Here is a 57,671-nt window from a genome sequence, read left to right as displayed (position 1 = left end):
GGGTGCGTCTGCGTTCTTTGTGGTGATCTACTTACATATGTTCCGTGGTCTGATTTACGGTTCATATCAAAAGCCTAGAGAACTGCTGTGGCTATTCGGTATGTTGATTTTCCTCGTGCTGATGGCTGAAGCCTTTATGGGTTACTTACTGCCATGGGGACAAATGTCTTACTGGGGTGCGCAGGTAATTATTTCTCTGTTCGGTGCTATCCCTGTTATCGGTGATGACTTAACTCTATGGATCCGTGGTGACTACGTGATCTCTGGCGCCACACTGAACCGTTTCTTTGCTCTGCACGTTATCGCACTGCCATTAGTGTTAGTGGTTTTAGTGTTCTTACACTTAATCGCTCTGCACGAAGTGGGTTCAAACAACCCAGACGGTATCGAAATCAAGAAGAACAAAGACGAGAATGGCTGGCCAGTTGATGGTATTCCATTCCACCCATACTACACAGTTAAAGATATTATGGGCGTTGCGGGCTTCCTGATTGTGTTCTGTTACGTGCTGTTCTTCATCCCAGAAGGCGGCGGTTACTTCCTTGAAAAGCCAAACTTTGAAGCGGCTAACCCAATGAAGACACCTGAGCATATTGCGCCTGTATGGTACTTCACTCCGTTCTACGCCATCTTACGTGCTGTTCCCGATAAATTGGGTGGTGTGGTAATGATGGGTCTGTCGATTGCAGTACTGTTCGTATTGCCTTGGTTAGACCGTTGTAAAGTGAAGTCAATTCGCTACCGCAGCACGCTGCACAAGTTGAACATCGCTCAGTTCGCTGTATCGTTCATCGTCTTAGGTTATTTAGGCGCTGTACCTGCAACACCAGAGCTGACTATTGTTGCACGTATCTTCACTGTGACGTATTTCGGCTACTTCTTATTACTGTGGTTATACAGCAAAAATGAGAAAACTAAGCCTGTTCCAGCGAGGTTGACACACTAATGAAAAAATTACTGATTGCATTAGTTACATTGATCCCGACGCTGGCAATGGCCGCGAGTGGACACAATGTACATTTAGAAAAAGCCAATGTTGATCTGCATGATAAGGCTTCTTTAGAGCGTGGTTTGGATATGTTCCAACACTATTGTTCTGGTTGTCATAGCACTCAGTATCAACGCTATGAGCGTGTGGCGAACGATCTCGGTATTTCTGCCGATGATATGCGTAACAAGTATATGTTTACCGATGCCAAAATTGGTGAACTGATGCAAAACGCAATCCCACACAAAGATGCGGCTAAATGGTTTGGCGCAACACCACCAGATCTTACCTTAGTAGCACGGGTTCGTGGCGAAGATTGGGTGTATTCATACCTCAAAGGCTTCTACAAAGATCCAAGCCGCCCATTTGGCGTAAATAACACTGTATTCCCTTCTGTGGGTATGCCACATGTTCTTGAAGAACTGCAAGGCACGCCTGTTAAGCAAGAAGATGGTACAATTGTGGTTTCTGGTGGTAAGTTAAATGCTGAAGAGTATGACCAAGCGGTACGTGATATCACTGGTTTCTTAGTTTATTCAGCTGAACCTGTTAAGTTAGAGCGTCAAGCTTTAGGTTGGTGGGTGCTCGGATTCCTGTTTATATTCTTTATTGTGGCCTACCTCTTGAAGAAAGAGTATTGGAAAGATGTACACTAGGCACCAATAACGGGTAAAATATAATATCCGCATAGTGTAAACGGGGGGCTTTGCCCCTCGTTTACTTTTGTTTTATTTCGACTCTGGAGGGTATCAATGGCTGTTGCTGCCAACAAACGCTCTGTCATGACACTGTTTTCAGGTGCTGATGATCTTTATAGCCATCAAGTCCGTATCGTGTTAGCTGAGAAAGGGGTTACTGTTGATGTTTTACAGGTCGACCCTAATGAAATGCCTGAGGATTTACTCGAAGTAAATCCTTATAACTCAGTACCTACTTTATTAGATCGTGAGCTCGTACTCTATGAGTCACGCATCATTATGGAATACTTGGATGAGCGTTTCCCTCATCCACCTTTGATGCCTGTTTACCCTGTATCTCGTGGTCAAAGCCGCTTGATGATGCATCGTATCGATACTGATTGGTACTCACTCGTCGCACGTATTCGTAAAGGTGACCGCGCAGAGGCTGCTCGTAAAGAGCTGACTGAAAGTTTACTGTCAATCGCGCCAGTATTTGCTGAAATGCCTTACTTTATGAGTGAAGAATTTGGTTTAGCGGATTGTTACCTCGGCCCATTATTATGGCGTTTGCCTGTATTGGGTATTGAGTTAGACAGCCGCGTAGCAAAAGACATCAAAGCTTACATGACACGTATTTTTGAGCGTGAATCTTTTAAAGCTTCGTTGACTGAAGCTGAACGCGAAATGCGCATGGGTATGTAATGAAAGCGTTGACTCCAAATCGTCCTTATTTACTCAGGGCTTACTACGATTGGTTGATGGATAACCAATTAACACCTCACGTTGTGGTTGATGCCTTTGTCAAGGGCACTCAAGTTCCGCAGCAATATGTGAAGGATGGCCAGATTGTATTAAATATCGCGGCTGGTGCAGTGGGCAATTTGCAAATTGGTAATGAATTTGTGGAGTTCAATGCGCGTTTTGGTGGTGTACCTCAGCAGGTATTATTGCCAATGGCTTCGATTGTGGCCATTTACGCTCGTGAAAATGGCGCTGGGACTGTCTTCGATATTGAAGATGCGTACTTAGTCGAAGAGGAAGCCGAATCGGCCTTGTCTATCATTGAGACAAAAGACAAGCCTACCGAACCAACGGATGAACCGCCTAAGCGTCGTAGCCATTTAACCTTAGTCAAATAAGTTACTTGTGCTCTGATCTATACTATGGAAAGCCAGTCAATTGACTGGCTTTTTGTTTTTTAATGCTTAATCCCAAGCTAGTGCTGTGGTAGCATTTGCGCCGCATTTCAGCCGTGGAGTGCATCGACTTCCCATTTGAGCCAATGGATTTTGTATGTTGCTAATGATCGACAATTACGACTCTTTTACCTTTAACTTAGTGCAGTATTTTCAGCAGTTAGGGCAAGAGATCGTGGTTAAACGCAATGATGAAATCAGCTTAGCGGAAATCGAGGCGCTATCGCCGAATCATTTAGTCATCTCACCTGGCCCTTGCTCACCTAACGAAGCGGGGATTTCCTTGGCAGCAATTGAGCATTTTGCTACTCGTTTACCGATCCTTGGCGTGTGCTTAGGACATCAAGCCATGGCGCAGGTGTTTGGGGCCAAAGTTGTGCGAGCACAGCGGGTGATGCACGGTAAAATTAGCGAGATTACCCATACTGGTGAGCGCCTGTTTAAAGGGTTAAATCAGCCATTAACGGTAACTCGCTACCATTCATTACTGGTTGATACCATACCTGACGGTTTTGTGCTGGATGCTTGGTTTGATGACCCGAGCCATGGACGCGAAATCATGGCCATGAGTCATAAAGAGTTGCCGCTCTTTGGTGTGCAATTTCACCCCGAGTCGATTCTGACCGAACAAGGGCATGAATTGTTGGCAAATTTCTTATCTCAATCGGCTTAGGTTGAATCCAAAAAATCGATTTTGCTCTACTCTTTGTTACAAGATTTCTCCTTCATTTAAGCAAATATGTCGCTCAAGTGTGATATAACTGCCGCAAAACGATGCCTGCTCACGTAATCATGGAGTTAGCTCCAAAGTGCAACTAGGGCTGCGATAACAATAAAAGGAAGGACAAATGAACAGCGTAATGCGAAATTTGGGTTTAAGTGCGTTAGCCGTTGCGGTATTGACGAGTTGCGCCGCCACCTCAACCGAAACGGCAACTCCCGCGACCACACCACAGGCTTATCAAGTCCCTTTAGCTCAGCCTCCCCAAGTTTCACAACCGCTTACGCTGAATCAAATTATGGCGAACCCCGATTGGATGGGGATTTTCGCTAAGGAAGCCTACTGGAGCGATGACAGTCAGAGCGTTTTTTTTGCCCGTCAAGCCAGCGCATCACCGCTACGAAATTATTATCAGCAGGGCATTAATGACAGCCGCGCCGTTGAACTGGCTATCGATAAGCTACATGCGGCTGATCAGCAGTTTGGTGTGTTCGATAGCACTAAAGCTAACAAGGCGTATCTCTACCAAGGCAATATTTTTGTTAAGCATTTAAGCTCTGGCAAAATCACCCAGCTTACCCGCCAGCGCACTGCCATCAGTGGCCTGTGTTACCTTAACAATGGCGATATCGCCTATTGGCAAGGGGATAATGTTTTCCAAATCCATCAAGACAGTGGATTAGTGGAGCAGTTGGCTGAAATCAAAATGGCGAAAGCGCCCGAAGGTGTGAAAGAACCCAGCAGCTACTTAGCCAAGCAGCAGCACAGACTCATTCAATATGTGGCGTTGCAGCAGGAAAATGCCAAAGCCAAAGAACAGTTTAAGAACGAGCTGCAAAAGAGCGATCCGACCCTCGCCGCTAACACTTGGTATCTAGGTGATGCCGAGGTGGTGTCTGAGCTAAGTCTGTCGCCAGACGGTCGCTATCTGTTTGTAGCCCTAACCGATAAAAATTACACCGGCAGCAGTGAACACGACATCATGCCAAACTACCTCGGTAGCGAAGGCTATATCGACCCTGTGCCCGTGCGTGCCCGTGTCGCGGAAGATAATCCACCAGGACAGCGCTTTGTGGTGTTAGACCTCAATGAGCATAAACAGATCGATGTAACTATCGAAGGCTTAACCAGCTTCGATGAAGACGTTTTAGCTAAGGTTAAGAGTGAAAACGCTAAAGCAAAAGGTGAGTCATATCAAAGTACTAAGGCTCCACGTAAAATCCAGCTGATGCAGGATTGGGGCTGGACTCAAAGCGCGATTCAATGGCATGAGTCTGAGGACAAACTGGCTGTAATGGTCGAAGCGACCGATAACAAAGATCGTTGGATTGCCAGTGTCGATCTGGCAAAGGGCAAGTTTATCACCGAGCATCGTCTGCATGATGATGCTTGGGTGAACTACGACTATAACCAATTTGGCTGGTTACCCGGTACGGACAGTCTGTACTATCTCTCTGAAGAAACAGGTTATTCCCAGCTTTATATCAAGGCGAACGGTGAAAAGCCCCGCGCTTTGACCCAAGGTAAGTTTGTGGTGAGTGATATTACCCTATCGCCCGATGCAAACTACATCTACTACAAGGCTAACCAAAGCCACCCTGGTATTTACAACGTTCACCGTGTGAATATCGCCTCGGGTAAAAACGAACAATTAACCCAATGGGACGGAAACTTAGATTACAGCTTAAGCCCCGATGGCACTAAGTTGCTGCTGAATGCGTCTCGCCGTACAGAGCCGAATGAGCTTTATATTCAACCGATTGGCGGTGAGTTAAAACAGCTCACGTCATACACCAGCGATGCCTTTAAGCAATATCCATGGCAAGCACCCGAAGTGGTTGCCGTTCCTTCAAACCATGGCGCTGGTCAAGTGTATGCGCGGGTTTATTTGCCGCAGGGTTATGACAAATCTCGCGCCGAGAAATATCCTGCCGTTATCTTTAACCATGGCGCAGGTTACTTACAAAATGCCGATTATGGCTTTAGTGGTTACTTCCGTGAGTTTATGTTCCACAACCTACTGACCCAACAAGGCTATGTAGTGATGGACATGGATTACCGTGGTTCTAAAGGCTATGGTCGCGATTGGCGCACGGCAATTTATCGCAATATGGGGCATCCTGAAGTCGAAGATTTAAAAGATGGCGTGACTTGGATGGGCCAAAATGCCAACGTGGATATTAAGCGGGTTGGTACTTATGGCGGATCCTACGGCGGTTTCTTAACCTTTATGTCCTTATTTACTGAGCCGGAATTATTCCAAGCAGGCGCAGCACTGCGCCCTGTGGCGGATTGGGCACATTACAACGCGCCATACACCTCCAATATTTTAAACACGCCGGATGTTGACCCTATCGCCTATGAGCGTAGCTCGCCTATTGAACATGCCCAAGGCTTGACTAAGCCATTACTGATCATGAGTGGCGTGATGGATGATAACGTGTTTTTCCAAGATAGCGTGCGCATGGTGCAGCATCTTATCGAGCTGGAAAAACCGATGTTCGAAACGGCGATTTATCCGGTTGAGCCCCACGGCTTCCGTCAGCCATCGAGCTGGTTAGACGAATATCGCCGTATTTACAAACTCTTTGAACAAGAGCTTAAGTAAATCTCGCGAAAGTATTAAGGCCTCAATATGAGGCCTTTTTGTTGCGTGGATTTCGGCGCGAGTGAATCTAATCAGGGTTGTAAAATAGTCACTTGTTTGCTTATTGCCAAGAGGTAACCTATATGCTGAAATTGCAATGTTTTTAACGATTTTAGCGTATGCGCGCCACTTAGCACGGGCGAGATAGGAAAGGTAAACTGTGGCGATATCGGTAGCGGGCGGCGTCAGACCTGGCAAAATTTTAGAGATAGAACATAGGCTCTATCAGCAACTTATTCTCGGTAAACAAAAAGCCAGTCCTACTCTATTGGATGATTTAGACCAAGAGCTTGAGGCTGATGCTAATAAACTCGATGTAGAGCGAGAGGCGATACTGTCACGGCTACTTAAACAAATTCAAGCTCGAGAAGTATTTGAGGCCATTTCAAAGCAACTTATTGACACAGTGAATAATGCTATTGAGCATCAATTAGCTTCCCCTGAGTTAGTGCTAGCCAAGTCGGATATTAACGAATCGCAAGTCCTGCTACTTGAATTACTGCTGGCTAAAAATCTTGATGCCACAAGATTAAGACCTTTAATTAGCAATTTAAGCTGGTTATGCCGCGATTTAACCAATATGGTTAATAGTCCTGCATTTCGGGCGCGTCGCCCGCAGAGTTCCGATGTACGCGTCACCGATATCAAATTAGTGATGAATTACATTGGCATCGAAAACCTGCGCACTATTATTCCTTATTTTTGCCTGCGTAATTGGCTGCCCAGTGGCAACGCTAAGTTACTCTGGACCACCCGCAAGTTGTGGCGCTATAGCATTGTCAGCGGAATAGCAGCGAATGCGTTAGCGCAGCTTCATAATACTGACTCAGCACTCGTCTATAGTGGTGCATTAATGAATCAGTTGGGCACTTCAGTCGTGCTGAGTCTTAGTGCGCGTTTATTTGATAAAACGTGGGGCAATTGGATCCGTGAGGCAAGCTCGAGTCGAGATAAAGAAGTGTACGATGCTGTAATTGCCACCGAATTCCCTGCTAAAGTGGTTTTTGAGCAAGTGTTAGCCCATGGACATAAGCTTAATTGGCAACTATTAGAGTTACTTAAGTTTGAACAGAGTCCATTAACTCAATTGCTTAAAGAGTTGGACCAAACCTTAACTTACCGTGAACTCTCGATGCCGGCCGCATTAGTGGCACGGGCGAATTGTTATGCTAAGGTGCTGTTGCTTGAAGAGATGCGCCAAATCGAGCCGCAGGAAAAACGCTTAATGTTCGATTATTACGAGCTCAGCGAGCAGGAAGTGCTGCGCCTAAAAGCACAAAATTATCGGAAGTTGGATCTGCTGTAATCTGCACGCCGCTCCCATCGGTGTCCAATTGCGGCACTGATGTGGAGGACGGAAAATGCCAAGCTGGCAAGCTTCTGTATTAAATACTATTTTATCCTATGTGGCACGGCCATCGATCAGCCGAGGTAAAGCCAAACTTCCCCTAAGCCAAGTACGGCAACGTTTATTAGAGCTGGATAAGCGCTGGTTGCCATGGCCTGAAAAGCTCGTTACGGCCTCAATTCCCTTACAACATTCCACACTACTGCATTACGTGCTGCTCAATGACACGCCGCGTTTGGGCAATCTATTTTACATTCGTGGCGGCGGATTCTGTTTTAAAACTCCCCATGCCCACGCAAGACTGGTGGCCGATATCAGCGAACGTTGTCGCCTCGATACGTTTATCCCTGATTATCGTTTAGCGCCGGAGCATCCCTATCCCGCGCCCTGTGACGATGTACTCGAGGCATACCTGCACTTAATTGAGTTGAAAGGGAGCGATAACCTAGTGCTGATGGGCGATTCTGCCGGCGGTAATTTAGCCTTAAGTCTGTTGCTCGAACTTAAAAAGCGCCATCTGCCCATGCCTAAAGCCTGTGTGTTGTTGTCACCCGCACTGGATTTAGCGATTACCGGCGATACCGAGCTGATTTTAGGCGCGGATGACCCGTTCTTTACCATTGAGTCGCTATTGCGGCTGCGCGGGGCGTATCTTGCTGGGGCGAATCCTATGTCAGAACGGGTTTCACCTTTACAGGGGAACTTGGCAGACTTGCCACCACTCTTAGTGATTGCCGGTACGCGTGAGTTGCTTTTACAGGACTCAGAACGACTGGTTATGCAAGTTAAGGCCAGTGGTGGCGCGGTAGAATCGCGTTTTTATCACAACATGCCCCATGTTTTTCCCCTGTTCCATCTGTTGCCCGAAGCGCTTGAGGCGAGGGAACAAATTGCGGATTTTGTGCTTTCACAGCTGATTCGTTAAAATTGTGTAGTTATTCATATTCGGTGAATAGCTAGCAAAAATAGAGGTAAATAACTTTTTTTCTGACTAAATATGCTAAATGCCTCTGGCGTAAACGCTTGTATAGTTCTTAAACTGCAATCTTTATGCACTTTGGCCTTAAGCATGGTGAATGTTGTTTGTGAAAAACTGGTATTTTGATCACAATTTCGCTAATAATGGCTATTAATAGACACAAGCATACCCTGTATCACTAACTCAAGATAAAGATACGTTGGGGACTCAGACGGCTCCCGATGCCGTTACATTTAAACAAAGGATGAAGAAGAATGAGCGTTGATATGAAGTTGAATCGTGCCCAGTTTGATGCGGTTATGGTGCCTAACTATGCGCCTGCTGCCGTGATCCCAGTACGTGGCGAAGGCAGCCGTGTATGGGATCAAGAGGGTAACGAATTTATCGATTTTGCTGGCGGTATCGCGGTAAATTGCTTAGGTCACTGTCATCCTGCCTTAGTGAATGCCTTAAAAAACCAAGGCGAAAAATTATGGCATCTGTCTAACGTCATGACCAACGAGCCTGCACTCGAGCTGGCCACTAAGTTAGTCAATAGCACATTTGCTGAGCGTGTCTATTTTGCCAACTCTGGCGCCGAAGCCAACGAAGCGGCACTGAAATTAGCCCGTCGTTATGCTTTAGAAAAATACGGCGTAGAGAAAGATGAAATCATCGCCTTCGATAAAGCCTTCCACGGCCGTACTTTCTTCACCGTGAGCGTTGGTGGTCAAGCGGCATATTCCGATGGTTTTGGTCCAAAACCGCAAAGCATTACCCACTTACCTTATAACGATGTTGCGGCATTAGAAGCGGCCGTATCGGATAAAACCTGCGCCATCATGCTAGAGCCACTGCAAGGCGAGGGCGGTATTATTAATGCTGATCCTGCGTTCCTCAAAGTGGTGCGTGAACTGGCAAATAAACACAATGCACTGGTGATTTTCGACGAAGTACAAACCGGTGTTGGTCGTACAGGCGAACTTTATGCTTACATGGGCACCGACATAGTGCCGGATATTCTGACCACGGCTAAAGCACTTGGCGGTGGTTTCCCTATTGCAGCTATGCTGACTACCGCGGAAATTGCTGAGCACCTAAAAGTGGGGACTCACGGTTCAACCTATGGTGGTAATCCATTAGCTTGTGCTATCGGCAACGCGGTATTAGATGTGGTTAACACGCCAGAAGTGTTGAATGGTGTGAAACATCGCGAGCAATTATTACGCGACGGCTTGAACAAAATTAATGAAAAATATCACGTTTTCTCTGAAGTTCGCGGTAAAGGCTTACTGTTAGGGGCGGTTCTTAATGAACAATATCAAGGTCGTTCACGTGACTTTTTAGTGGCATCTGTTGCTGAAGGCTTAATGAGCCTGATGGCGGGGGCCAACGTGGTTCGTTTTGCACCTTCACTGGTGATCCCTGAGGCAGATATTGCAGAAGGTCTGGCACGTTTTGAACGTGCCGTGGCGAGCATCGCCGCTGCCTAAGGACCAAAGGAGTGCTGAATTTTATTCGCACTCCTTTTTTGTCAGGGAATTCTTGCAGACATCATTCCTGTCTTTTGAAGATAGGCGCATTGGTGCACTGCAAGCTTAAGTGAGGAGACACTAAGATGTTAATCATACGTCCTATTCGGGCTGGCGACTTTGAATCTCTATACCAAATTGCCGAAGAGTCTGGTCATGGCTTTACCTCATTGCCAGTCAATGCCGATTTGCTTCGGCATAAAATTGCCCGTGCTGAAGCCTCTTTTGCCAAAGTTGTCGATAAGCCCTTTGATGAAGGCTACTTAATGGTGCTCGAGGATACCGCGACCCGTGAAGTGGTCGGCACCTGCGCGATTGAAGCCGCAGTCGGTATGGAGGATGCCTTCTACCATTATCGCCTCGGAACTGAGGTGTACCATTCTGAGCAAATTGAAGTTCGCAACGAGGTGGAAACCTTAACCCTTTGTCACGATTACACCGGCGCCGCTGAGCTTTGTACCCTGTTTTTACGGGAGCCTTATCGTAAGGGGAATAATGGCCGCATGTTATCCCGCAGCCGTTTTCTGTTTTTGGCGCAGCATGCCAAACGCTTTGGCGAAACTGTGATTGCTGAAATGCGTGGCGTGAGTGATGCAGATGGTCATTCTCCCTTCTATGGTTGGTTGCAAAAAAACTTTTTAGGCATTGATTTTATTCAAGCTGACTACCTGTCTGGCTTAGGTAAAAAAGCCTTTATGGCGGAGATGATGCCCCGTAACCCTGTGTATGTTTGCCTGCTGCCAGAAGAAGCGCAAAAAGTGATCGGCGAAGTACACACTAATACGCGTCCGGCTCTAAGCTTGCTGCAGGCCGAAGGTTTTAGATGCCGCGGTTATGTGGATATTTTCGATGGTGGCCCAACGGTCGAGTGCCGTTTAACCGATATTCGTGCTGTGCGTGAAAGCCGTCTACTGACGGTCGAAATTGGTGATATGCCTGAATCCGATAAGCAATTTATTGTCTCTAACACTCAATTAGCCAATTACAGAGCGACCGCAGCTTATCTCTGCGTTGATGATAAAGCAGAGCAGGTGGTAATTAGCCCAGAACTCGCCGAAGGTTTGTTACTCGCAAAAGGCGATCAAATCCGTATTTTGGCAATGTAGGAATAGCAAATGACACATTTTATTAAAGGCCAGTGGCACGCTGGCAAGGGTCATGATGTGACCTCTAGCAACCCAGCAAATGGCGAAATTATTTGGCGCGGCCAAACGGCGACAGCCGATCAAGTCAACGCTGCCGTCGATGCCGCCCGTGAAGCTCAGTTCGATTGGTTTATGTTAGGTTTTGATGCGCGTCTAAAGATAGTTGAAGCTTATCGTAGCCAACTCGAAGCGAACAAAGCCGAATTAGCCGAAACGATCGCTCAGGAAACGGGTAAACCTCAATGGGAAACCGCGACAGAAGTTGCTGCCATGATTGGTAAGATTGGCCTGTCGGCAACGGCTTATAACAAGCGCACCGGCACTGAAGCCAATGACACGCCAGCAGGGCGCGCCGTGCTACGCCATAAGCCTCACGGTGTGGTTGCTGTGTTTGGGCCCTATAACTTCCCAGGGCATTTACCCAATGGTCATATAGTGCCAGCATTGCTTGCGGGCAATACCGTGGTGTTTAAGCCCTCTGAATTGACGCCTAAAGTGGCCGAGTTAATGGTCTCTCTGTGGGAAAAGGCGGGTCTGCCTGCGGGTGTAATCAACTTAGTCCAAGGTGAAGTGGATACGGGCAAGGCGCTGGCGTCGCACCAACAACTTGACGGGCTGTTCTTTACCGGCAGTTCTCGCACCGGTCACCTGTTGCACCAGCAATATGCGGGTCATCCAGGTAAGATCCTCGCCTTAGAAATGGGCGGTAATAACCCGCTGATTATTAAAGGCGTGGCCGATATTAAAGCCGCTGTGCACGATATTCTGCAATCGGCCTATATTTCATCAGGCCAGCGTTGTACCTGTGCCCGCAGGCTCTATGTTGAGCAAGGCGAGCAGGGCGATGCCTTAGTCGCCAAGCTAGTTGAAGCGGTGAAGCAGATTAAAGTCGGTCCTTGGAACGCGCAGCCACAACCATTTATGGGCTCAATGATTTCCGAAGGCGCAGCGAAAGGTATGGTGGCGGCGCAGGCTAACTTGCTCAGCTTAGGCGGCGTGTCACTGGTTGAACTCACCCACCTGCAAGCAGGAACAGGTTTAGTCTCACCAGGGCTTATCGATGTCACTGCGGTGAGCGAGTTACCCGATGAGGAATACTTTGGACCATTGCTGCAATTAGTGCGCTACAGTGATTTTGACCAAGCGATTAAGCTGGCTAACCAAACCCGTTATGGCTTATCCGCAGGTATCTTGGCCGATAGCCGTGAGGATTATGAGTATTTCCTTGCTCGCATTCGTGCGGGGATTGTGAACTGGAACAAGCAGATCACTGGTGCCTCGGGTGCTGCGCCCTTTGGTGGCGTAGGCGCTTCGGGTAACCACAGGGCGAGTGCATTTTATGCCGCAGACTACTGTGCTTATCCCGTTGCCTCCGTTGAGGCCGATGCGGTGAGCCTACCCGCAAGTTTAAGCCCAGGGTTAAGTTTAGAGTGACATCATTGAGGAAGAACCTAGGTTCTTCCTTTTTCATCACAAGCAGTAACGTTACTTGGGCTGCTACTGAGCGCTGTTGTGCAGCAAGTGGCTAGGGTCGTTACATTGAGTGCGAGCGGCAAAACAATACGCACTATAGTCGCAGCACAATAAAAGGAGTTTTTATGCACACAGATATCAATGCGTTATTTGCCGCTCTCTGGCAAGACTATATTCAAATGACCCCATCTGCGGCCAAGGTGCACGAGCTACTTGGACACGGCAAGCCAATTATCAACGACCATATCGCCCTGCGTACTTTTAATATCGCTAAGGTGAATTTAGCCGTATTAGCAGAGCACTTTACTTCTTTAGGTTATGTGGCCTGCGGTGACTATAAGTTTGAACAGAAAAAACTGGTGGCAAAGCATTTTGAGCACCCAGATGCGACTCAACCTAAGGTGTTTATTTCTGAGCTATTGGTGGAAGAGTTTAGCCCATCACTGCAAAGCACCATTCAAGGTTTGATTGCCCAAGTGGATGAGCAAGCGACGAAAGCGGATAACTTTATCTATTCGGGTCGTCATTGGACGCTGGATGCTAAAACCTACGAGACGCTGCTCGAAGAGAGTGAATATGCGGCTTGGGTTGCAGCTTTTGGTTACCGCGCCAATCATTTTACGGTTTCTATCAACCACCTAGAGGGTTTTGATACCTTAGAGTCGGTAAATGATGCACTCAAGCAAGCGGGTTTTGTGCTCAATAGCTCAGGTGGCGAAATCAAAGGTTCACCAGAGGTGTTACTGGAGCAATCATCGACTATGGCCGATAAAATCGCTGTGGTATTTAGCGATACAACGGTTGAGATCCCAAGCTGCTTCTATGAATTCGCCCTGCGTTATCCAAAGGCGAATGGTGAGCTGTATACCGGCTTTGTGGCCGCATCAGCCGATAAGATTTTTGAGAGCACCAACGCGAAAAAAGCCTAATAAATTAGGTTGTTGCTGACTTAATCTCAAACAAAAACGCCATCAATTGATGGCGTTTTTTATGGGTGGCACTTAGAGCAAGTAGCTAGAACAACAATAGTTAGCTCAACACATGTTCGCTAAGCACTCTTAGCTAAGCACTCGTTAGCCAAAGACTAGTTCAATACTGAGGCCAGATAAGTGACTGCTGTGTTTAAACTTAAGTTCAATGCCATATTGTTCGGCAATTTCCTTCACTATCGATAAACCTAGGCCATGGCCCATGACGGATTCATCAAGGCGCGTGCCCCTTTGGGTGAGTTTATCGAGTTCGTCGTCAGCAACACCTGGGCCATCATCATCGATGCTAAGGCAGAGTTTGTTTTGCGCCTTCCACAGTTTTACCGTGACTTGGCTACCCGCCCATTTAAAGGCGTTATCGAGCAGATTACCTAGAAGCTCCATACCATCTTCCCTATGAATAGGCAGGCGTTGGATACTAGGATCGAGCTCAAAGTCGCAGTTGATGTTTTTGCTTCTGTGCACTTTGTTGAGGGTATTGGCGAGGCTGTGGAGATCCCTCGGCACCACTAACTGGGCAGCAGGTAACATATCACCGGTGATCCGCGCCGCCGCAAGCTTACGCTCGACCATTTTATGGATAGCGTCGAGTTGCTGTTGCAGCGCCATGGCGGTATCGGGATCTTTTAGCCCCAAGGCTTCTACCTGTTGCTGCATCACTGCCAGTGGGGTTTTGAGCCCATGGCTTAAGTTGCCTAAGTTATTGCGGCTACGTTCTATTTGCTTGGCGGTGTATTCCAATAACTCGTTGTAGGTCTTCGCCAGCGGTTGCACTTCGGGCGGAATGTTATTCAGCTCTAAGGCGTTAATCTCGCCTTCTTGTAGCCGTGACAGTGCATGTTGGATCTGTTTAACGGGTTTAAAGGATTGGCGCAGGATCAGGAAGATACCCGCGATCATGGCCACTAACATGGCGAGGTTAACCCCAAGCTTAGTGCCGTAGACTTCACTAAATACCCGCCGACCAATACTCAAATCTTGTGCGACAGTGAGCGTAGCAGTCACATTGGCACTGCTGGAATTTAATCCAAGAGATAACAACTGCATATCATTATTTTTAGGCCCTTTTGCCTGCCAGACACGGGTCTGGTTTGGCGCTAAAGGTTCGATATCGAGCTGCATATCCCACAGGGAGCGGGAGCGGATCACTTCATTGGGCAGGTTTAGCTGGAAATAACGCCCCGAATAGGCGGGGCGGTAGAAGCTCGACAGTTGGCTCTGATCGATGTGGATTTCCCCATTATTGAAATGGGTTGCCAGCATAATGTGTTCTAAATCTTCTTCTAAGCGATTGATAATCGAGTCGTGAAACGCTTGGCGCAGCATGGACTCAAATAATACGAGTCCAACCACTGTGCCTAATACCAATAAGCCCGTTAACCATAAACTGAGCTTAGTGCGAATCGAGATCATGCAGTCACGCCGTGGAAGATATAACCTTGACCGCGGCGGGTTTCTATCGCAGTTTTACCGAGTTTTTTGCGCAGATGAGTCACGTAAACTTCAACCACATTACTCTCTTTCTCATCGTCAAACTGATAGAGCTTGTCCGTCAGTTGAGCCTTAGATAACAGCTTCTTAGGCGACATGAGGAAGATTTTTAACAGCCTGAATTCCATGGCTGTCAATTCATATAAATGCTCGCCAACGCTGACGGTTTGTTCGGCTTCATCTAAGGTGACGCCGCCATAGCTAAGTTGCTTGCTGGAATTATTTAAACGGCCATGGGCGCGATGAATAAGCGCTTGGATACGCGCTAATAACTCCTGTGCGTGGAAGGGTTTTCCTAAATAATCATCGGCACCGGCATTGAAACCTTCGACCTTTTCATGCCATTGGCTGCGGGCGGTTAACATAATAACAGGAGTGCTAATGCCTTGATTACGCCAGCCTTCGAGTAATTCCAGCCCATTGCCATCGGGGAGACCAATATCTAAGATCACGCAATCGTATTGGGTTTCTTTAACGAGGTAATCGGCTTCAACCGCTTTGTCAGTAATATCGGTAACGTAGCCAGCCTGTTTGAGTTGTTTCTCCAGTTCGGAGACCAACATCGGATTATCTTCAACGAGTAGCAGTTTCATGTTTTCGACATTCGCTCGGTAGTGCGGTGGAGTGTTCAAGTTGACCATTGGTGGCATCAATACTCAGATTCACAATTTGGCCGCGTTGAACTTTGATTTGCAAATCATAGCGCCATTTATGATCTTCTTGATAGAGATGTGCGTCAATTAGTTCACCTTGGCAGAATTGATTGACCACGGCAAGGGTGCCATTGAGTGATAGAATTTGCCCAGAGTTGACTAAAGCCTTGGCTTGATAATGTTCTAATTCAATCGGTTCGGCGTTAATTATTGTTGGATGCACCAGCGTAAACAGACTGAAAAAACAGATAAATAACAGCCGTTTCATTTATGCTCCCCAATAAAAAATGGCCTAGATTTTATGCTAGGCCACTTTAATGAAACAGGCTTAAATCAAGCTGAAGTCTAACTTAACGGGTGCCATATACCACAATGGTTTTACCGTGTGCTTGAATGAGATTTTGTTCTTCAAGCATCTTTAAGATACGACCCACAGTTTCGCGGGAACAACCAACGATCTGACCAATTTCTTGGCGAGTGATCTTAATTTGCATGCCGTCTGGGTGAGTCATGGCATCAGGTTGTTTTGCTAAATGCAACAATGTTTGGGCAATACGGCCTGCCACATCGAGGAATGCTAAATTACCGACTTTCTGGCTAGTGCTCTGTAGGCGGTATGCCATTTGAGCCGAAAGCTTCATCAGAATTTCGGGGTTAACTTGGATTAATTGCTTGAACTTCTTGTAAGAGATTTCAGCAATTTCACATGCTTGTTTTGCACGAACCCAGGCAGTACGTTCAGCTTGTTCTTCGAACAATCCTAACTCACCGATAAAGTCGCCTTGATTAAGATAAGATAGGATCATTTCCTTACCTTCTTCATCTTTAATCAATACCGCAACAGAACCTTTTACGATGTAATAAAGGGTATCTGAGTCTTCACCAGCATGGATCAAGGTGCTTTTAGCGGGATACTTATGAATGTGACAGTGTGATAAAAACCATTCCAAAGTTGGGTCCGGTTTTGGCTTACCAATCAGAGCCATGTCGATGTTCCTCGATTGATTAAAACGAAAGTAAGAATATTCTAAATAAGCATTTTACGTCAATTACACCCATAAAAACTTGATGGACATCTTAGTTTAGAATGAGTGAATAAATGCAATTAACCAACTAAAATTAGAGCTTATTTTGCTACTTTAGTGATATTAGTCAACTAAATCGGTGTCAAACTCACTGGATTCACTTAACTCTGTAGAGTTAATCACATCTTATAAAGGCTTTTAAGGGTTTTTTGTGAGTAAAATAATCGTAAACCTTAGTGGCCTGACATGGTGAGTCGAGCAATTTAAAAATCAGCGGTGATTTTTCCCTTTATTTAAGGTCAATTGAACCTATTTAGACTCGACTTATGGGGTTAATTCTGGCTAACTTGGGGACGCGGTTGTTTTTCGAAGAGGTTACCACGTGAAATACAGACAATGGGTTTTCGGTGCAGGATTGACTTTATCCGTTGGATTAAGTTCTGCTGCATACGCATTTTCTATCCCGCAGCCCGCAAATGAAATTGCGGCGAGTAAATTTGTGCATATTCAAGTTCAGGCGGAGCAAGGTGATGCCGATGCGCAATTTTTACTGGGACTGATGTTTCTCTCTGGACGTTATGTGCAGCAAGAAGTGCCATCAGGACTGCACTGGATAACTCTCGCCGCCGAGCAACAACACGAAAAGGCGCAGCAAACTTTGGCGGATCTCTCTTTTGAAGGCCAATTGATTAAACGAGACTTAGCTGTGGCCGAGCGTTGGTATAAGGATATGGGCGAGCGAGGTAACCGTTGGGCACAGTTCCGTTTAGGCTTTATTTACGCTTCGGGTGGTGATGGCGTTAAGCGCAATTGCGGTAAAGCGGTAGAGCAATTTTCCCGTGTTGGCGATGATATTGCCCTTGGCAATGTGGCTTGGATTCTCGCAACTTGCCCTGAGGCCGAATACCGTGATGGCAATAAAGCGCTTCAGTTATCTCTACAGCTCCTTAAGGTCAACGAAAACGATCCCACTAATCTCGACAACTTGGCCGCGGCCTATGCGGAAGTGGGCGATTTTGGCGCTGCCGTTTCGACGCAGCAAAAAGCGATTGCAGCTTTGAAGATGACGGCTGAAGCGACTAAAACCGATGAATTTAAGCAGCGTTTACATAGCTATGAGCAGAAACGCGCCTACCGTGAGACACTGCGTTTGCTCGATTAAACCCGTTAGTGTTTTATTATCTGTATCAGCCCGGGCTATGCTCGGGCTGATTGTTTCTGGCGTTTTATTTATTGGGCGGATTCAGGCTATTCGAGCGGCCAAGAATGTAAGATGTGATATTCCACCCCACGATTACCGCTTGAAGAAAGGTACAAATGAAGCTGTTCGGGAGCGAGCGTTAGTTCAGTTATTGGTGTATTCGCTAGATCCTTGAGGAGAAGTTCGTTATCAAAGGTGCTCAAAGACTTGGCTTTTCTAAACAAGCTGATATGCGGTCGAAATGGATGTTCGCTCTGATGCAATTGCAACTGCTGCGCTAAATCTTGCGCCTGTGATGCCAGTAACGCCAACGCCGGGCTAACCCTATCTCCCTTTAAACAACATACCTGTGCCTTGGGCCAAACGGCGAGCTTATCCAGTTGTACAGTAAATCGTGGCCGATGCAGTTTATCAACGGCTTCGAGCAGTTGCGTCTTTTGAGACTGATGGGCTAAGCCTAAAAAAGCGAGGGTGAGATGAAAATTCGCTTTGCTTACGGGTTTTGCATGGGGCGTTAACTGTTGTGCTAAGCATTGCTGCAATTGCAGCAGTTGCATGCGTTGAGTCTCATTAAGGGCGAATCCAAGAAATAGTCGTTGTAACACTCTTTATCTCCGCTACCTGCTCAAATGCCAAACATAAGCTATGCTTTTGTTTGGTAATACAGAAAGGCCCGTGGTCATTATTCATCATCGGCTTTCGATGACTTGAATTTGTTTCTGGGAAGTGTAGCAATAATACCTTAAATGGAATTGTAGGTAAGGAAATCCCTTTTCATGTCAGATGGTTTAGCAAATTCACTCCAACAGGCATTAGTGACGATTTTTAGCGAAACGCCGCTAGAAACCCTAGAGCAAAATGTTGATAGAGCATTAGAGGCGATTACACTTCAGTTGCACTGTGATGGGGTGTTTGTGCTAACGGGGAGTTTATCCCTCGACCATTTACGCACCCGTAATTTGTATTTAAAACCGCAATTTAGCCAGGGCCAGCAGACTCGCGTTTGGCCGCTCGCGCGTATGCCTTTTTTTCGCTCCCTTGTGAGAAACCCCAAGCTGCTGAATCTACCCGATGTGAATACATTACCACCAGAAGCTCAGGCGGAGCGGGCATTGTTACGGGATTGGGATGTCAAAAGTCTACTGGTGTTACCCCCCGTCGTATTTGGCGAAACCCGTATTGCCCTTGGGGCGGTAAATTGCTCCGAATGCTGTGAGTGGACCGAGGAGTTTATTCAGGAGTTTCAACATGCGGCTGTGATGATTGGTTCGGCGATGGAGCTGACCCGTATCGCCCATGATATGTTAGCGAGTGAAAACAAATATCGCGAAGTCTTTAATCAATTGCCCTTGGCTTGTGCTTTGCTGGATAAACAAAATCAACTGACGATGCTGAACAAAGTGGCGCTGCAAACCTTGCCAGTGCAGCATGGATACGATTTATTCAGCATGGTGCGCGATGAAGAGCACGCGATGCTCTCCGATACGTTGCATATGGTGCGTGAAGGCGTATTAGGACAAGCTTGGTGCGAATTGCCGCTTAAATCGCTGCATCAATTAGAGTGGTTAAGGCTCAGTTTTAGTCAGATCCACGGTGATAAGGACACCCTGGTTATGATTGCCGAAGATGTGAGTGAAAAGTATCGGCTGGCCGATGAGCTCTCTTTTCATGCTAACTACGATGCTCTTACCGGATTGCCCAATCGGCTGCACTTTGAGGCATTACTCGATAATTTGCTGCATAGCAAAGATGATATGCCAACCTGTGTTGCCTTTATCGATGTCGATCAATTTCAAGTGATCAACAATGTTAGCGGTCATCAAGCGGGGGATAAGTTACTGTGCCAGTTGACATTGCGGCTTAAACAACTGGTGCGTAAGGGCGATATTGTTGCTCGGCTTGGTGGTGATGAGTTCGGTATTTTAATGCATTACTGCAATGTGGATTCGGCGCAGCATATTGCTAAGCGGATTTGTACTCAGTTAGCAACTCACGAATTTATCTGGGAAAACCGCTGCCACAATGTCAGCGTCAGTATGGGGATAGCTAAGTTCGACAGGTCGGCCTCTGATATTTATACCGTGATGAGTCATGCTGATGCGGCCTGTCGACTCGCCAAAGATAAGGGGCGAAATGGCTGGCATTTATACAGTGCTAAAGATCCTAAAATGACCCGTCTTTACACTGAAATGATGGCCTCGGTAGATATTGTTAGTGCCCTCGCGTTAAATCAATTTGAGCTTTATTTTCAAAGTATTGCACCACTAAATTGCGAAGAGCCAGGATTACATTTAGAAGTGCTGCTCCGTATGGTGCAGCCCAATGGCAACATTGTTTCGCCAGCAATTTTCCTACCTGCCGCTGAGCGTTATAACTTGGCCGCCAAAGTCGACTTGTGGGTCATTGATAATCTACTGAAGTGGGGGAGTAGCCATTTAGCGATTTGGCAGCAATTGGGGCTGGTATCCGTCAACCTTTCGGCGACGTCTTTGGGTGATAGCGAGTTTATGAATTGGCTTGAAATGCGGCTAATGACTGAACCTGAGTTGGTGGATAAACTCTGCATTGAGATAACCGAAACCGCCGCCGTAAGCCAATTAGATCAAGCAACTAAATTGATTGAAGTGCTTAGGCCATTAAATTGCCAGCTCGCACTGGATGACTTTGGTGCGGGATTTTCAAGTTTCACTTATCTCAAACGTTTAAATGTGGATTACGTCAAAATCGATGGTCAGTTTGTTATCAACCTGTGTGACGATGATGCGGATCAAGCAATCATCAAAGCCATTTGTCAGCTCGGACAAGATATGGGATTTGATGTGGTAGCTGAGTTTGTTGAATCGACAGAAATTGGTTTAAAATTAAAGAGCTTAGGAGTGGATTATGCTCAAGGTTATGCGATTAATAAACCCGCGCCATTGCTAACATTAACCTCTGGATTGGCCGAGCCTTGGCTGCTGTAACGGCGGTTCTCCTTCAAGTGAGTTTTTATACTTCTGCAATTCTTAATTTGTAAGTGACTCATTTATCAATATTTACCTTAATGTGAGCCCATGCAACTTAGGCTGCGACAGATTGTCGCGCCAAGCCGAGTTTTGATTGCACTTATATCACCAGCCATAACAATACCCCCACAAAAATCATTAAAAACAATATGTAGGGGAAATTTGTGCCATATCAACCGATCAAATTAGCGCTAATTTTAGCGAGTATTTTAGGCTCCACTTTGCCTCAGTTGGGCTGGTCTACAGAGGCGACCGACTGTGGTGATGACCAAAAATGTAAAGATTATCTGCTGGTTACCGCTGATGTGATGCGTCAGCCAGTACACTTAGTGAGTGATCCCAAACAAAATCGATTGCCATTACCCGCCTATGATGGCTCAGGGTTTTTACGCACGATTCCGGGATTTAATATCACCCGTAAAGGCGGCTCTGGCGGCGATCCGATGTTTCGTGGCTTAGGTGGTTCGCGCTTAAACATCGTTGATGATGGCCAGCATGTGTATGGTGCCTGTGGTGGACGTATGGATCCGCCAACCAATTATATTTATCCCGAAACTTACGATCAGATAACGGTTATTAAAGGCCCGCAGACGGTGAAATATGGCCCTGTCGGCACCGCGGGCACAATTCTGTTTGAGAAAAACCGCCATCGTTTTAATCAAGCGGATCTTGAAGGGCGTGCCAGTGCGACGGGTGGCAGTTTCGATAGACGAGATGCCATGGTGGAGTTGAGTGCAGGGGATAAAAATTACTACCTTGATTTTGATATTAATCAATCGAGTAGTGATCATTATCAGGACGGCAATGGCAATAAGGTGCAATCCAGTTATGACCGCCAAAACGCCAATCTTGCCCTAGGTTGGACACCTACTGAGCGTACCGTTGTGGAGTTAGCTTACGGTGAGTCGAGCGGTGAGGCAGAGTATGCCGACAGATTAAATAAGGCTCGCCAAATTGATAACCGTGATGCGGCGGTGCTCATACAACATGAGTTTGAGTCGAGTTGGTTGGCCGCAGTCGAGTTACAAGCCTTTAGCAATAAGAACGACCATATTATGGACCGATTTGATGAAGGGGTGAATTCTGGCTCGAATGTGCGCCGAATGACCGACGGTGGTCATCTTTGGTTTGATTTAACTCCGCTCGATGCCCTCGAATTAACACTGGGGCTGGATTATATGTCTAGCGCCCATGATGGCCGCAGCATGGCAACGGGGGATGTTGGTTTAGACGACTTACTCAATAAGCCGTTTAAGGAAGATATGCGCTATAAAAACTATGCGTTGTTTGCCGAATCCCGCTATGGCTTTGATAACCAAGGCGTAGGCGATGGTAGCTTGCACGCTGGATTGAGGGTCGATCGCTGGGATAGCGAATTGTTAATCGCCCAACAGGGGGAACGGGAGGATACCCTCTACAGCGGTTATGTGCGTTATGAATATCAACTCGATGCTCATCAATACTATGCTGGATTTGGCTCAGCGCAGCGCGTGCCAGACTATTGGGAGATCATGAAGGCTAGCGCCGATAATCCCGCACAAAAAGCCTTTGATCTTAAGGCAGAAACGACCAATCAATTTGATATAGGCTGGATTTACCAAGGTCCGGTTGAAGCGTCAGTGTCACTCTTTTACGGTGAGATTAATGACTATATTTTGATTGATTCGACCAGCAACACCACGGTAGCCCGTAATATTGATGCCAGCTTATTCGGTGGCGAAGCAAGCCTAGACTATGCGTTTAATGATCAATGGTCGACTCAACTTACCTTAAGTTATACCCAAGGTGAAAACGATACCGACAAGGTCGCACTTGGGCAAATATCGCCGTTAGAGGCAAGATTAATTGTTAATTATCAATGGCAAGCTTGGACAATGGCGGCGCAGTGGCGGCTGGTTGCATCGCAGGATCGTTATACCTTAGGTCACGGCAATATTGTGGGCCAAGACTTAGGCCCAAGTAGTGGCTTTGGTACCTTGGCACTCAATGCTTCTTGGTCATACAGCAAGGATTTATCCTTTATCTTCGGTGTCGAAAACCTGTTTGATGCAACCTACGCAGAGCATGTGAGTAAGGCCGGTACGGGTAATGATCTGCCTGGCAGCGAAGCCATGTTTAGGGTTAATGAGCCGGGGCGTAATCTCTGGGCTAAGCTGACCTATCAGTTCTAACTCGGCTTATTTGTGCTATTAGCGCCCCGAGAGCCTTGCTGTTGGGGCGATGCTATTTTTAGCAAGCCAATGCCAAACTGCGACGTATCAAAGCCGAGGCTGCGGGAGGGACACTGCCAAAGGCCTATGTTAAACTGCCACATCATTTTTCCCTGTTGATACTGTTGCATTGAACAATCTACCTATTCATTCCTTACTGCCATCTCTGCGTGATGCCTTTGCAACGCATGCCCAAGTGATCCTCGAGGCACCCACAGGCGCGGGTAAATCCACCGCCTTGCCTTTAGCTATCTTGGATTGGGCTGAGGTTTCTGGGCGGATTTTAATGCTGGAACCTCGACGTGTGGCCGCCCGCAGTGTGGCGCAATTTATTGCCAGTTGTCGGCAACAGGCGGTAGGGCAAGAGGTCGGTTTTAGGGTGCGCGGTGAGTCAAAGGTCAGTGGTGAGACTCGGCTTGAGATCGTTACCGAAGGGATATTAACCCGAATGATCCAGCAAGATCCTGAATTGACCGGGATCGATATGATCATTTTCGATGAGATCCACGAGCGGCATTTGACCACAGATCTTGGTTTAGCCCTCGCTCTTGAAGTGCAAAGCTCACTGCGGGATGACTTAAAAATCCTCGCCATGTCGGCAACCTTATCTGGCATTGCGCTCAGTGAGTTAATGCCAAACGCAGCTCTGCTCAAGAGTGAAGGGCGCAGTTTTCCGGTTGAAATCATCTACCGTGCTGTCGCGGGACAGCAGCATTGGCTCGATCATCTGAGCCGCACCGTGCTCGATAGTGCTACCTCAATAACGGATAGTGCTACCTCAATAACGGATAGTGGCCCGCAGGATATACTGGTGTTTTTACCCGGTAAGGCGGAAATCCTCAGGGTGGCACAGTATTTGGCGGAGCGCCTCGATGGTAGCCGTGTGGCAATTTGTCCGCTTTATGGCGAGTTGTCTGCGCAGGAACAGGATAGGGCGATTAAGGCAGACGATATTGGCAGGCGTAAAATAGTGCTCTCCACCAACGTTGCCGAGTCGAGTCTCACCATTGAAGGCATTGGGCTGGTTATCGATAGTGGCTATAAACGCCAAGCGAGTTTTAACCCTAAAACGGGGGTTACGCGCTTAAGCCTTAAACGTATTAGCCAAGCTTCGGCAACCCAACGTGCTGGCCGCGCTGGCCGTTTAGCGGCGGGCGTGTGTATTCGATTATGGGGCCAAGAAGAGCATCAACGTCTGCTCAAAGCCGATGAGCCCGAAATCAGCCAAGCCGATTTAGTCTCAATGGCCCATGACTGTGCCTATTGGGGCGCTAAATCCTTCAGCGATTTGCTGTTATTGACAGCGCCGCCGAGCGTGAACGAAGCGCTGGCGTGGCAACTGCTGCAGCGCTTAGGCGTGGTCGATGGGCAAAACAAACTCACTCAGCACGGCAAAGCCGCCTATGAGCTGGGCTGTCATCCGCGCCTCGCGCACATGTTATTAGCTGCTAAATCCCATTCTACAGAACTTGCGGCCTTGGCCTGCTTGCTTGCGGGTATTTTAGAGGCGCGGGGATTGCCACGCAAAGGCGCAGATATCATGAATTACTTGCATTTTGCCACCCAAGGCAGTGCGGGGCAGCAGGCCAAACAATGGCTTAAAAAGCTGGCGCTAGATAAGCAATTCACTCAGGCCGATTTAGTGGCCATCGCCTCCCATGCGCATCATCAGGATGTCGGTTTACTGTTGGCGCAGGCTTATCCCGATCGCATCGCCAAATCCCGCGGTGTCGAGGGTTATCAATTGGCCAATGGAACGGGTGTGGTGCTCAACGCTGAAGATGCCTTAGCGCAAACGCCTTGGTTGGTGGTGGCTGATTTTCAAGAAACCGAAGGTAAAAATGCTGGGCGGATCTATTTAGCTTGTCCGTTGCAACCGAGCCTATTTGAGCATGAGTTGGCCGACTTGGTTGATACTCATGAGCAGTGCGGTTGGGATGAAACTAAAGGCCGCGCGGTGGCTGAACGTCAAATGAAAGTCGGGCAGATATTACTGAAATCCGAGACGATTGCTAATCCCAATCGGGCGCAAATTGTGGCGGCATTAGTGAGTTATATCCGTCAGCAAGGGTTACAAATTCTTAATTGGCACGATAACTTAGCGCAGTTTCAAGCGCGATTGCATTTAGCGCGAAGCTTAGATCCGAATGCTGATTGGCCGGATATGAGCGATGCCGCCCTGTTGGCCGATCTTGAAACTTGGCTGGCGCCTTACCTTGAAAATGTGAATAATCTGCCGCAATTACAAAAACTCGATTGCTTTAGCTTAGTGATGAATCAATTGAGTTGGTCGCAGCAGCAGGCGCTCGATGCACTGTTGCCGACTTCATGGCCTTTAGCCACGGGCACTTTCGCGCCCATAGTTTACGATACTTCGGGTCGCGCCTTACTGCGGGTTCGCTTGCAGGAAACCTTTGGTATGGCTGACAGTCCGCTACTAGCCCAAGGTAAGCTGAAGGTGACGATGGAGCTGCTGTCTCCGGCTCAGCGCCCTTTGGCACTGACGGCAGATCTCGCCAGTTTTTGGCAAGGGCCCTATGTTGAAGTGAAAAAAGAAATGCGTGGGCGTTACCCTAAACACCTGTGGCCGGACGACCCTGCCAATACGCTACCGACAAAATATACCAAGAAAAAAACCTTAGGTTTATCTCAGTCATAGCCTTTAGACTGCCTTGATTTACAACCTTGTGTTGTGCCTATGACTGATGCCGTTAACGCATAAATGATGAAGTAGATATGACAACTCATACGACAAAAAAAGCGCCAGCCCAACGTAAAGCGAAGCGAAGCCGTGGCCTATTTGGGCAAATTTGGTCGCTCACCTGGAAGCTCGCCTTAATCGGCCTCGCCGTTGTGACCTTCTACGGTATTTACCTCGACCAAATTATCGCCCGTAAGTTTGAAGGGCAAAAATGGCATTTACCTGCACAAGTTTTTAGTCGCTCCATGGCGTTATACCCAGGAGCTGCGGTGAGTCATCCGCAGTTGATGGCCGAGTTAAAGCTACTTGGCTATCGCAAAGTGGCTAACCCCCGCGAGGTTGGTGAGTTTTCGGCATCGAGCACCAAAATCGAATTATGGCGTCGACCCTTTTTACATCCCGAAGGCGATCAGCCAGAACAGCGAGTGATGATCACCTTCGATAGTGAAGGCGTCAGCGCGATTGCCCGAATGGAAGATAAGCGCCAGTTAGCGGTATTCCATTTAGAACCCGTTTTACTTGACCGCATGATCACCGGCGACGGTGAAGACAGGCTCTTTGTCTCTACCGAAGATATGCCCAAACATATTGTGCAGGCACTATTGCTGGTGGAAGACCGCAGTTTTTACGAGCACCACGGGGTGAACCCCTTCGCGATTCTGCGTGCGGCTTTTGTGAATATCAGTGCGGGTCGTACCGTTCAGGGCGGCTCGACACTGACCCAGCAGTTGGCGAAAAACTTCTTTCTGTCGAGCGAGCGCTCGTTGCTGCGTAAAGTTCGCGAAGCCTTAATGGCGGTGATTATCGATTTTCGCTACAGCAAGGAAGAGATTCTCGAGGCTTATCTCAACGAAGTGTATATGGGGCAAGATAAATCCCGTGCCGTGCATGGTATGGGGCTGGCTTCGCAATTCTATTTTGGTCGTCCCATCGGTGAGTTAACCACGGCGCAGCAAGCCTTTTTAGTGGCGGCGATTAAGGGGCCATCTTACTACAACCCATGGCGCTACCCTGAGCGCAGCTTAGAGCGCCGCGATTTAGTGCTGCGGTTATTGATGGAGTCTGGCGAGCTGACGACCGCGCAATATAAGGTGGCGGTGGAGTCGCCCTTGGGTTTGCGTAATGCCAATAAGCCTGTGCATCAAAAATTACCTGCGTTTTATGCCTTGGTTAAACAAGAGGTTAATGAGCGCTACGGCGATGCGTTATTAAAACAATCTGGAGTGAAGATTTATACCACTCTTGATCCTATGGCGCAGGAAGCCGCCGAAATCGCTGTGACTCAAACCTTTAAGAGCTTAGATAAAGGCAACAAGTCGTTGCAGATTGGTATGGTGGTCACCGACAAATACACTGGCGGTATCGCGGCTATGGTGGGTGATAAAACGCCGGGCTTTGACGGTTATAACCGCGCAGTGGAGATCCGAAGACCTATTGGCTCGCTTATCAAGCCATTTGTGTACGCCACCGCTTTGGCACCAAATAGTAAATTTACTTTGGCATCGCCACTTAAAGATCAGCCGATTACCCTAAAGAATGAGCAAGGCAAAACCTGGTCACCGCAGAACTTTGATAAGACCTTTAGCGGCCAAGTTTCGTTGTTAACGGCGCTGAAAAAATCGATGAACGTGCCGACGGTAAACCTTGGGATTGCCGTTGGAGTCGATGCGGTGGCAACCACGCTGGCCAAATCGGGTTGGGAAGAACCGCTTAACGAATACCCCTCGATGCTACTGGGCGCGGTGAATGGTTCGCCCTTAATGGTAGCACAGGTTTATCAAACCCTCGCCGATAGCGGCGCTTACCGTAAACTTACCACAGTCACCGCAGTGCTCGATAGTGATAATCAGCCTTTACCCGTAACGCGTTCAGCCAAAGAGCAAGCGATTACGCCGGATACCGACTTTTTGGTGCAATATGCCATGCAGCAAGTCGTGCGCTCCGGTACGGCAACGCGCTTAGGCAATGCCTTCCCCAGTGTGGCACTGGCGGGTAAAACTGGTACCAGTAACGATAGCCGTGATTCTTGGTTCGCCGGTTTTGATGAGCGTAACGTGGCTGCGATTTGGGTCGGTCGCGATGATAACGGTAAGACCAGCCTCTACGGTAGCAGTGGCGCCATGGCGGTATACCAAGCCTTCTTGAAGGAGCGTCCACCCATTGGGCTGCGTTCTATTCCGCCATCGGGTGTGATCCAAGGCTATTTTGACCGAGATACGGGTGAAGCCAAGGAAGCGGGATGCAGTAATACTGAGGCATTACCCGCCCTGAGAGGCACTTATAATCCAGCTAAAAACTGCGGCGAGCCGTTGCAGTGGTGGCAGAAGATTTTGGGTCAGTAATACTTATTTTTAATAGGTAAAGCGATAATAGCGGTGCAACTTAATTGCACCGCTGTTTTTGATAAAGAGAGTACAAGATGTTTAAAACCGCAGCCGCAGTGCATATCCTTGTTAAACACAAAGAGCAGGCGGAAGATATTATTAAGCAATTGAATAAAGGCGCGAATTTTGGCGCCTTAGCCAAGCGCTATTCCTCATGTCCGTCGGCGAAAAAGGGCGGCGATCTCGGTGAATTTAAGCGTGGGCAAATGGTGCCGCAGTTCGATAAAGTCGCCTTTTCTGGTGAGTTATTAGTGCCGCATTTAGTGAAAACCAAATTTGGCTGGCATGTAGTTAAAGTGCTGTATCGCACTTAGCTATTGATCACACTTAACTATTGGCTATCGAGCGGCGACCGAGCTTGGCAAGTTATTTTATGGCTCGGTGGGAACCTTGCAAGAGCTGACCGATTACTGCGAACATCTAGAAATACGACAACGGACATTGTGCCAAGCTGCCGCGCAATTAAGAGTGGTTGTCCATGTTTTATTCTTTAACAATGGTTTGCTCGATTTACTCTTTTCGGTCGATAAATTATCGCATTCGAGCATAGGCATGTTCGGTTGCTTGTTCAGCGACGCGCAGCAAGTCCATCCGTGGATGCTCGGCCGCCCCGTCCATGATGCGGACGGTCGCCTCGCCAATCACCCTAACTCGCCTTGTGAGCAATAGTGTTGACTGTTGAGTTAAAGCCCGCTGAGTATTTAACAAAATTATGAACAGCCTTAGCGATTGAGGCTGTTCATAACTCTGTGACACATGACTTTTGAATTATCATTAGGGTTAAGAGTTTCCCATTCTAACTCGTTAATCAAAGTTGTTTCATACTCTGTTTTATCACTTTTCAAATCAGCTTCCATTTCTTTAATTAATTCAGCTGTAATAGCCTCTAATGGATCATCCAAAACTACAGATTCAATACTTTGTAATTCATATACCATTTTGGATGATTGGTATGAGAAAGCACCTTTTTCAATTATTTGGACAGTACCTACAGGCAATTTATCTTGATATAGCATTTCTGCTTTAGAGTCATAGGAATATGTTAAATTAGAAACATTGTACGAATATCTTGTATTAACTTTGATGGTAACTTCTTCCTCCTGAGTCGTTTCAGGACACTCCCAACTACCATTGATAAGTTCCAAATGTAATTTGTCATTTGCAAACACACCGAACGAAAGAAAAAATAATGTAGCTATAAATTTTTGCATAACCTTCCTTGATACATAACGTCTTAGTATTTATGCGATGCGCTGTTTGCAGGTCATAACGCAGCCACATCCAAGTCAATTGGAATAAATGATGCTATAGGAATTTGCTTTTTTGCGGTAGCGGTTTTTATACAGTTTGATGGGTAATTACTTGATATCAGGCGCAAAACAGGACACCCAACCTTAATCGGAGAGGGCAAAACTGGACACCCAGCCTTAACAGCGCGGTAGTTAACCTCCTACTATGCTTTGGTTAAGCATTGAACAAGGAGGTTTGTATGCCGCGCCCTCGCCGAACCCAGATAAGCCTTGAACTCTCACCTTAACATCAGTCCCTATTACCATTGCTGTAGCCGCGTTGTTCGGCGGGCTTTTTGATGTGGCGATGATAGTTACTCGGGTAAAAACTATGACCATCGCCGCGCTTGGGTAGAATCGCTACTGTTTGAACTTGAAGCCGTTTTTGCTATTGATGTGGCGGCCTTTGCGGTTATGTCGAATTATCTGCATTTGGTGCTGCGGGTGGATATCGACAGTGCCAATCGTTGGACTGATCGCGAAGTGCTTGAGCAATGGCATAAGTTGTTTAAAGGCGATGAATTAACGCAAAAATTCTTTAAAGGTGAGTTAGTTGAAGCCTATGAGGTCAGCAGATTAAAGCATTCAATCGCCCTTTATCGCAGTCGTCTGTGTGATATTTCATGGTTTATGCGATGTCTCAACGAACCGATAGCAAGACAAGCCAATCAAGAAGATAACTGCACAGGCAGTTTCTGGGAAGGTCGGTTTACCCATTTATTTTATAGAGAATCAAGCCCTACTCGATGAAGCTGCGGTGTTAGCCTGCATGACTTATGTTGATTACTCTTTATTAAAAGAAAGTCCCATTAGATCACAACTCGCTGATACACCTGAACAATCCGACCATACCAGTATTCAACTACGTATTCGGGCCGTATTAAAAGGTGAGCAGCCGAGCAATCTCCTGCCTTTTATTGGCAACGAGTGCAACAACCAACCCAGTGGCATTGCGTTTTCATTAACTGATTACCTTCAATTGGTGGATGATACCGGCCGAATCATTCGCAATGATAAACGCGGAAACATCAGTGAAAGTAGCGCCAAGATACTGAACAGATTAAATATCCCCCATGATAATTGGCTCAAGCTGACCACCGAGTTTGGCAAACTATTTCATGGTCCCGTGGGAACCTTGCAAGAACTGAGCGATTACTGCGAACATCTCGAAAAGCGACGACGGCACTTTGCATCAAGCTGCCAGCACTTGCGCTGCAACTGACAACGACTTATATAACTTCGAAAATAATCACCGCCTAATATCTCTCAATCACTATGGGATGGCTTGCCATGCCTGAAATGCACCATTTTTGAAAGAATTAACTCAATTTATTGCCTCAGATACTGCCCCTGTGACTTTTGCTCTCTCTCATTTAGGCAATTTTCAGATCTTACAAGTTGTAGACAAACGTAAAGTACATTATGTTGTTGATTAAAAATGGGTGGCCAGATTTATGCTTAGATTTATGCTTTCCGCGCTAAATTTGGGCGTTATGACTACTGAGACCTGAAAAATGAATTGTCCATCGTGCTCAAAAAAAATCCATTGGAGTAGAATTACATTTTCTGCAATACCTGTGTGGATTACTTGTAAATCATGCAGCGCTAAGCTGGTTGGAAATAAACTTATAAAAATTCAGACTATCGCTGCAACAATCCTAGCATTATTTCTGGGCATAGGTGTTGCAAGCATGAGCATTGACCTAACTTACAAATACTTATTACTCACAATCGGCATTATTGTAATAGTAGTGCCAAATGTCATATTGACTGTAATTAAAGGGAAATATTACGTCAGGCCGTCATAATAAGCTGCTCAAATCGCTCACTTTATTCACGGAACGAGCAAGACCGCTCATTGCCTCGAGGGTCGTGCACGACGAACCAGTCATAACAACTGGTTCAATTCGCTCGCTGGGACGGGCTAAAGCTCGCCACTTAACCAAACGTTAGAGCCTTTGATGGGTGCACTTGAATATTCACAAGCAGCTTTGCGGATCTGCGGGGATGATTTGATACCTGAAGACATTTCAAACTTGCTTGGCGCTAAACCGACGAGCAAATCTGGACACCCACACTTAATGGCGTTGCCGTGGCTGTGTCAGATTACCCTCTGCTTTTAATCGCGGTTAACAATAGCTAGTTTACTAAGCAATTGACCACATAGCGTGTGAGTTTGAGTTAAGGCTAAAGCTGTTTTAGTGTGCTAACCGATTGAAATAATAAAAATCCCTGCCTAGCAGGGATTTTTGCTTTTAGCTTTTACCGCTATAGTGCGGCTGATTAACGTAAATCTACTTGAAGGGCCACACCTGTACTTTGGCTTTCACTTTGGAGCGTAATGTAATACCAGCCAGCACTGGGATTATTGACCTTGATTTGCTCCGTAGTGCTGCCAGCATTTGTTGAAGCGGCTTCATATTGCTGGGCATTGGCCCAGCTGCGACCCGAGTAAAGGCTGACATCTCCAGTTCCGTGGGCCGAGCGTACTTCTAATTGGCTTGTCCCTTCGGGAACCCAAAGGTAATAGTCATTACGGCCATTGGCGCTGCAGACGGCATCACCCGGCGTGAGTTGGGTATAGCTCACAGGGGATTTAGTCACGCAGGCATTGGCAATTTGATTAGGAACGCTACTGCCACCACCGGCTTTAAGGTTGAAGCTCACGCCACTAAATTCACTTGCAGTATCAACCGTGATATATCGCCAGCCACGGTTTGCCGTAAAGCTAAAGGACTCTTTGTTGCCTTGATTTACACTGCTGGCTTGGGCATTGCTCGCGCTTGCCCAAGTATTGGCATTAAAGTAAATATTGGCATCGCCTGTCCCCCCTGTTGTGCTAACACTAAATTGGCTGTTGTCAGCATCGACCCAGAAATAAAAGCTATTACGGCCACCGCTGATACATTCATCTTTTCCGAGGGTTAGCTTACCGTAATTGATAGTTGCGGCACCGCAATTGCTGGGCACTTCACCACCAGTATCGCCGCCATCACCTAAGTCGGGATCGGTATCGGCAACTAACTCAGTGGTACTCACTAGCATATCAACACCACCAAAATCGCCTTCTAGGGTGATATAGTGCCAAAGTTCATTGGGGTTTAGGCTCACTTTGATCACTTGGTAATTACCGTTGCCGATGCCATAGCCCTGATTTTTTTCAGCACTTGCCCATCCCCTTGAATCGTAATAAATGTCGGCATCACCCCAACCACCGCCAATTTTGATCCAAATATCCTGAGCCGAGCGATCACTATTGGCAAAGCTAAAGCTGGCTCGGCCTTGTTTGGCGTCAATACACTCCATAGGTACCTCAAGACTGAGGCTGGCTGACTCGCTATAGCGGTATGCTTCGTTACTGACTTGGCAGGGCGAGTAATCTTTGCTGATGGTGCCCGCAGGGCCTGCCCAGTTACCTTCGCGACCACTGGCATTAGCCTGTTCATCACTTGGGCCTTTATCGACAATACCATTGTTAGTGGTGCTTAAACCGCTGGTGAGCCAGCCGCGCCATTCGTTGTCATAGCGGGTGCCAATGGAATCCATAAATGCTTGATATTCAGCATATTGGTTATTACGCAGGAAGGTTAGGATCTGGCGAACATCATCGCGGTGGTTTTCAAACATAAAGCGTACGGCGAGGTAACCCCAACGGTAGATGCGGTCTTGGCCAGAGTCATAGGTGTTTTTAAAGATGGTTGAGAGCATATACTCGCCCGTTTCCCCCATTGCGATGGCAGCGGGGTTGGCATCTCGGTACGAAATATATTCTGCTAATCCTTCAATCCACCAAATTGTGTTGACGGATACGCTGCGGCTGAAGTCGCCAAACAAGTTATAGCGGCCATCGAGGTAATGCACGTATTCATGCTGTAAGTTCCACACATGAAAATCTGGGCGACGCCATTCGGCCTCATAGGCAATAAAGCGCGCTTGGTTTTTAAGTCCTGCGGGAGAGCCTTCTAAATACATGCCGCCATTGTTGGTATTGATCCCAAAAATGCTGTTGGCAAGGGATTGATATTCTGACGAGCTGCCAAAAATCACCAGTTCTAAATCATCATTGTTATCCTGTGCGACCGCCTGCATTCCCGTTTCGAGTATCGTGTGGAAATGGCTTTCTTGCTGACTTAATACTCCGCATGCCCATTTGGCTTGATCTTGGTAAAGATCTTGGGCGCGGATCTTGAGGCTGTCGGAGCATTTCCAATTAAACGGTAAGCTATCGGCGGCCAATTGCGCCTTGAAACCGCAGATCTGGTAAGCATTGCAGTTGCTGCGATCGTAGTAATCTGCCATCTCGGCGGCAGCAAACCACAGTACTTTACTGGGATCATTTTTGCTGGTGCTATTTAAGATATTTTTGACCAATTGGGTCACTTTAGGGCGCATGGCATCAATGTAGTACAGTCTAGATAACTCTCTGACAGCATTGACTAAAACATATTCAGCATTGGTGCCGAGTAAGTCCCTATGGTTAAGTTGGAACTGGTTGAGCGCATCCAAAATGGCATGATCTCGGGCAAACAGCGCCTGCATGTCAGGATTCCACTGGGCGCGGAATAAGGTGGTAAACACGGTATTGGCGGCCGCATTCATTGCAAAGCTGGCTTGCCATGTGCTGTTGTAGTCATTGAGCACTTTGAGGGTGACAAAGTTAAAATCAGCCCCCAGTTCAGCCGAATCAATCAGGATCAGTGCTTCTTTGAGCACGCTGGCATTGGCATCGGAGAGTGTCCAAATGGCGTTATTGGCAAAGAGAGCATTAAGCGCTGATTTTAAATTGTTTTTCACCGCGCTGCTGTAGGCGGGGACGTCGCTGGGATTGTAAAACTGCACATAAAGCGCGGCGCGCACAAAGTAAATGTGTGACTCAATGCCTTGGTTATCCACGCCAGTGTATTGGGGCGCCTTGGCCGCAATCGCATTAGCAACTGTGGATACATTCGCCTCACTAAATACGCTGCTTGCATCACTTCCCTTGATATTAAATAGCTTACCGACACACTGCGGTGTGGACTGCGTTAGCTCGTCTAATAGTGCTTGGCCCGATTTACCAACAAAGTTACTACAGTCGGCATTGGCGGCAAAGCTGCTGGCTTTTGATCTCGGAGAGTTCTCGAGCAACGCTTGCTGTTGTGAAGAATGTGCATCGAGATACTCAGAGTGTGTCGGCTCGTTAGGGGAGGCTATCAAGCTGTTGCTGGGTAATAACGGCCGATGGCTGGCATCAAAATTGAGTGGCGCTGACGGTGAAGCTATTGGTGCTAACGTACTGGGGATTGCTGTGTTTTTCGCTTGTATTGAATGGTTTGGATCTTGTTGTGAATGGTTATGGGCGAGCGAGGGTGTAGCGATGGCTAAGCTAATAGCCGCGAAAAGTAGGGTCTGTTTCATGGTGTATCCATAGTTATTTTTATCTGCAAAGCAGATCTTCCTTGGGCGTTATCCGATGTATTACAGCAATTAACCTCGGACCTCATTGGTCCAACTGAATTTAATGCTTGTCTAATTCAGTTAGCGCCGAAATATCATGAAATAAATTGCATAAAATATCCAATATAAATCGATAAAAATTTACAAGTTTTTCACATTGTTTTTATCGTTATGTTTTTATTGTATTTTTTATTGAACTATCGTGCGGTTAATAAAGATTGGTAATGTAGACGGCAATTGTTTTAATGTGGCATCGTTTCATTCAAGTTGCTGGCGTCCTTTTGTTACCTCGCTAACGGTCAACAAAGTTCATTCCAACATTGTTTGGGTTAACATGTTTTAACCTGAGTATGATGCCGCTATGTTTGCAGCGATAAGCCGAAATCCCAAAGTTGTACAAGGAGTTAGCTATGTCAGATTTACCAAAAGATTATGCCCATATACATATTGAACAGCCCGGTGAGCCAGAGGTGATGCAACTTTCTCGATCTCCCTTGCCGGTTGTCGGGGTCGGACAAGTTCTTATCCGAGTAAGTGCGGCTGGGGTGAATGGACCGGATCTTAAGCAAAGGGCAGGAGCCTATCCGCCGCCACCCGGAGCATCGTTAATTTTAGGGCTTGAAGTGGCTGGTGAAATTTGCGCCATAGGTGAAGGCGTGACTCAATGGCAACTGGGGGATAAGGTTTGTGCTTTAGTCCCAGGTGGCGGTTATGGCGAATACACCTTGACCTATGCCGCTCATTGTTTGCCGATTCCAACAGGATTTTCGATGGTGCAAGCTGCCGCGTTACCTGAAACCTTTTTTACCGTTTGGGGTAACTTGTTTATGCGCGCCGGACTCAAGGCTGGCGAAACCGTTTTGATACACGGTGGCTCTGGTGGCATTGGCAGTACGGCGATTGCGCTGGCGAATCGTCTTGGTGCGCAAGTGATTGCGACTACTGGGCAGGATGAAAAGCGCGACTATTGCTCAGGATTAGGTGCCCATCTTGTTGTCAATTACAACACTCAGAATTTTGTCGAAGAAGTCATGAGCTTTACGCAGGGTAAAGGCGTTAATGTGGTATTTGATATCGCGGGTGGCGATTTTATTAACCTCAATTTGCAAGCACTCGCGTTGGATGGGCGTATGGTGTCGGTCTCAACTCAACGTAGTCCTAAAGCTGAGGTTAATATTCTCCAGCTGATGGCTAAGCGAATTGTCTGGACAGGTTCAACCCTAAGACCACAAACGGTTGAAGCCAAAGCTGAAATCGCAAGGCAATTACACGAACGTGTTTGGCCATTACTTGATAGCCAGCAAATCGTGCCGCATATTTTTGCAACGTACCCATTGAACGATGCACCTAAGGCCCATAGATTAATGCAGTCGGGCGAACATAGGGGCAAAGTGGTATTAACATTTTGAATTAACTCAGCTACAAGCTGTAACCTCTTATCGCTTCAATAATTTAATGGTTATAGGTGCATAATTAAAACTTGATGTGATGTTTTTTTAGACTAAAGTCGTTAGTGACAAATTTTTTTAGAGACTTTGGCCGAAATTAATGCGTAATAAGTGAAAATTTCATGGTTTGAGGCATTGATTATCGAAAATATTCTGTAAAAATACCCAGTTGAAAACGTCAGAGACTTTCCGGCGCTATTCGTGGATCAAAGCAAGCGTCGCTTCGCTTATTCAGACTAAAAAACTCATAGTGTATGTGTTGATTTAAGGGTATTGGCATATATGTATAACACAGCAAAGAAACAGGTTTGGTATGGTGAGCTGAGAACATCGAAGGGCAATGCGATTGTCGTCCACGACAACCAGCTGCCAGAGGCTTCCCCTGGACGAATTTACCTCTACAATACCGACCGTGATGCCATTGTTGAGTATGTAGAAGACATAGTAAAAGTGAACCTATACGACTTAGATGAGGCCGCATTAAAAGCTGCTGAGGCTAAGTTTAGCGGTGCATGGAAAGCGGCTCGCGCTCAATTTATGAGCAAGCATCAAGCTCGTATTGATCTGAACAACGTTAAGGATTCTGGCCCAGTACGTAAGGCTAAACCTGAGGTTGAGCCTGAAATCGAAACCGATGCAATTGGTGCTGATTTCGATGAAGATTGGGGCGATGATTTCGACGATTAATATCCAATTTGCTTCGGCAACATTGGATAAAGGTAAGGAATGAAACGACTTTATTCCTTACCAGCCTTTCTTTTTAATTCCTACAGATGCTCATTTCAACTTTAGTCAACAATATCAAATTGATATCGACTAATATGATGATAGATTTTCCCGGGTACTAACCAGGCATCATCACCCAATTGCGGTTGATTGGGCGAGTCAGGCAGCTTTTGCGGTTCAATACACACGCCCTGATGTTGGTGCAAACTTTGTTGGTTTCGTCCCACGGTTCCCGCTAAAAAGTTAGCGCAGTAGAGTTGTACGCCAGGCTGATTGGTAAATACCGTCATGGCGCGGCCGCTAACAGGACTGCTTAAACAACCAAAGCGGCGTAGTGAACCATCGGGGTTATCCATCAAATAGCAATGATCATAACCTTGGGTGCTTGTTAGTTCGGGAGCGTGAAGTTTTTCGCCAAGGGTAACACTTTGAGTTAAATCGAAAATACTATCTTTAACCTCAGCAATTCCTGTCGGGATGCCGACTTCATTCATCGTTAAATAGCGTGTCGCATCGATTTGCATCTGGTGCTGATAATTATTGCTCGTACCATCCAGATTAAAATAGCTGTGCTGCGTCAGGCTCACTGGACAAGGTTTATCCACGGAGGCCAGCATTTCTACATAGAGATTATTGGCGGCAAGGCGATAGTCTAATTGCACCGTGCAATTACCGGGGAAGCACATATCGCCATCTGGACTCACTAAGGTTAATCTTACCCCATCGGGAAGCGGGCCTAAGTGCCAGTTCTTTCTGTTAAAACCTTCGCGGCCACCATGTAAGCAGTTGCTCGCTTGATTGATATCCAGTTGATAGGTTTGCCCCTGATATTGCAGCTTGCCAAGGGCGATACGATTGGCAAAGCGGCCTGCAATAGCGCCAAGGTGGGCATTTTGAGTCAGGTAATCTTCGGCACTGTCGCAGCCTAGAACGATATTGGCGCGCTCACCCTGTTTATCGGGCGTCCAAAGCGCGCGAATAATGCCGCCTAAACTGAGCACTTCCAAGGCGATGATGCCATTGTCTATCCGCACGCGTTCAATTTCGCCGCCGCGGGGATCGGTCCAAGGATCTAATACACTGAAACGCACCATTTAGTTTCCCTCAATGTCAAAATGCCTACCGTAGATTATTTAACCGTTTGATTTTGCCTCTTAAAAATGACAAATACCACACAATTCATGGTTGAATTCGTATGGTATTCGTGGCGGAGTTAGCAGGTGCGATTGCGTGATTAACTGTCGATTCGCCCTGCGCCAGCACTCGCTGAACAGAGATAAACGGTTGCGTCTATCCCTGTTTGCTCGAAAAATGTCTGTTCGACCGCAGAAACTACCGCATCGGTAAGCTCATGGTCGACGAGCGCGACCACGCAGCCATCGGTCATGCGTATGCCACCGCGTTCGCCAATCACTTGGCTAACAATATCCACCAAAGTGTCAAATTCAGGCAGTGTTACCTCAAAATCATCTCGCAGTGATTGATGAGACTGAGCCATTAATAGGCTGAATTTAGAAATATTATTTTGCTCTAGTGCCCGAGCAGCACTCTGAGTGCGTTTATTCTCGGTGACTACGTGTTTGGCGCGGCGATAAAGGGTTTCATCCAATTTATCCTTGGCACTTTCAAGCTGACGCAGTTCAAGATGGCGCAGAGCGTCTAAACCAAAAAATTCGGCAGCTTGGGCGCATTCCTCACGTCGCTGCTGGCTAATCGCCGCTAATCGTTGTTTCTCAATATGCGCATCAATGATGATCAGGCTGAGATTCTCAGGGATTGCAATCGCTTCGCTATCAAGGTCAAGGCAGTCGATGAGCAGGGCATGATCCGGCTCGCCCATCGCGCAAACCATGTGATCCATAATGCTGCAAGCCGATGCGACGTACCGATATTCGCCACGTTGCGCTAATTGTGCCACTGCCATCGGTGAGAGATGTAATTGGCTGCTGTCACTAATAGCTGTGCCAAAGGCGACGACCAAGGCGCCAGAGGAAGATAACCCTGCTGCGAGTGGTACATCGCCTACCACGGCTAAATCTAAGCCCTTGGCAATGAGCCCTGTGTTGGCCATCGCCGCTGTGAACCCTTTTAAATAATTTACCCAACCGTCCTCGGGATGGATTTCGGTTTCTTTGCCGAAGGTCCATTCTTTAATTTGCCCGGGAAAGGCATCAGCAACGGCGCGAAACTTGTTGTCTTCACGGCGTTTAACGGCAATCACCGTATGAAAATTTATGGCGGCAGGCAAAACAAAGCCGTCGTTGTAATCCGTGTATTCACCGATCAGATTTACTCGACCTGGGGCTTGATATAAATCATCGGCTTTAGTGCCAAAGGTTTGGACAAATAACTTGGTGGCGCGCTGCGCAGGGTTCGACATGCTGAGAAGACTTCCAAAAAAGCTGGGCTAATTTCGTTCTTGTCTTCGATTTATATCACGACTAAGTCGGCGATGTAACTGAGATTTTCTATGGCATTGACGATAAGCTTGTCAGAGAAAACCGATAGTCAAAAACGCCGCAATGTTTGAGCGTGTGTAAGTGAGTTAAGGTGATTGATTTTTAGTGGTTTTGATAGGTTTTATCGGGTGAGGTAATGACTCAGGTTAATCCCTTTCCTGAGTCATTTTTAGCCTAAATAGGATGAGTTTTATTCATGATAACAAACGTAAACACGCCTTAAACTGCGGCAGAATGTTGTTTGGTGTCATCGTCTAGCTCGGCAACTGCCTTCGTTTCAGAGTCTGGTAATAACTCATGAACCACATGGTCGACAAAACCCGCACCCGCCGCTTCGTATAGATTGTAAACGCTGTGCACACCAGAACTTCTGAGTGATGCGGCATCTTCACCATATTGTACGATTGCACTCAGTTTACCTTGATAATTCAGCTTCTTAAGTTGCTCAACGGCGAAGAGATTTCCCGCATGATGCGGCATTGCTAGCAGCACTAATTCAAGATTGGGCGCTTTATCAAGCTTCTCCCAAAAGTCGGTATCGGAAGCGTCCCCTTGCACAACATTACGGCCTTTAGCGCGGTGTAAATCGACCAAGTCTTGCTTATGCTCAATCCCGAGGATCTCACCGTCGAACCGGGCACGCAGTTCATCGTAGGCTCCACTACCAATACGCCCCATCCCTAGGATTAAAAAGCGTGGATTACCAATGGCAATGGGGCGATCTTCTGGGTGCAATGGGCGTTTTTCTAACCTAACGAGTCGCTGTTGGAAGCGTTGATAAATATTTCCGACTGTAGCATTGAGCGGCGCTGCTAATAAAAAGCTAAAGCTTAAGGCCACGGCAATAATCACCAACCATTGTGACGGTAGCCAGCCTTTGCTGGTGGCAACCGCAGCGACGATCAGACCAAACTCGGAGAAGTTACCTAGGTTAAAGGAACCTAACATCGAGGTGCGCGAACGTAATTTAAAGCGAGTAAGAATATAGACAAACAATAGGATTTTTAGCGGTACTAACAGTACTAATAATGTAGCCAGCACGATATCCGAAATCGTGGGTAAGCCATTGAGACCAATGGTTAAGAAGAAGGCGACAAGAAAGAGTTCTTTAAAATAAAACAATGATTTAGCCAGCTCAGAGGCTTTTTTATGTCCCGCGAGCAAAATACCAATAACTAATGCGCCGAGATCCGGTTTTAAGCCAACGGATTCAAATAACCAAGCGCCGACAACCAGTGCCATTACTAATCCAAAAAGCACTAATAATTCACCGTGGCCAACACGGTCAAAGGCTTTATAAATCAGTGGTTTTGCCAGAGGTAATAACAATAACGCAAATGCCCACACCGAAGGCACATCGCCCTTAGAAATGGTTAAAAAGAGTACGGCAAAAATATCCTGCATAATCAGAATACCAATAGCAACACGGCCATACAGGGATTGCATATCCCCTTTATCTTCTAAGACCTTTACCGCAAAAACAGTACTGGAGAAGCTTAACGCAAATGCCAGTAAGGTTAACTGCTCAATCCCTAAACTGGTAAGTTGAGATAATCCTAATAACCCTAATATTTTGAGAATAGGGACGAATACTAGGATCGATAGCATCAAATGCACACTCGACCCCGCCCACACTTCAGCCTTAAATAGGCTACGAATATCGAGTTTTAAACCAATCGCAAACAGCAGTAGCGTAACCCCTAAATTGGCGAGTTCTTGCAGCAGTGGCAGGCTTTCTTTTTCAATACCTAATACAAAGAGTACAAAGCCCGCCACTAAGTAGCCGATGAGTGGGGGCAGTCCTATACGGCTAACGAGCATGCCGCAAATAAGGGTGATAATGAGGATAGCTGGTTCCATAATGCTCCAATCTAAAAAGTCCACGATAAACAAGGATTGTATAAGAAATCGATGACAGCGCGATAAAAAAGCGGACTTTTAATGAAAAAAGTCCGCTTTTTGTTGATTTTACGCTAAAACGCCGCAGAGGAGTGTTAGCGTTTAGTCGAGATTATTTCACCAAGTGATCTAAATGAGCTGCAAACTCCTTGGGACCCATAAAGCCGGTTACCCTTAAATCTTCTCGCTGTTCACCTTGCTCGTTAAACATCAATAATGTCGGTAAACCGAGGACATTGTATTTTTCAAGCAGAGCGACATCCACAGCATCACTCTTAGTCACATCCGCTTGCAGCAGCACGATTTTGTTCATTCGCGCTAATACTTCGGCGTCTTTAAAGGTAATGGCTTCAAACTCTTTACAAGCCACACACCAGTCAGCGTAGAGATCCAGCATCACAGGCTTACCAACTGCCGTGGCAGCGGCAATTTCGCGGTCCAAATCTTCAATGGATTTTATCCGTTTAAAGCCATGGGCTTGCTCAGTCGTTGTCGCAGTCGCAACCGGACTGTGGCTAAAGCCAAAGTGACCCATCACGGCTTGGAAGCCATAGGAGAAGCTTGCCAGCAGGGTTAAGGTGAGTAGCACTGAGCGTACGGTTTGTTTCCAGTTAAAGGCGCTGAGCTTATTTTGGTGCATCAGGTAACCGGTGAAGCTAATGCCCCAAAGCGACCAAAGCACATCGGAAACCACGCCCGTCCAAATACGGCCAAGCATCACAATCGATACCGCAATCAGCAGGAAGCCAAACACGGTTTTAATGATATTCATCCAAGCGCCCGCGCGAGGCAGTAACTTACCACCCGAGGTGCCGATGATAAGTAGTGGTACGCCCATGCCCATACTCAGCACATACAGCGCGAGGAAGCCTTGTAATAAATCCCCGGTTTGCGCCACATAGACTAAGGCGCCAGAAAGTGGAGCCGTGGTGCAAGGTGAGGCGACCAATCCTGAGATTACCCCCATCAAAAACACGCCAATCAGATTGCCGCCCTTTTGATTATTTGAAATGGAGTTCATCTTCTCCTGCCAGCTTGAAGGCAGTTTGAGATCGTACAAGCCAAACATGGATAAACTGAGTACAAAGAACAGGATGGCTAATACCACGAGCACCGCGGGATGTTGCAGCGCCGCTTGGTATTTCATCCCCGCCGACGCGACGACTAAACCTAAAATCGAGTAGGTGATTGCCATACCTTGCACATAGGCCATCGACAGGGTGAAGGCTTTGGCGGTCGACAGTTTTTGCCCTTGACCAACAATAATGCCCGATAAAATCGGATACATGGGGAATACGCAAGGGGTGAGCGCTAAGCCAATCCCTAAGCCGAAGAAGATCACTAAGGTCCAGAGTAAACTGTCGTTAGACAACATCTGGCTTAGGCTATCCTGCTGAGTAATCGGCTTAGCAGGGGCGCTGCTTGCTTTGGCATCTGTGTCAGTGGCGGCAGGCTTGGTATTTTCGCCGCTGTCTGCGCTAGAGGCGATTTGCCCATCATTAGCTGCTACCGCTTTTAAGCTGACATCGCGCTTGGTTGGTGGATAACAGAGTTTACCCTCGGCGCAGCCCATAAAGGTGACGCTTAAGGTGCTGTTTTCATCCGCTTGCTTTAGGCCAACGGGAATGTCGATATAGGTGTAGTAAACCTCTTGTTCACCAAAATACTCATCGTTATGAGGTTTGCCTTTTGGTAGGTCAATGGTGCCTAATTCAGCGCCATTGACACTAAATTTGAGTTTATCGCGGTACATGTAGTAGCCGTCGGCAATCACCCAATTAAGGGTAACCTTATTGCCTTCCTGCTTAAAATCAAAGGCAAAGGCTTGATCAACAGGCATTAACTCAGGTTCGCTTTTTAGAAAACCAAAGTTATTCGCAAAAGCATTGCCACTTAGAGTGAGAGGCGCGAGAAGCAATAATGCAGTAAAGGTAAGGCTAAGTAGTTTTTTCATGGCTGAGTGTTATCTTTTATCCAATCTAAGTAGGCTGGTAGCCCGTGAGTCACGGGTACGGCAATAATTTCAGGCACTTGATAAGGGTGAAGTTTAAGCACAAGCTGTTCTAACTCTGGATAGCGTGTTTGTAAACATTTAATGTGTAAGCTAATTTCTTGCTCTTCACAGATTTTTCCTTCCCACGTATAGACCGAGCGGATGGGTGCTGAAATATGCACACAAGCCGCGATACGCGCTTCCACTAACGCATGGGCGATGCGATTGGCATGAACGTCGTCTGGACAGCTAGTGCTGACCATTAAATACTGAGGTTGCATAGTGTGGGTATCGTCCCCTAACAATCTTAAACTTCGCTTAAGCCTATTAGGCTAAGCTACTTTACGTGTTTTTATGGTCTCATACATTAACGGCTTAACGAAAGAGTGAGCTAACTATCAGAAGTTTCACCGCTTTAGCGCAGTCTGCGCCCTAATGACTTGAATTAAGACCGGATTGCCCCCATTTAGTTTTCAAACGAGCAAGATAAATCTGAGGTCGGTATGTTTTTAATCCTATTTTTATTATTTGTGCTGATCCCAGTTGTTGAGCTATCAGTGTTAATCCGTGTGGGTGAAGTGCTGGGTACTTGGACCACTATTGGCCTTGTATTATTTACCGCTGTATTGGGCGTATCTTTAGTACGCAGTCAAGGATTAAGTACTCTAATGCAAGTGCAGCAAAAACTCGCGCGAGGTGAGGCGCCAGGGCAAGAAATTGTCGAAGGTATGATGCTAGCCATGGCAGGGGTATTGTTGGTTATTCCTGGATTTGTGACTGATTTTATTGGTTTATTGTTGCTCACTCCTTTAACCCGTCGTCCGATAGCAGCCTTAGTGTTTAAACGTATGCAACTGCGAGTGGTGTCGGGTTTACAAGGCGGTATGCACGGCGGTTTTGGTGCGGGTCCCTTTGGCTCTCATTCTGGCTCACAAACAAATCCTTTCGAGCAACCTCCCTTTGAGCAAAATAAACATGCCGATGGCAATGTGTACGAAGGCGACTTTGAACATAAGGCCGACCCTAGCGATAAACGTCCTGAAAGCCATCAATTGGTGGATAAAGACGAGCAACCCAAAGATCCAAAGGCGTAATCCGCTTTTCAGCTCGACTTTCTTTCCTCTGTGTAAAGCCTCAAGTTATCGGGGTTAGCCGCTATTCTTCGACATCCCAATATGAAAAGGCCAATCGATGCTGATAAGCAGCATCGATCGGCCACGCCGGGAAGCGTTTAGGGGGAGTGGCGGGCTAGTGTTTCTCGCTCGCCACTGCATTCGGTTTGATGTTAAAGGCCAAGCTGTACATCACTGGCAGCACGATAAGGGTCAGCAGCGACGCAAAACCTAAACCAAAGATGATAGTGATCGCCATGGAGCCGAAAAAGGCGTCGGGGATCAGAGGTATCATCCCGAGCATGGTCGTGATCGCCGCCATCATCACAGGGCGAACGCGGCTGACACAGGAATCGATTAAAGCTAAATAGGCGGCTTTGCCTTCACTGAGTTCGAGGTTTATCTGGTCAACCAATACAATACCGTTTTTAATCACCATGCCCGATAGACTCAGTAGTCCCAGCAGCGCCATAAAGCTAAAGGGCGCGTCGAAAATCAATAATCCCGCCGATACCCCAATCAAGGCCAATGGCACGGTAAACCAAATCACTAACGGCTGGCGTACCGAGTTAAACAGGAACACTGTGATTAAAAACATCGCTAAGTAACCCAGTGGAATTGAACTAAATACCGCAGTTTGGGCTTCGCCCGCCGTTTCATACTCGCCACCCCATTCTAAGTGGTAACCCGCAGGCAAGCTGATAGCTTCGACCTTAGCTTTGACTTTACGTAATACTGAGTCGGCGGTTTCATCGCTACCCAGTTTAGGGTCGGCTAAAACGGCTAACATCCGCATCCGATCGCGACGTTTTACTAAGGGGTTTTCCCATTGAGTATCGAAGCTGCTTACAACTTGCGTTGCTGGCACAAAGGTGCTGTGCTCGCTACTCCAAATTTGCAGTTTCCACAGGCTGTCCGCCTGTAAACGCTCCTCGGCGGGTGCGCGAGCAACGATGGGGAGTAAATGGCTGGTTTCACGGTACAGGCCAATCTGTTTGCCGCTAAAGTTAACTAACAGTGCGTTATCCAGATCCTGTTTACTGATCCCCGTTTCCCTTGCTTGAGCATTTTCTAATTGCGGACGAATTAAAGTCACTTGGTTGCGCCAGTCATGGCGAATACCGTCCATACTCGGCTCCGCATGGAAGATGGCTTCGGCTTGAGCGCCTAGAGCACGCAGTACTTCGGGATCATCACCGTAGAAGCGAGCCTCAATCTTCGCGGCGGGAGAAGGGCCGTTTTCCATATTTTTTAATCTGAACTGTGCCTGAGGGAATCTCTGATTTAAAAAGGTTTCTAGCTCTGGCATATAGACTTTTAAGGAGGCTAAATCTGCCATTTCAATAATGAGCTGCGCATAGGCGGGATAGCCCTTTTCGGGTTGATAGGGCAACACAAACCGCTGCGCACCTTGGCCAATGACCGTTGTTAAGTGTTTTAAGCCACTATGTTGTTCCTCGGCTTGCTTGAGTAACTGCTGCTCAATATCGGCGGTAAAGCGTTCAGTGCCTTTAATATCTGTACCTTCTGGCATCCAAATATCGACAAAAAAGATAGGCGTATTAGATGCTGGGAAGAACACATTCTTGATATGACCAAAGCCAATCACTGCGCTAACGAGCATGGCACCGACTAATAAAATGCTGGCGATTCTAAAACGTAGGGCAAAGGTTAAGCTCGCGCGGTATATGCTAAAAAACCAGCCTTTGTATGGGTCCTGCTCTTCCTCATCTGCGGGGGCATCTTTAAACAGCAAATGGCAGAAGAAAGGCGTCAGGGTGATCGCGGTAATCCAACTGATAAATAAGGAAATCATCAACACTTGGAACAGTGAGCGACAAAACTCCCCCGCGGCATTTTGCGATAAGCCAATCGGTGCAAACGCGATAATCGCAATAACGGTGGCGCCAAGCAGTGGCCACTGAGTTTGCGACACAATTTGTTTGGCGGCTTCAAGGCGAGTCTTGCCACGACGCAGACCAATCAAAATGCCTTCGGTAACGACAATGGCGTTATCGACCAACATGCCCAAAGCAATAATCAGCGCGCCGAGGGAGATCAGTTGCAGCTCAATGCCCAGCACTTTCATCACGATAAAAGTACCGAGAATGGTCAACAGTAAGATGACCCCCATCAATAAGCCTGAGCGTAAACCCATAAACAGCAAGAGTACGGCAATAACGATGGCAATCGATTCTAATAGATTGATCAAAAAGCCATTTACTGTGTCATCCACCGCCAAACTTTGGTTATAAACCGTGTCTAAGCTCATCCCTATTGGGCGCTGTGACTCCAGTTCGGCAAGGCGCTCGCTAACGCTTTTACCCACTTCAACCACGTTAACGCCACTTGAAAAGGAAATCCCAAGGGAGAGGGCGGCTTCGCCACGGTTGTGATAGAGCACGTCAGGGGTTTCATCATAATCTTTTTCTATATGGGCAATATCGCCAAGATAGATAAGCTCAGTGCTGCCGGGCGGGCTGACGATCAGACGCGCGAGATCCTGCACACTGCTAAATTCTCCGGTGGGATGGATGCGAATACGATTATCGCCGACCACCAAACTGCCCGCGTTGGAGACCACGTTTTGATTGTTAATCAGGCCGTGGATATAGCTTTGATCTAACCCCAGTGCCGAGAGTTTTTGTTGTGATATTTCAATCACAACCTGCTCGGTTACGCTGCCCGCAACTGAAACCTTTTTGACCCCAGGCACCAGTACCAATTCGCGGCGCAAATAATCGGCATAGTTGCTTAATTCGCGGTTGCTATAGTCAGGCCCTGAGAGATTAAACAAAATGCCGTACACATCGCCAAAGTCGTCATAGACTTTGGGCGTGCTAGTGCCGGGAGGCAGTTGTCCTGCGGTGTCGTTGACCTTACGACGTACTTCATCCCACACCTGCGGCAGGCTCGTTTTGTCATAGGTTTCTTTGACCTCAATTTGGATCTGCGACAAACCCGCACTGTTAATGGAGGTTACGTGCTTAACCGCATCGAGTTGCTGTAAGGCATCTTCGAGGGGAAGGGTGACTTCTTCTTCCACTTGCTCTGGCGATGCACCCGGATAGGCGGTGATGACTAGGGCTTCTTTAATGGTAAATTCGGGAAACTCTAACTGCCCAAGACCGGTAAAGCTCACACTACCGCCCACGAGTAGCAGTAATACAAACATCCAACTGATGACTTTGTGGCGGATTGAATACTCAGCAATATTCATGGATTAAACTCCGCGCTGCCAGCGTAGTGGTTTGACTTTCATCCCGTCGGATAATTGGGATACACCTGCACTGACAATTAAATCGCCATTATTAATACCGCCAAGCACTTCAACACCTTCACTGGTGACTCGGCCTAAGGTAACAGCAGTGGGTTTCACTTCGCCCGATTGCGTTTGATATACCCACACTTGGACTCGGCCATCCTGATCGCGTTTATCGATAGCGGTGACTGGCACTATGGCCGATGCTGCTTGGTCTGGGCTTTTCATTAAGGCCAGGGTTAATTCAGCACTCATCCCTGGAACTAATTGAATATCCTTGGGTTGTGGTAGGGAAAACACCACTTTATAGGCCTGAGTGCCGGGCGTGACTTGGGTGGAGTACTCCTTGAATTTCGCATCAAACTCCATGCCTGCTAATGCACTAAAACGCACTTTAGCGACAAACTTTTGCTGCTGGATATAAGTGTTTAAACCCGCGGCCATCGACTCGGGTACTTGGATACTTACATCGAGCAAATGGTTGTTTTGTAGGGTTAATATTCCTTGATTAGCCTGCACAATTTGGTGGTTATCCACTAAACGTTTGGCCACAGTGCCACTAAAAGGGGCGATAAGCTTGGTATAACTTAACTGGTCACGGGCGGCAGCTAAGGCGGCTTTGGCCGATTTAAGCTGTGCTTGGGCGCTATCAAACTCGGCTTGGGAGATTAATTTACGCTTTAGGAGTTCAGTTTTACGCTGAAAATCCGCCGCTAAGAGTTCATGCTCGGCTTCGCGGGTCATTAAATTGTTATAGGCATCCCTGTCGTCGAGCTTAGCCAAGAGGCTGCCTTGGTTAACACTTTGCCCCTCTACCAGCGCCAACTCTGTAAGTTGCCCAGAAATGCGAAAGGACAATTCTGCGCGACTATTGGCGCTCACCCGCGCGGGGAAGGTTCTAAAATCTCCGCCCTCGAGTTTGGCAACCTCAAACAGTTTTACGGGTCTGATGACACTCGCCTGTACCGGGCTTTCCGCTGGCGTGCAGGCTGTAAGCAGGGCTGGCAATAACGCCGCCAAGGGAATAAGTCGATAAGCTTTCATGGTGGAGAGTCCTCAATAACAATTTATCAACATTTCAGGGGCGCGAATATATCAGCTAAAGTTGTTGCAATAAACGGGATACTTTGGGATTATCAATCCCACATAATGAGATTGATATTAAGTTAAAAATGAATACAGAGGACCTCGCGTTATTTCACCGAATCGCTGAAACCGGCAGTTTGATTGAAGCGGCGGATTTGCTTAACTTACCAAAATCGACCGTGAGTCGGCGTTTACAGGCATTGGAAGATGAGCTGAATATCAAGCTATTCCACCGACAGAGCCGCTCGATGACGCTGACCTCGGCTGGAAGCCATTTTTACCAACGTTCACAGAATATCTTGGCGCAGCTCGATGAAACTCTGTTTGAGATGACTAACGAAGATGCTGAGATCAGTGGCCATCTCCGCATTCAAATGTTTCCTATCCACAGTATGAATGTGTTGATGCAAGCCATTTTTCGTTTTATGGATCTGCATCCCAAGCTCACGGTTGAAGTGATTAGTAGCGCAGAATCTGTTGATATGGTGAAGAATAATCTCGATGTAGCCTTTGTGGTCGAACACGCATTAGATACCTTAGATTTAGTGGTGCGGCCGATATTCACCACGGATTTGCGTTTTTATGCCAGTCCCCAATACCTAGTGCAACATGGTATGCCGCAGACTCCACAGGAGATTGAGTCCCATAATGTGGCTTTATTTAGGCTCTCAAATGGCAAGATCTTTAATGAGTTATGGATTGGTGCAGAACAGGAAGTTCGGGTTCGGGGGAATTTCTGCTCCAACAGTGTCGAGGTCGCGGTAGAGTTTGCTCTGCAAGGGCGCGGCATTGTGTATGCGCCTGCGGAAGTTGTGGCTGATTTTGTGGCTTCAGGGCAGCTAATTACCCTGTTACCTGAGATAGAGTCCCATCCTGGCGAATGCTATTTGGCCTACCCATCAAGGCGTTATGTAAGCTTGGCCAGCAGACGCTTTATCGACTTTATTATTAAAGAACTGGCGCCGAAAGGTGTACCAACTAATCTCAGCACGCAAAGTGTGCGCCGAGTTTGTAAGGCATCGGAGGAGCCCTTCCCACCCAATGATGTGCGTTTTAGCCTAAAAAGCACAACCTAAATAGCGTCGGCGGTCGTGACCTTGGTCGGCTCGCAAATCCGTTGCGCTAAGTAATAACAGGCAATCCCCATCAAGAGGTTGGTGATGGGGAGCGCGAGTAATAAGCCTTTTACGCCATCAATATAAGATCCCAGCGCCGCCAGTGGCAGCATCAATAGCACTAAGCGGCACAGGTTAATCACTAACGAACTCATCGGCCTATGGTACGCATTAAGCGCCGTGGCAAAGATAATCACAATTCCCAGCGGGCCATAGGCGCAGGGCAGCACCAGAATATAAAAACTTAACCACTCTAGCACCTGCGGATCGGTACTAAATAAATTCGCGAGTGGCTGGGCCAAAAACGCCAATGGAATATAGAGTAAGGTTTGGAATACAAAGATAAATTTAAGCGATAGCAGCAAAGCCTGCTTCGCCCTTTGGGGTTGGCCAGCACCGAGATTTTGCGCGATAAACGGCATCAGGCTCGATGATAATGCCATCACCACAATCAACAGCACCGATTCTAAGCGTGTGCCTGCACCAAACGCTGCTACGGCGCTGTGATCGATATGGGCCAGCATCGCCATAATCACCGCATTGGCGAGCGGATTGATTAAATTCATCAATGCCGCAGGCTGGGCAATATGGGCAAGTTTACTCCAGTTGGCACGCATTCTATCGATATCAAATACCGCCCGCTCAAGCATTCGCCGCTTGATGATCAGCAAATAACCCGAGAGCGACAACGCGACAAGCCATGAGAACAGGGTGGCAATCGCTGCGCCTTGGATCTCTAAACGCGGAAAAGGCCCAATACCGAAGATAAGCAAAGGATCGAGGATTAAGTTAATCAGCGCCGCCAGCATCATAATCATCGCTGGTGAGCGAGTGTCGCCCGTGGAGCGTAAGCCTTGGTTGCCCACCATCAATAACACCAACAGCGGCGCGCCCACATACCAATACATCATATAGTCATGAATGAGTGGCAAGCTGGTTTCATTGGCGCCAAGTAAACTAAACAGTGGCTCGATAAAAATACTACCTAGAGCGGATACACTGGCGATAAGGATAAAGGTCAGCAGCAGCGCATCGTGCAAAAATACCTTAGCTCGTGGCGCATTACCCGAGCCAATCAGCCTGCCAAGGTTAGTGGAAACGCCTGCACCAATCCCAATAGCAATGCTGGAAATAATTAACGTTACTGGAAAGGTAAAACTGATTGCAGCTAAAGGCTCTGTCCCTAATTGGCTGATAAAAAAAGTGTCAGCGAGGCTAAAACCTAGAATGGTCATAATGCCAATCAAGTTAGGGAGGCTCATGTTGAGCAGTACACGACCAATTGGCGCGCTAAGCAGCCCGTGTCTGTCTTTCATGGGGAAAATAGTGCCTTGTTTGCGAGCGGAGGCGAGATTCTAGCAGGATTGTGCCCGCTTGAAAAAACCGACATCAAAAATTTGAATTTTTTTTTGTAAAGGCACTTGGATCTGGCAGGGGTTAACCCCATATCACACACATCAAAGGGGAAGGCGGAAATGCCTCCTCTTTTTCATCACAAAATCGCCTCGATTGTTGGGCATTAAATCATTAGGAGAGTTCATAGATGAATATTCGTCCATTACATGACCGCGTAATCGTTAAGCGTTTAGAAGTTGAATCAACTTCTGCGGGTGGCATTGTATTAACAGGCAGCGCCGCCGAAAAATCGACTCGCGGGGAAGTCCTTGCAGTAGGTAATGGCCGTATTTTAGAAAACGGCACTGTAAGACCTCTGGATGTGAAAGTGGGTGATGTAGTGATCTTCAATGAAGGTTACGGTGTTAAGAAAGAAAAAATCGACGGTCAAGAAGTCTTGATCCTGTCGGAAGCTGACCTGATGGCCATCGTAGGTTAATCCACGACATCAATTCGACATTCCAATTAATCATTAAAAATGTAAAGGATATTCAATTATGGCAGCTAAAGAAGTTGTATTTGGTAACGACGCACGCGTAAAAATGCTGGCTGGTGTAAACATTCTGGCTAACGCAGTTAAAGTGACCTTAGGCCCTAAAGGCCGTAACGTAGTATTAGACAAGAGCTTTGGCTCACCACTGATCACTAAAGACGGTGTGTCTGTTGCAAAAGAAATCGAATTAGAAGACAAATTCGAAAACATGGGCGCGCAAATGGTGAAAGAAGTTGCTTCTAAAGCCAACGACGCCGCCGGTGACGGTACCACTACTGCAACTGTTCTGGCACAAGCCATTGTCACTGAAGGCTTAAAAGCCGTTGCAGCGGGTATGAACCCAATGGACTTAAAGCGCGGTATCGATAAAGCCGTGATTGCCGCCGTTGCTGAACTGAAAAACCTTTCTCAAGATTGCGCTGACTCAAAAGCGATCGCTCAAGTAGGTACTATCTCTGCAAACTCTGACGAGTCAATCGGCCAAATCATTGCCACTGCAATGGAAAAAGTCGGTAAAGAAGGTGTGATCACCGTTGAAGAAGGCCAAGCACTGGAAAACGAACTGGACGTAGTAGAAGGTATGCAGTTCGACCGTGGTTACCTGTCTCCATACTTCATCAACAAGCCAGAAACCGGCAGCGTTGAATTAGATCACCCATTCGTACTGTTAGTCGACAAGAAAATCTCTAACATCCGCGAACTGTTACCAATCCTTGAAGGTCTGGCAAAAACCGGTAAGCCATTACTGATCGTTGCCGAAGATGTTGAAGGCGAAGCCTTAGCAACGCTCGTTGTTAACAACATGCGCGGTATCGTGAAAGTGGCAGCGGTTAAAGCCCCAGGCTTTGGTGACCGTCGTAAAGCCATGCTGCAAGACGTAGCGATTTTAACTGGCGGTACTGTAATCGCTGAAGAAATCGGCCTAGAGCTTGAAAAAGCAACCCTAGAAGATTTAGGTACTGCTAAGCGTGTTGTGATCACTAAAGACAACACCACCATTATCGATGGTAACGGCGAACAAGCGCAAATCGAAGCGCGCGTAAGCCAAATCAAGCAACAAATCGAAGAATCAACTTCAGACTACGACAAAGAAAAACTGCAAGAGCGTATGGCTAAATTAGCTGGCGGTGTTGCGGTAATTAAAGTCGGTGCAGCGACCGAAGTTGAAATGAAAGAGAAAAAAGCTCGCGTAGAAGACGCACTGCACGCAACTCGTGCTGCGGTTGAAGAAGGTGTGGTGCCTGGCGGCGGTGTAGCTCTGGTACGTGTAGCTTCTAAGATTGCTGACGTTGAAGTAGCTAACGAAGACCAAAAACACGGTGTGGTTATCGCCCTACGTGCAATGGAAGCGCCACTGCGTCAAATCGCGACTAACGCAGGTGAAGAAGCCTCTGTTGTGGCGAACAACGTGAAAAACGGCAGCGGTAACTACGGTTACAACGCGGGCAACGACACCTACGGTGACATGTTAGAAATGGGTATCCTTGACCCAACTAAAGTGACCCGTAGCGCACTACAATTCGCAGCGTCTATCGCAGGTCTGATGATCACCACCGAAGCAATGGTAGCTGAACTGCCAAAAGCTGATGCGCCAGATATGGGCGGTATGGGTGGGATGGGCGGAATGGGCGGCATGATGTAATTTTTGCTGGTTTAAATCGGTGATTACGGCGTTGCTGCTCGCTCACATACAAACAACGTATGCTACGCTCACAGCGCCTTGTACTAACACGATTTATCCCGCGCAAAAATAACTTAAACATCAGCGGTCTTTAGCTTAATCGCTTAAAACCCAAATTCTTGTAAGAGAAAAATGAAAACCCCGACTCGGGTAACTGAGTCGGGGTTTTGTTTTTTTGGTCTAACTACGTGAGTAAGTTTCTGGTGTACTTACCTACACTTTTTGGGGTTTAAGCATTGAAAATTGCTTTTAAAGTGTAACATTGTACACTTTTAGTGGGTTTGTCATTATCAACAATCAAAAAGTGTACTTATATACACTTTTAGATTGAATGAGACTGTTATTAAGGCTAAGGTGTAGGAAGTTACACTTTTGGAGACGATAATGGCATCACCGCTAAATCAACAATCCCTCGGCTTGTTAATTAAAGAACGCAGGAAAAGTGCTGCTCTTACTCAAGACGTGGCGGCCATGCTGTGCGGCGTAACCAAAAAAACGCTGATCCGAGTTGAAAAGGGTGAGGATGTTTATATCTCAACTGTATTCAAAATCCTTGATGGTCTGGGGATTGATATCGTTTCGGCTCAAACCAGCAATACCGAAACTAACGGCTGGTATTAACCTATGAGTACAGCTAAAACGCTTACGCTAGAGATGCACCTCGGTGATTTAATGATCGGGGAATTATCCTTTGATGCCACGACCGACACCTTTGCGGTGTATTACACCAAAGATTGGCAGCAAAGTGGATTTCCACTATCCCCAACGATTCCTTTAGATGGCACAGGAACGAGCAATCAAATATCAATGTTTTTGGTCAACTTATTACCAGAAAACAAAGGATTAGATTATCTTATTGAATCGCTTGGCGTCTCTAAGGGGAATACCTTTGCCTTGATCCGCGCCATTGGTCTCGATACCGCTGGTGCCATCGCTTTCGTTCCTAAAGGGGCTTTACTGACTGAAACACAATTGCGGCCAATTAAGGCTGAAGAAGTGATTCAACGCATTGAAGATCCAACAATGTGGCCGATGGAAATCTGGGACGGCAAACCTCGACTATCGGTAGCGGGTGTTCAACCTAAATTAAACCTGTTTTATAACGGGAAAGAATTTGCCTTTGCCGAAGGTACGCTGTCATCGACCCATATAGTTAAATTCGAAAAATATCATCATTTAGTGATCAATGAATTTATAACGATGCGTTTAGCCAAAGTGATTGGAATGAATGTGGCGAATGTCGATATTGTTCATTTTGGCAGTTACAAAGCCCTTTGTGTTGAACGCTTTGACAGACGTTATATACCAAGCGAGCAAAGGGTGTTAAGAAGGCATATTGTCGATAGCTGCCAAGCACTTGGTTTTAGTGTAAGCAAAAAATATGAACGTAATTTCGGTACGGGGCGCGATGTTAAAGATATTCGTGAAGGGGTCAGTTTTAACAGGCTATTTAGTCTTGCCGCAAAATGCCGCAATCCCGTGGCAGCTAAGCAGGATATGCTGCAATGGGCGCTATTCAATTTACTGACCGGCAATGCCGATGCACACGGTAAAAACTACTCATTTTTTATGACGCCAAGCGGAATGGAGCCAACGCCTTGGTACGATTTGGTCAGCGTGGCTATGTATGAGGATTTTGAACAACAGCTTGCGATGGCTATTGATGACGAATTTGAGCCAAATAGCATTTACGCCTATCAATTAGCCGCGTTTATGGATGGCTTGGGTTTACCAAGAAATTTATTAGTCAGTAACTTAACGAGAATAGCGCGGAGAATACCGCAGGCAATAGCGGAGGTGATTTTAATGCTCCCGCCCCTTGATGAAGATGAAGCATCATTTGTGGCTCATTACAAAGCGCAGTTACTGGCGAGATGTGAACGTTACCTTAGTTTTGCTGACGAGGTCAGGGATGTGGAAGTGTAGTTCTAGCTACAGCTTATGACCCAGCGGTAATTTTGAAGGTGGAAGATTAACTTCTTAAACCACTATGTTGGAAGTTAATCCTCGGATACTTGTGACAGCCCCATATTTCGATATTGCTAGTTATTGCGGCATAACGGCCGAGGTGAATCAAAGTCGTGGGGCTTCACCCCACCCCCGACCAAGGAGGACTGCTCGTCCTATCCTCCTTGGATGCTCCAAGACGCCCCTAGCGAAGTTACATGCATTAGTTAGTGGCTTCGTGCTTATTCGAAAATGGCTAACGCTTCCGATGGTACATCCTGTACCCCGAAAGCTAGCGAGGCATCCATGCCTCGCTCACGCGATTTTCTTCAACGCCCTTCAGCAACTTCGCAGGGGAAGGTGAACTTCTGTTGCCTTGGTGTTAGCTGTTAGTCCTAAAGATTTGTGCCTGTCGTCCCATCTTTCTGGGAAATTTATAAACTGGCTTCAAATCGAGACTAAAAAGGTATCGGTTTTTGCTTGGGTGTTTATGAAATTAACTGAAATTATTACACTTTCACTTTGCCTAATACTATTTACCGCGCCAAAATGCTTCTCGGTAAATAAAGTCTCGATTTTCCTGGATGAAAAATGTTGATAGCCCGCTGAGGATGATGCTAACTTATTGGCATAATTAAATTATTTACTCGGTTAATTCCAATGTTCAACTCTATTCGGGTTGGGTTTTATTAGAAGAGCGGGTAATACACTGTTAGGAGCCTTTGTGGAGTCTGTGCAGCTCAATCAAGCGTTCCTCAGCCATACGCCAATTTCTGGTGTGGCCTATCAGCATAATGATTTCGTGCTTGTCGTAAGTGGCACACACTCCGGCAGCAAAGGTTCGCTAGTTTCTCTTATATCTCTCAGTCCAGAACCAACATTTATTCTGGAGCTAGAATCCGGTTTCGATGTAGAAATCAAACAATCGGAGCTTGCGTATGCAGTCTCCTAACAACGCGCTCAAAGCGCTCACTTCGTTCGCTGGGACCGCGTTCCGCAGCCCCTTAGCTTAATCGTTATGCATATCGCAAAAATTTAACTTCGGTGGTCTAGGGAATAAATAAAATGTTACTCAAAGAAGTCATTACTATAAATTATAAAAGTGCTCAAAAAACGGCACTTGAAATTCAGTCCGTTTCTCCAACAGTGCTAATTGGAGAGAATGATTGTGGTAAAACAACATCATTGAACTCGGCAAGACTGTTGTTAGAGCAGTCTTTTTCAGTGTCTATCCCAAATGATAAAACCGAAAAAAATGATTTATCGCATACTGCATTAACTAAAACTGAAATTAATGTTTATTTAGGTGAACAAGGACTGCCTGAGCTATTTGAGCTAACGGAAGATCATCAACAAAAGTTTATTGTATGCATTGGTAAGTTTCAAATTGAAGATTTTGATAAAGACGCCGCAGATATATCTAACCACCTAAAGTGGGTGCTGGAATCTGCAAGATTGATGGATGACCAGTGTAGGTACTTTTATAAAGCTAGGGTTATAAACGCAGATACAGGGGTAACTGAAATATATTACTCTCATTACCATCCGGATGAGCAGAGCTTAGCTAGTATTTACAGTTCGACTCAAGCTCAAGTCAATACAGCTATGACGACTTATAATCCAGAGGAACAGAACCTCATTAATGATAATGGTGAAGGACGCCACACAATTTATGAAAAAATGCGTTCGATACTAAATACAGTTTCTTGTTCGTATAAGTTTGTTAAGTTCAGCGATGACGCTAAATATAAGAAGTGGAAGCAAGACTTACAGGCAGCTTTCCCTGAGTACGCTTACTTGAGCTGGAACGAGTCACTAGAGGGTATAACTAAAGCGGCTAATGCTATCTTATCTGACTCTATTGAAGCAGAGTGATCCGATCCGGTACTTTTGGACATCTCGCTAAGTGAGTAAACTCGCTTATTGAGGTGAAGTATGTCAACAAAGAAACCCCGCAAGATCCATACGCAAGAATTTAAAGCC

43 protein-coding genes and 2 pseudogenes (1 of these 45 running past the window's edge) are annotated in these 57,671 nt (G+C 46.8%); 30 read left to right on the top strand and 15 right to left on the bottom strand.

What is annotated here, in order from left to right:
- From M0413_RS15430 to M0413_RS15375, 12 genes are all read left to right on the top strand, one after another.
- On the top strand, window positions 1-946 hold the 3' portion of the coding sequence (locus tag M0413_RS15430; protein ID WP_011715793.1) for a cytochrome b. It extends 269 nt beyond the left edge of the window; the window shows 946 of its 1,215 coding nt (coding positions 270-1,215); the start codon falls outside the window, past its left edge; it ends in the stop codon at window positions 944-946.
- A complete protein-coding gene (locus M0413_RS15425) occupies window positions 946-1,644 on the top strand; it encodes a cytochrome c1 (RefSeq protein ID WP_037414177.1) in 699 nt (232 codons plus the stop codon). The genes M0413_RS15430 and M0413_RS15425 overlap by 1 nt, the downstream gene beginning before the upstream one ends.
- 96 nt (window positions 1,645-1,740) lie before the next feature.
- The gene (gene sspA, locus M0413_RS15420; RefSeq protein WP_037414175.1) at window positions 1,741-2,370 is read left to right on the top strand and encodes a stringent starvation protein SspA; all 630 of its coding nucleotides are present in this window, start codon (window positions 1,741-1,743) and stop codon (window positions 2,368-2,370) included.
- Entirely contained in the window at window positions 2,370-2,807 is a 438-nt protein-coding gene (locus M0413_RS15415) for a ClpXP protease specificity-enhancing factor (protein WP_037414173.1), read from the top strand. Before sspA ends, M0413_RS15415 begins: the two co-directional genes overlap by 1 nt.
- A 154-nt stretch (window positions 2,808-2,961) precedes the next feature.
- Window positions 2,962-3,537, top strand: coding sequence for an anthranilate synthase component II (locus M0413_RS15410; RefSeq protein ID WP_249554845.1), 576 nt, complete (start codon window positions 2,962-2,964; stop codon window positions 3,535-3,537).
- Between the two features lie 175 nt (window positions 3,538-3,712).
- Window positions 3,713-6,193 (top strand): S9 family peptidase, encoded by a 2,481-nt coding sequence (locus M0413_RS15405; RefSeq protein WP_249554843.1) that lies wholly within the window; start codon window positions 3,713-3,715, stop codon window positions 6,191-6,193.
- 199 nt (window positions 6,194-6,392) lie between these two features.
- Complete coding sequence (locus M0413_RS15400; protein WP_055648508.1) at window positions 6,393-7,538, top strand: HDOD domain-containing protein; 1,146 nt, start codon at window positions 6,393-6,395, stop codon at window positions 7,536-7,538.
- A gap of 55 nt (window positions 7,539-7,593) precedes the next feature.
- Window positions 7,594-8,505 (top strand): alpha/beta hydrolase, encoded by a 912-nt coding sequence (locus M0413_RS15395; RefSeq protein WP_172588213.1) that lies wholly within the window; start codon window positions 7,594-7,596, stop codon window positions 8,503-8,505.
- Between the two features lie 308 nt (window positions 8,506-8,813).
- Window positions 8,814-10,031, top strand: a complete 1,218-nt coding sequence (locus tag M0413_RS15390; protein ID WP_249554841.1) for an aspartate aminotransferase family protein — start codon at window positions 8,814-8,816, stop codon at window positions 10,029-10,031.
- 125 nt (window positions 10,032-10,156) lie between these two features.
- Window positions 10,157-11,176, top strand: a complete 1,020-nt coding sequence (gene astA, locus M0413_RS15385) for an arginine N-succinyltransferase (protein ID WP_069453617.1) — start codon at window positions 10,157-10,159, stop codon at window positions 11,174-11,176.
- Between the two features lie 9 nt (window positions 11,177-11,185).
- Window positions 11,186-12,649: a succinylglutamate-semialdehyde dehydrogenase gene (gene astD / locus M0413_RS15380; protein WP_249554839.1), complete on the top strand. Its 1,464-nt coding sequence runs from the start codon at window positions 11,186-11,188 to the stop codon at window positions 12,647-12,649.
- 164 nt (window positions 12,650-12,813) lie between these two features.
- A complete protein-coding gene (locus M0413_RS15375; protein ID WP_047539775.1) occupies window positions 12,814-13,617 on the top strand; it encodes a DUF1338 domain-containing protein in 804 nt (267 codons plus the stop codon).
- Between the two features lie 144 nt (window positions 13,618-13,761).
- Here the strand turns inward: M0413_RS15375 and M0413_RS15370 are convergent, their stop codons facing one another.
- The 4 genes from M0413_RS15370 to crp form a co-directional block, all read right to left on the bottom strand.
- The gene (locus M0413_RS15370) at window positions 13,762-15,090 is read right to left on the bottom strand and encodes an ATP-binding protein (protein WP_037427010.1); all 1,329 of its coding nucleotides are present in this window, start codon (window positions 15,088-15,090) and stop codon (window positions 13,762-13,764) included.
- Window positions 15,087-15,761: a response regulator transcription factor gene (locus M0413_RS15365; protein WP_037414152.1), complete on the bottom strand. Its 675-nt coding sequence runs from the start codon at window positions 15,759-15,761 to the stop codon at window positions 15,087-15,089. The genes M0413_RS15370 and M0413_RS15365 overlap by 4 nt, the downstream gene beginning before the upstream one ends.
- The gene (locus M0413_RS15360) at window positions 15,742-16,089 is read right to left on the bottom strand and encodes a PepSY domain-containing protein (RefSeq protein WP_037414150.1); all 348 of its coding nucleotides are present in this window, start codon (window positions 16,087-16,089) and stop codon (window positions 15,742-15,744) included. Before M0413_RS15360 ends, M0413_RS15365 begins: the two co-directional genes overlap by 20 nt.
- Window positions 16,090-16,171: 82 nt before the next feature.
- A complete protein-coding gene (gene crp, locus M0413_RS15355; protein WP_011070954.1) occupies window positions 16,172-16,807 on the bottom strand; it encodes a cAMP-activated global transcriptional regulator CRP in 636 nt (211 codons plus the stop codon).
- Window positions 16,808-17,228: 421 nt separating this feature from the next.
- Between crp and M0413_RS15350 the strand changes: the two genes are divergently transcribed.
- A complete protein-coding gene (locus M0413_RS15350; protein WP_037414147.1) occupies window positions 17,229-18,008 on the top strand; it encodes a tetratricopeptide repeat protein in 780 nt (259 codons plus the stop codon).
- 86 nt (window positions 18,009-18,094) lie between these two features.
- Here M0413_RS15350 and thpR read toward each other — a convergent pair whose 3' ends face one another.
- On the bottom strand, window positions 18,095-18,652 hold the full coding sequence (gene thpR, locus M0413_RS15345; RefSeq protein ID WP_249554837.1) for an RNA 2',3'-cyclic phosphodiesterase: 558 nt from the start codon (window positions 18,650-18,652) through the stop codon (window positions 18,095-18,097).
- Window positions 18,653-18,823: 171 nt separating this feature from the next.
- Here thpR and M0413_RS15340 point away from each other — a divergent pair, with 171 nt between their 5' ends.
- The 6 genes and pseudogenes from M0413_RS15340 to M0413_RS23120 form a co-directional block, all read left to right on the top strand.
- Window positions 18,824-21,010, top strand: a complete 2,187-nt coding sequence (locus tag M0413_RS15340; protein WP_218737482.1) for a putative bifunctional diguanylate cyclase/phosphodiesterase — start codon at window positions 18,824-18,826, stop codon at window positions 21,008-21,010.
- Window positions 21,011-21,216: 206 nt separating this feature from the next.
- Window positions 21,217-23,223, top strand: coding sequence for a TonB-dependent copper receptor (locus M0413_RS15335; RefSeq protein WP_249554835.1), 2,007 nt, complete (start codon window positions 21,217-21,219; stop codon window positions 23,221-23,223).
- Window positions 23,224-23,392: 169 nt separating this feature from the next.
- Window positions 23,393-25,921, top strand: coding sequence for an ATP-dependent helicase HrpB (gene hrpB / locus M0413_RS15330; protein ID WP_249554833.1), 2,529 nt, complete (start codon window positions 23,393-23,395; stop codon window positions 25,919-25,921).
- A gap of 77 nt (window positions 25,922-25,998) precedes the next feature.
- On the top strand, window positions 25,999-28,305 hold the full coding sequence (mrcB, locus tag M0413_RS15325; protein ID WP_249554830.1) for a penicillin-binding protein 1B: 2,307 nt from the start codon (window positions 25,999-26,001) through the stop codon (window positions 28,303-28,305).
- 77 nt (window positions 28,306-28,382) lie between these two features.
- Complete coding sequence (locus tag M0413_RS15320; RefSeq protein ID WP_023268767.1) at window positions 28,383-28,661, top strand: peptidylprolyl isomerase; 279 nt, start codon at window positions 28,383-28,385, stop codon at window positions 28,659-28,661.
- A gap of 28 nt (window positions 28,662-28,689) precedes the next feature.
- A pseudogene (locus M0413_RS23120) lies at window positions 28,690-28,785 on the top strand (transposase); the annotation flags it as partial.
- A 284-nt stretch (window positions 28,786-29,069) separates the two neighbouring features.
- On the opposite strand, the gene M0413_RS15310 reads toward M0413_RS23120, so the two are convergent.
- Window positions 29,070-29,558 (bottom strand): hypothetical protein, encoded by a 489-nt coding sequence (locus tag M0413_RS15310; RefSeq protein ID WP_203432247.1) that lies wholly within the window; start codon window positions 29,556-29,558, stop codon window positions 29,070-29,072.
- 278 nt (window positions 29,559-29,836) lie between these two features.
- On the opposite strand from M0413_RS15310, the pseudogene M0413_RS15305 reads away from it, so the two are divergent.
- Window positions 29,837-30,858: pseudogene (locus M0413_RS15305) on the top strand (transposase).
- Window positions 30,859-31,919: 1,061 nt separating this feature from the next.
- Here M0413_RS15305 and M0413_RS15300 read toward each other — a convergent pair.
- On the bottom strand, window positions 31,920-35,033 hold the full coding sequence (locus M0413_RS15300) for a M9 family metallopeptidase (protein ID WP_249554828.1): 3,114 nt from the start codon (window positions 35,031-35,033) through the stop codon (window positions 31,920-31,922).
- Between the two features lie 449 nt (window positions 35,034-35,482).
- Between M0413_RS15300 and M0413_RS15295 the strand changes: the two genes are divergently transcribed.
- Complete coding sequence (locus M0413_RS15295; protein WP_249554826.1) at window positions 35,483-36,481, top strand: NAD(P)H-quinone oxidoreductase; 999 nt, start codon at window positions 35,483-35,485, stop codon at window positions 36,479-36,481.
- Window positions 36,482-36,802: 321 nt separating this feature from the next.
- Window positions 36,803-37,207: a hypothetical protein gene (locus M0413_RS15290; RefSeq protein WP_037414254.1), complete on the top strand. Its 405-nt coding sequence runs from the start codon at window positions 36,803-36,805 to the stop codon at window positions 37,205-37,207.
- A 101-nt stretch (window positions 37,208-37,308) separates the two neighbouring features.
- On the opposite strand, the gene M0413_RS15285 is transcribed toward M0413_RS15290, so the two are convergent.
- From M0413_RS15285 to cutA, 5 genes are all read right to left on the bottom strand, one after another.
- Complete coding sequence (locus M0413_RS15285) at window positions 37,309-38,340, bottom strand: aldose epimerase family protein (protein WP_249554824.1); 1,032 nt, start codon at window positions 38,338-38,340, stop codon at window positions 37,309-37,311.
- Between the two features lie 140 nt (window positions 38,341-38,480).
- Window positions 38,481-39,626 (bottom strand): galactokinase, encoded by a 1,146-nt coding sequence (galK, locus tag M0413_RS15280; protein WP_055647537.1) that lies wholly within the window; start codon window positions 39,624-39,626, stop codon window positions 38,481-38,483.
- A 298-nt stretch (window positions 39,627-39,924) separates the two neighbouring features.
- Window positions 39,925-41,565 (bottom strand): cation:proton antiporter domain-containing protein, encoded by a 1,641-nt coding sequence (locus M0413_RS15275; RefSeq protein ID WP_037414248.1) that lies wholly within the window; start codon window positions 41,563-41,565, stop codon window positions 39,925-39,927.
- Between the two features lie 151 nt (window positions 41,566-41,716).
- Window positions 41,717-43,558, bottom strand: a complete 1,842-nt coding sequence (locus M0413_RS15270) for a protein-disulfide reductase DsbD (protein WP_037414246.1) — start codon at window positions 43,556-43,558, stop codon at window positions 41,717-41,719.
- Window positions 43,555-43,878, bottom strand: coding sequence for a divalent-cation tolerance protein CutA (gene cutA, locus M0413_RS15265; RefSeq protein WP_037414243.1), 324 nt, complete (start codon window positions 43,876-43,878; stop codon window positions 43,555-43,557). The genes M0413_RS15270 and cutA overlap by 4 nt, the downstream gene beginning before the upstream one ends.
- Window positions 43,879-44,100: 222 nt before the next feature.
- On the opposite strand from cutA, the gene M0413_RS15260 reads away from it, so the two are divergent.
- Entirely contained in the window at window positions 44,101-44,691 is a 591-nt protein-coding gene (locus M0413_RS15260; protein WP_047539805.1) for an FxsA family protein, read from the top strand.
- Between the two features lie 154 nt (window positions 44,692-44,845).
- On the opposite strand, the gene M0413_RS15255 is transcribed toward M0413_RS15260, so the two are convergent.
- Together M0413_RS15255 and M0413_RS15250 are read right to left on the bottom strand one after the other, a co-directional pair.
- A complete protein-coding gene (locus M0413_RS15255; protein WP_224021109.1) occupies window positions 44,846-47,929 on the bottom strand; it encodes an efflux RND transporter permease subunit in 3,084 nt (1,027 codons plus the stop codon).
- 3 nt (window positions 47,930-47,932) lie between these two features.
- Complete coding sequence (locus tag M0413_RS15250; protein WP_249554822.1) at window positions 47,933-49,015, bottom strand: efflux RND transporter periplasmic adaptor subunit; 1,083 nt, start codon at window positions 49,013-49,015, stop codon at window positions 47,933-47,935.
- Window positions 49,016-49,143: 128 nt separating this feature from the next.
- Here M0413_RS15250 and M0413_RS15245 point away from each other — a divergent pair, with 128 nt between their 5' ends.
- Window positions 49,144-50,133, top strand: coding sequence for a LysR family transcriptional regulator (locus tag M0413_RS15245; RefSeq protein WP_089066910.1), 990 nt, complete (start codon window positions 49,144-49,146; stop codon window positions 50,131-50,133).
- Here M0413_RS15245 and M0413_RS15240 read toward each other — a convergent pair.
- Window positions 50,130-51,488: an MATE family efflux transporter gene (locus tag M0413_RS15240; protein ID WP_249554820.1), complete on the bottom strand. Its 1,359-nt coding sequence runs from the start codon at window positions 51,486-51,488 to the stop codon at window positions 50,130-50,132. The two genes, M0413_RS15245 and M0413_RS15240, sit on opposite strands and share 4 nt — an antisense overlap.
- A 227-nt stretch (window positions 51,489-51,715) precedes the next feature.
- Here M0413_RS15240 and M0413_RS15235 point away from each other — a divergent pair, with 227 nt between their 5' ends.
- The 6 genes from M0413_RS15235 (at window position 51,716) to M0413_RS15210 (ending at window position 57,563) form a co-directional block, all read left to right on the top strand.
- Window positions 51,716-52,006, top strand: coding sequence for a co-chaperone GroES (locus M0413_RS15235; protein ID WP_011071021.1), 291 nt, complete (start codon window positions 51,716-51,718; stop codon window positions 52,004-52,006).
- A 58-nt stretch (window positions 52,007-52,064) separates the two neighbouring features.
- Complete coding sequence (gene groL / locus M0413_RS15230) at window positions 52,065-53,702, top strand: chaperonin GroEL (protein WP_037414230.1); 1,638 nt, start codon at window positions 52,065-52,067, stop codon at window positions 53,700-53,702.
- 423 nt (window positions 53,703-54,125) lie between these two features.
- Complete coding sequence (gene hipB / locus M0413_RS15225; protein WP_047539109.1) at window positions 54,126-54,362, top strand: type II toxin-antitoxin system antitoxin HipB; 237 nt, start codon at window positions 54,126-54,128, stop codon at window positions 54,360-54,362.
- A 3-nt stretch (window positions 54,363-54,365) separates the two neighbouring features.
- Window positions 54,366-55,667 (top strand): type II toxin-antitoxin system toxin serine/threonine-protein kinase HipA, encoded by a 1,302-nt coding sequence (hipA, locus tag M0413_RS15220; RefSeq protein ID WP_240292528.1) that lies wholly within the window; start codon window positions 54,366-54,368, stop codon window positions 55,665-55,667.
- A 745-nt stretch (window positions 55,668-56,412) separates the two neighbouring features.
- Window positions 56,413-56,640: a hypothetical protein gene (locus M0413_RS15215; RefSeq protein ID WP_240292527.1), complete on the top strand. Its 228-nt coding sequence runs from the start codon at window positions 56,413-56,415 to the stop codon at window positions 56,638-56,640.
- 113 nt (window positions 56,641-56,753) lie between these two features.
- The gene (locus M0413_RS15210; protein ID WP_249554819.1) at window positions 56,754-57,563 is read left to right on the top strand and encodes an AAA family ATPase; all 810 of its coding nucleotides are present in this window, start codon (window positions 56,754-56,756) and stop codon (window positions 57,561-57,563) included.
- The last annotated feature ends 108 nt before the right edge of the window (window positions 57,564-57,671 follow it).

It is taken from the genome of Shewanella sp. 8A, from assembly GCF_023475945.1.
In the GTDB taxonomy this organism is placed as follows: domain Bacteria; phylum Pseudomonadota; class Gammaproteobacteria; order Enterobacterales; family Shewanellaceae; genus Shewanella; species Shewanella xiamenensis.
This window is presented reverse-complemented; position numbering and strand designations above follow the sequence as displayed.

Coding starts and splice junctions, on each gene's coding strand:
- M0413_RS15425 (WP_037414177.1), top strand. CDS start 946: ATGAAAAAATTACTGATTGCATTAGTTACATTGATCCCGACGCTGGCA.
- sspA (WP_037414175.1), top strand. CDS start 1,741: ATGGCTGTTGCTGCCAACAAACGCTCTGTCATGACACTGTTTTCAGGT.
- M0413_RS15415 (WP_037414173.1), top strand. CDS start 2,370: ATGAAAGCGTTGACTCCAAATCGTCCTTATTTACTCAGGGCTTACTAC.
- M0413_RS15410 (WP_249554845.1), top strand. CDS start 2,962: ATGTTGCTAATGATCGACAATTACGACTCTTTTACCTTTAACTTAGTG.
- M0413_RS15405 (WP_249554843.1), top strand. CDS start 3,713: ATGAACAGCGTAATGCGAAATTTGGGTTTAAGTGCGTTAGCCGTTGCG.
- M0413_RS15395 (WP_172588213.1), top strand. CDS start 7,594: ATGCCAAGCTGGCAAGCTTCTGTATTAAATACTATTTTATCCTATGTG.
- M0413_RS15390 (WP_249554841.1), top strand. CDS start 8,814: ATGAGCGTTGATATGAAGTTGAATCGTGCCCAGTTTGATGCGGTTATG.
- astA (WP_069453617.1), top strand. CDS start 10,157: ATGTTAATCATACGTCCTATTCGGGCTGGCGACTTTGAATCTCTATAC.
- astD (WP_249554839.1), top strand. CDS start 11,186: ATGACACATTTTATTAAAGGCCAGTGGCACGCTGGCAAGGGTCATGAT.
- M0413_RS15375 (WP_047539775.1), top strand. CDS start 12,814: ATGCACACAGATATCAATGCGTTATTTGCCGCTCTCTGGCAAGACTAT.
- M0413_RS15370 (WP_037427010.1), bottom strand. CDS start 15,090: ATGATCTCGATTCGCACTAAGCTCAGTTTATGGTTAACGGGCTTATTG.
- M0413_RS15365 (WP_037414152.1), bottom strand. CDS start 15,761: ATGAAACTGCTACTCGTTGAAGATAATCCGATGTTGGTCTCCGAACTG.
- M0413_RS15360 (WP_037414150.1), bottom strand. CDS start 16,089: ATGAAACGGCTGTTATTTATCTGTTTTTTCAGTCTGTTTACGCTGGTG.
- crp (WP_011070954.1), bottom strand. CDS start 16,807: ATGGCTCTGATTGGTAAGCCAAAACCGGACCCAACTTTGGAATGGTTT.
- M0413_RS15340 (WP_218737482.1), top strand. CDS start 18,824: ATGTCAGATGGTTTAGCAAATTCACTCCAACAGGCATTAGTGACGATT.
- mrcB (WP_249554830.1), top strand. CDS start 25,999: ATGACAACTCATACGACAAAAAAAGCGCCAGCCCAACGTAAAGCGAAG.
- M0413_RS15320 (WP_023268767.1), top strand. CDS start 28,383: ATGTTTAAAACCGCAGCCGCAGTGCATATCCTTGTTAAACACAAAGAG.
- M0413_RS15310 (WP_203432247.1), bottom strand. CDS start 29,558: ATGCAAAAATTTATAGCTACATTATTTTTTCTTTCGTTCGGTGTGTTT.
- M0413_RS15300 (WP_249554828.1), bottom strand. CDS start 35,033: ATGAAACAGACCCTACTTTTCGCGGCTATTAGCTTAGCCATCGCTACA.
- M0413_RS15295 (WP_249554826.1), top strand. CDS start 35,483: ATGTCAGATTTACCAAAAGATTATGCCCATATACATATTGAACAGCCC.
- M0413_RS15290 (WP_037414254.1), top strand. CDS start 36,803: ATGTATAACACAGCAAAGAAACAGGTTTGGTATGGTGAGCTGAGAACA.
- M0413_RS15285 (WP_249554824.1), bottom strand. CDS start 38,340: ATGGTGCGTTTCAGTGTATTAGATCCTTGGACCGATCCCCGCGGCGGC.
- galK (WP_055647537.1), bottom strand. CDS start 39,626: ATGTCGAACCCTGCGCAGCGCGCCACCAAGTTATTTGTCCAAACCTTT.
- M0413_RS15275 (WP_037414248.1), bottom strand. CDS start 41,565: ATGGAACCAGCTATCCTCATTATCACCCTTATTTGCGGCATGCTCGTT.
- M0413_RS15270 (WP_037414246.1), bottom strand. CDS start 43,558: ATGAAAAAACTACTTAGCCTTACCTTTACTGCATTATTGCTTCTCGCG.
- cutA (WP_037414243.1), bottom strand. CDS start 43,878: ATGCAACCTCAGTATTTAATGGTCAGCACTAGCTGTCCAGACGACGTT.
- M0413_RS15260 (WP_047539805.1), top strand. CDS start 44,101: ATGTTTTTAATCCTATTTTTATTATTTGTGCTGATCCCAGTTGTTGAG.
- M0413_RS15255 (WP_224021109.1), bottom strand. CDS start 47,929: ATGAATATTGCTGAGTATTCAATCCGCCACAAAGTCATCAGTTGGATG.
- M0413_RS15250 (WP_249554822.1), bottom strand. CDS start 49,015: ATGAAAGCTTATCGACTTATTCCCTTGGCGGCGTTATTGCCAGCCCTG.
- M0413_RS15245 (WP_089066910.1), top strand. CDS start 49,144: ATGAATACAGAGGACCTCGCGTTATTTCACCGAATCGCTGAAACCGGC.
- M0413_RS15240 (WP_249554820.1), bottom strand. CDS start 51,488: ATGAAAGACAGACACGGGCTGCTTAGCGCGCCAATTGGTCGTGTACTG.
- M0413_RS15235 (WP_011071021.1), top strand. CDS start 51,716: ATGAATATTCGTCCATTACATGACCGCGTAATCGTTAAGCGTTTAGAA.
- groL (WP_037414230.1), top strand. CDS start 52,065: ATGGCAGCTAAAGAAGTTGTATTTGGTAACGACGCACGCGTAAAAATG.
- hipB (WP_047539109.1), top strand. CDS start 54,126: ATGGCATCACCGCTAAATCAACAATCCCTCGGCTTGTTAATTAAAGAA.
- hipA (WP_240292528.1), top strand. CDS start 54,366: ATGAGTACAGCTAAAACGCTTACGCTAGAGATGCACCTCGGTGATTTA.
- M0413_RS15210 (WP_249554819.1), top strand. CDS start 56,754: ATGTTACTCAAAGAAGTCATTACTATAAATTATAAAAGTGCTCAAAAA.